General features: G+C 60.4%; 47 protein-coding genes and 1 pseudogene (1 of these 48 running past the window's edge). 15 read left to right on the top strand and 33 right to left on the bottom strand.

Annotated elements, in window-relative coordinates:
- A protein-coding gene (locus ACZ6WW_RS22075; protein ID WP_465276103.1) for a YaiI/YqxD family protein crosses the window boundary here: on the top strand, window positions 1–452 show its 3' portion. The gene continues 19 nt to the left of window position 1, outside the view; the window shows 452 of its 471 coding nt (coding positions 20–471); its start codon lies off the left edge, out of view; its stop codon occupies window positions 450–452.
- A 218-nt stretch (window positions 453–670) separates the two neighbouring features.
- On the opposite strand, the gene ACZ6WW_RS22070 is transcribed toward ACZ6WW_RS22075, so the two are convergent.
- On the bottom strand, window positions 671–1,549 hold the full coding sequence (locus tag ACZ6WW_RS22070; RefSeq protein WP_465276102.1) for an NAD(P)-dependent oxidoreductase: 879 nt from the start codon (window positions 1,547–1,549) through the stop codon (window positions 671–673).
- 91 nt (window positions 1,550–1,640) lie between these two features.
- Window positions 1,641–2,819: a BaiN/RdsA family NAD(P)/FAD-dependent oxidoreductase gene (locus ACZ6WW_RS22065; protein ID WP_465276101.1), complete on the bottom strand. Its 1,179-nt coding sequence runs from the start codon at window positions 2,817–2,819 to the stop codon at window positions 1,641–1,643.
- 98 nt (window positions 2,820–2,917) lie between these two features.
- Here ACZ6WW_RS22065 and ACZ6WW_RS22060 point away from each other — a divergent pair, with 98 nt between their 5' ends.
- The gene (locus ACZ6WW_RS22060) at window positions 2,918–3,400 is read left to right on the top strand and encodes a YajQ family cyclic di-GMP-binding protein (RefSeq protein ID WP_281852729.1); all 483 of its coding nucleotides are present in this window, start codon (window positions 2,918–2,920) and stop codon (window positions 3,398–3,400) included.
- Between the two features lie 125 nt (window positions 3,401–3,525).
- Here the strand turns inward: ACZ6WW_RS22060 and ACZ6WW_RS22055 are convergent, their stop codons facing one another.
- The 4 genes from ACZ6WW_RS22055 to ACZ6WW_RS22040 form a co-directional block, all read right to left on the bottom strand.
- On the bottom strand, window positions 3,526–4,194 hold the full coding sequence (locus ACZ6WW_RS22055) for a DUF1345 domain-containing protein (protein ID WP_465276100.1): 669 nt from the start codon (window positions 4,192–4,194) through the stop codon (window positions 3,526–3,528).
- A gap of 105 nt (window positions 4,195–4,299) precedes the next feature.
- Window positions 4,300–4,575: a GNAT family N-acetyltransferase gene (locus ACZ6WW_RS22050; protein ID WP_465276099.1), complete on the bottom strand. Its 276-nt coding sequence runs from the start codon at window positions 4,573–4,575 to the stop codon at window positions 4,300–4,302.
- Between the two features lie 67 nt (window positions 4,576–4,642).
- Complete coding sequence (locus tag ACZ6WW_RS22045; RefSeq protein ID WP_465276098.1) at window positions 4,643–5,722, bottom strand: 3-deoxy-7-phosphoheptulonate synthase; 1,080 nt, start codon at window positions 5,720–5,722, stop codon at window positions 4,643–4,645.
- Window positions 5,723–5,940: 218 nt separating this feature from the next.
- Window positions 5,941–7,212: an MFS transporter gene (locus tag ACZ6WW_RS22040; RefSeq protein ID WP_465276097.1), complete on the bottom strand. Its 1,272-nt coding sequence runs from the start codon at window positions 7,210–7,212 to the stop codon at window positions 5,941–5,943.
- A gap of 70 nt (window positions 7,213–7,282) precedes the next feature.
- Here ACZ6WW_RS22040 and ACZ6WW_RS22035 point away from each other — a divergent pair, with 70 nt between their 5' ends.
- Window positions 7,283–7,888: a TetR/AcrR family transcriptional regulator gene (locus ACZ6WW_RS22035; RefSeq protein ID WP_465276096.1), complete on the top strand. Its 606-nt coding sequence runs from the start codon at window positions 7,283–7,285 to the stop codon at window positions 7,886–7,888.
- Between the two features lies 1 nt (window position 7,889).
- Here the strand turns inward: ACZ6WW_RS22035 and ACZ6WW_RS22030 are convergent, their stop codons facing one another.
- The 9 genes and pseudogenes from ACZ6WW_RS22030 to ACZ6WW_RS21990 form a co-directional block, all read right to left on the bottom strand.
- Window positions 7,890–8,819, bottom strand: a complete 930-nt coding sequence (locus ACZ6WW_RS22030; protein ID WP_465276095.1) for an MBL fold metallo-hydrolase — start codon at window positions 8,817–8,819, stop codon at window positions 7,890–7,892.
- Window positions 8,820–9,079: 260 nt separating this feature from the next.
- Window positions 9,080–9,400 (bottom strand): RHS repeat-associated core domain-containing protein, encoded by a 321-nt coding sequence (locus ACZ6WW_RS22025; RefSeq protein ID WP_465276119.1) that lies wholly within the window; start codon window positions 9,398–9,400, stop codon window positions 9,080–9,082.
- A gap of 2,231 nt (window positions 9,401–11,631) precedes the next feature.
- A complete protein-coding gene (locus ACZ6WW_RS22020; protein WP_465276094.1) occupies window positions 11,632–11,871 on the bottom strand; it encodes a hypothetical protein in 240 nt (79 codons plus the stop codon).
- 812 nt (window positions 11,872–12,683) lie between these two features.
- Window positions 12,684–13,586 (bottom strand): annotated as a pseudogene (locus ACZ6WW_RS22015) (RHS repeat-associated core domain-containing protein); the annotation flags it as partial.
- An 860-nt stretch (window positions 13,587–14,446) separates the two neighbouring features.
- The gene (locus tag ACZ6WW_RS22010) at window positions 14,447–15,346 is read right to left on the bottom strand and encodes an RHS repeat-associated core domain-containing protein (RefSeq protein ID WP_465276118.1); all 900 of its coding nucleotides are present in this window, start codon (window positions 15,344–15,346) and stop codon (window positions 14,447–14,449) included.
- 322 nt (window positions 15,347–15,668) lie between these two features.
- Window positions 15,669–17,198, bottom strand: coding sequence for an RHS repeat-associated core domain-containing protein (locus ACZ6WW_RS22005; protein ID WP_465276093.1), 1,530 nt, complete (start codon window positions 17,196–17,198; stop codon window positions 15,669–15,671).
- 65 nt (window positions 17,199–17,263) lie between these two features.
- Complete coding sequence (locus ACZ6WW_RS22000) at window positions 17,264–21,145, bottom strand: RHS repeat domain-containing protein (protein ID WP_465276092.1); 3,882 nt, start codon at window positions 21,143–21,145, stop codon at window positions 17,264–17,266.
- On the bottom strand, window positions 21,142–22,113 hold the full coding sequence (locus tag ACZ6WW_RS21995) for a hypothetical protein (protein ID WP_465276091.1): 972 nt from the start codon (window positions 22,111–22,113) through the stop codon (window positions 21,142–21,144). The genes ACZ6WW_RS22000 and ACZ6WW_RS21995 overlap by 4 nt, the downstream gene beginning before the upstream one ends.
- A 192-nt stretch (window positions 22,114–22,305) precedes the next feature.
- The gene (locus ACZ6WW_RS21990) at window positions 22,306–23,505 is read right to left on the bottom strand and encodes a GGDEF domain-containing protein (RefSeq protein ID WP_465276090.1); all 1,200 of its coding nucleotides are present in this window, start codon (window positions 23,503–23,505) and stop codon (window positions 22,306–22,308) included.
- Between the two features lie 204 nt (window positions 23,506–23,709).
- Here ACZ6WW_RS21990 and ACZ6WW_RS21985 point away from each other — a divergent pair, with 204 nt between their 5' ends.
- Both ACZ6WW_RS21985 and ACZ6WW_RS21980 read left to right on the top strand, forming a co-directional pair.
- Window positions 23,710–25,602 (top strand): 3'-5' exonuclease, encoded by a 1,893-nt coding sequence (locus tag ACZ6WW_RS21985; RefSeq protein ID WP_465276089.1) that lies wholly within the window; start codon window positions 23,710–23,712, stop codon window positions 25,600–25,602.
- 90 nt (window positions 25,603–25,692) lie between these two features.
- The gene (locus ACZ6WW_RS21980; RefSeq protein WP_465276088.1) at window positions 25,693–26,460 is read left to right on the top strand and encodes an SH3 domain-containing protein; all 768 of its coding nucleotides are present in this window, start codon (window positions 25,693–25,695) and stop codon (window positions 26,458–26,460) included.
- Window positions 26,461–26,496: 36 nt separating this feature from the next.
- Here the strand turns inward: ACZ6WW_RS21980 and ACZ6WW_RS21975 are convergent, their stop codons facing one another.
- From ACZ6WW_RS21975 to hutU, 4 genes are all read right to left on the bottom strand, one after another.
- Window positions 26,497–26,937, bottom strand: coding sequence for a hypothetical protein (locus ACZ6WW_RS21975; protein WP_465276087.1), 441 nt, complete (start codon window positions 26,935–26,937; stop codon window positions 26,497–26,499).
- Window positions 26,938–28,090: 1,153 nt separating this feature from the next.
- Window positions 28,091–30,838 carry a putative bifunctional diguanylate cyclase/phosphodiesterase gene (locus tag ACZ6WW_RS21970; protein ID WP_465276086.1) on the bottom strand — a complete coding sequence of 916 codons (2,748 nt, stop codon included), beginning with the start codon at window positions 30,836–30,838 and terminating at the stop codon, window positions 28,091–28,093.
- A 66-nt stretch (window positions 30,839–30,904) separates the two neighbouring features.
- Window positions 30,905–31,681 (bottom strand): TenA family transcriptional regulator, encoded by a 777-nt coding sequence (locus ACZ6WW_RS21965; protein ID WP_465276085.1) that lies wholly within the window; start codon window positions 31,679–31,681, stop codon window positions 30,905–30,907.
- A gap of 213 nt (window positions 31,682–31,894) precedes the next feature.
- The gene (gene hutU, locus ACZ6WW_RS21960; RefSeq protein WP_465276084.1) at window positions 31,895–33,565 is read right to left on the bottom strand and encodes a urocanate hydratase; all 1,671 of its coding nucleotides are present in this window, start codon (window positions 33,563–33,565) and stop codon (window positions 31,895–31,897) included.
- Between the two features lie 159 nt (window positions 33,566–33,724).
- Between hutU and ACZ6WW_RS21955 the strand changes: the two genes are divergently transcribed.
- Window positions 33,725–35,236: a DNA-3-methyladenine glycosylase 2 family protein gene (locus tag ACZ6WW_RS21955; protein ID WP_465276083.1), complete on the top strand. Its 1,512-nt coding sequence runs from the start codon at window positions 33,725–33,727 to the stop codon at window positions 35,234–35,236.
- Complete coding sequence (locus tag ACZ6WW_RS21950; RefSeq protein ID WP_465276082.1) at window positions 35,233–35,754, top strand: methylated-DNA--[protein]-cysteine S-methyltransferase; 522 nt, start codon at window positions 35,233–35,235, stop codon at window positions 35,752–35,754. The genes ACZ6WW_RS21955 and ACZ6WW_RS21950 overlap by 4 nt, the downstream gene beginning before the upstream one ends.
- 101 nt (window positions 35,755–35,855) lie before the next feature.
- On the opposite strand, the gene ACZ6WW_RS21945 is transcribed toward ACZ6WW_RS21950, so the two are convergent.
- On the bottom strand, window positions 35,856–36,308 hold the full coding sequence (locus ACZ6WW_RS21945) for a hypothetical protein (RefSeq protein WP_465276081.1): 453 nt from the start codon (window positions 36,306–36,308) through the stop codon (window positions 35,856–35,858).
- Between the two features lie 52 nt (window positions 36,309–36,360).
- Between ACZ6WW_RS21945 and ACZ6WW_RS21940 the strand changes: the two genes are divergently transcribed.
- Window positions 36,361–37,629, top strand: coding sequence for an alkaline phosphatase family protein (locus ACZ6WW_RS21940; RefSeq protein ID WP_465276080.1), 1,269 nt, complete (start codon window positions 36,361–36,363; stop codon window positions 37,627–37,629).
- Window positions 37,630–37,679: 50 nt separating this feature from the next.
- Here ACZ6WW_RS21940 and ACZ6WW_RS21935 read toward each other — a convergent pair whose 3' ends face one another.
- The 3 genes from ACZ6WW_RS21935 to ACZ6WW_RS21925 all read right to left on the bottom strand — a co-directional run bounded on the left by ACZ6WW_RS21935 (window position 37,680) and on the right by ACZ6WW_RS21925 (window position 41,193).
- Complete coding sequence (locus ACZ6WW_RS21935; protein ID WP_465276079.1) at window positions 37,680–38,951, bottom strand: MFS transporter; 1,272 nt, start codon at window positions 38,949–38,951, stop codon at window positions 37,680–37,682.
- A 188-nt stretch (window positions 38,952–39,139) separates the two neighbouring features.
- Window positions 39,140–40,504, bottom strand: a complete 1,365-nt coding sequence (locus ACZ6WW_RS21930) for a HAMP domain-containing sensor histidine kinase (RefSeq protein WP_465276078.1) — start codon at window positions 40,502–40,504, stop codon at window positions 39,140–39,142.
- Window positions 40,501–41,193 carry a response regulator gene (locus ACZ6WW_RS21925; protein WP_465276077.1) on the bottom strand — a complete coding sequence of 231 codons (693 nt, stop codon included), beginning with the start codon at window positions 41,191–41,193 and terminating at the stop codon, window positions 40,501–40,503. Before ACZ6WW_RS21925 ends, ACZ6WW_RS21930 begins: the two co-directional genes overlap by 4 nt.
- Before the next feature lie 188 nt (window positions 41,194–41,381).
- On the opposite strand from ACZ6WW_RS21925, the gene ACZ6WW_RS21920 reads away from it, so the two are divergent.
- Window positions 41,382–41,897: a Spy/CpxP family protein refolding chaperone gene (locus ACZ6WW_RS21920; protein WP_465276076.1), complete on the top strand. Its 516-nt coding sequence runs from the start codon at window positions 41,382–41,384 to the stop codon at window positions 41,895–41,897.
- A 73-nt stretch (window positions 41,898–41,970) separates the two neighbouring features.
- On the opposite strand, the gene ACZ6WW_RS21915 is transcribed toward ACZ6WW_RS21920, so the two are convergent.
- Window positions 41,971–43,086, bottom strand: a complete 1,116-nt coding sequence (locus ACZ6WW_RS21915; RefSeq protein WP_465276075.1) for an aldo/keto reductase — start codon at window positions 43,084–43,086, stop codon at window positions 41,971–41,973.
- Window positions 43,087–43,218: 132 nt separating this feature from the next.
- Between ACZ6WW_RS21915 and ACZ6WW_RS21910 the strand changes: the two genes are divergently transcribed.
- Window positions 43,219–44,139, top strand: a complete 921-nt coding sequence (locus ACZ6WW_RS21910; RefSeq protein WP_465276074.1) for a LysR family transcriptional regulator — start codon at window positions 43,219–43,221, stop codon at window positions 44,137–44,139.
- Here the strand turns inward: ACZ6WW_RS21910 and ACZ6WW_RS21905 are convergent.
- Both ACZ6WW_RS21905 and ACZ6WW_RS21900 read right to left on the bottom strand, forming a co-directional pair.
- Window positions 44,136–44,303: a hypothetical protein gene (locus ACZ6WW_RS21905; RefSeq protein WP_281852702.1), complete on the bottom strand. Its 168-nt coding sequence runs from the start codon at window positions 44,301–44,303 to the stop codon at window positions 44,136–44,138. The two genes, ACZ6WW_RS21910 and ACZ6WW_RS21905, sit on opposite strands and share 4 nt — an antisense overlap.
- Window positions 44,304–44,425: 122 nt before the next feature.
- Window positions 44,426–45,793 carry a formimidoylglutamate deiminase gene (locus ACZ6WW_RS21900; RefSeq protein ID WP_465276073.1) on the bottom strand — a complete coding sequence of 456 codons (1,368 nt, stop codon included), beginning with the start codon at window positions 45,791–45,793 and terminating at the stop codon, window positions 44,426–44,428.
- A gap of 92 nt (window positions 45,794–45,885) precedes the next feature.
- Here ACZ6WW_RS21900 and ACZ6WW_RS21895 point away from each other — a divergent pair, with 92 nt between their 5' ends.
- The 3 genes from ACZ6WW_RS21895 to hutI are packed head-to-tail and all read left to right on the top strand — an operon-like array spanning window position 45,886 to window position 50,101.
- A complete protein-coding gene (locus ACZ6WW_RS21895) occupies window positions 45,886–47,460 on the top strand; it encodes a bifunctional GNAT family N-acetyltransferase/carbon-nitrogen hydrolase family protein (protein WP_281852699.1) in 1,575 nt (524 codons plus the stop codon).
- The gene (locus ACZ6WW_RS21890; protein ID WP_465276072.1) at window positions 47,457–48,887 is read left to right on the top strand and encodes a chloride channel protein; all 1,431 of its coding nucleotides are present in this window, start codon (window positions 47,457–47,459) and stop codon (window positions 48,885–48,887) included. Before ACZ6WW_RS21895 ends, ACZ6WW_RS21890 begins: the two co-directional genes overlap by 4 nt.
- Window positions 48,884–50,101, top strand: coding sequence for an imidazolonepropionase (gene hutI / locus ACZ6WW_RS21885; RefSeq protein WP_465276071.1), 1,218 nt, complete (start codon window positions 48,884–48,886; stop codon window positions 50,099–50,101). Before ACZ6WW_RS21890 ends, hutI begins: the two co-directional genes overlap by 4 nt.
- Window positions 50,102–50,292: 191 nt before the next feature.
- Here the strand turns inward: hutI and ACZ6WW_RS21880 are convergent, their stop codons facing one another.
- The 6 genes from ACZ6WW_RS21880 to gltX form a co-directional block, all read right to left on the bottom strand.
- Window positions 50,293–50,454, bottom strand: a complete 162-nt coding sequence (locus tag ACZ6WW_RS21880; RefSeq protein ID WP_465276070.1) for a 30S ribosomal protein THX — start codon at window positions 50,452–50,454, stop codon at window positions 50,293–50,295.
- Window positions 50,455–50,553: 99 nt separating this feature from the next.
- Complete coding sequence (locus ACZ6WW_RS21875; RefSeq protein WP_465276069.1) at window positions 50,554–51,513, bottom strand: cation diffusion facilitator family transporter; 960 nt, start codon at window positions 51,511–51,513, stop codon at window positions 50,554–50,556.
- 61 nt (window positions 51,514–51,574) lie between these two features.
- A complete protein-coding gene (locus ACZ6WW_RS21870) occupies window positions 51,575–52,000 on the bottom strand; it encodes a MerC domain-containing protein (protein ID WP_465276068.1) in 426 nt (141 codons plus the stop codon).
- 197 nt (window positions 52,001–52,197) lie between these two features.
- Window positions 52,198–52,710 (bottom strand): transcriptional repressor, encoded by a 513-nt coding sequence (locus tag ACZ6WW_RS21865; protein ID WP_465276067.1) that lies wholly within the window; start codon window positions 52,708–52,710, stop codon window positions 52,198–52,200.
- A 25-nt stretch (window positions 52,711–52,735) separates the two neighbouring features.
- Window positions 52,736–53,017 carry a hypothetical protein gene (locus ACZ6WW_RS21860; RefSeq protein ID WP_465276066.1) on the bottom strand — a complete coding sequence of 94 codons (282 nt, stop codon included), beginning with the start codon at window positions 53,015–53,017 and terminating at the stop codon, window positions 52,736–52,738.
- A gap of 51 nt (window positions 53,018–53,068) precedes the next feature.
- Window positions 53,069–54,472, bottom strand: a complete 1,404-nt coding sequence (gltX, locus tag ACZ6WW_RS21855) for a glutamate--tRNA ligase (RefSeq protein WP_465276065.1) — start codon at window positions 54,470–54,472, stop codon at window positions 53,069–53,071.
- Window positions 54,473–54,500: 28 nt separating this feature from the next.
- On the opposite strand from gltX, the gene ACZ6WW_RS21850 reads away from it, so the two are divergent.
- On the top strand, window positions 54,501–55,286 hold the full coding sequence (locus tag ACZ6WW_RS21850; RefSeq protein WP_465276064.1) for a transporter: 786 nt from the start codon (window positions 54,501–54,503) through the stop codon (window positions 55,284–55,286).
- On the opposite strand, the gene ACZ6WW_RS21845 is transcribed toward ACZ6WW_RS21850, so the two are convergent.
- A complete protein-coding gene (locus ACZ6WW_RS21845; protein WP_465276063.1) occupies window positions 55,271–55,927 on the bottom strand; it encodes a TetR/AcrR family transcriptional regulator C-terminal domain-containing protein in 657 nt (218 codons plus the stop codon). The genes ACZ6WW_RS21850 and ACZ6WW_RS21845 overlap by 16 nt on opposite strands.
- Before the next feature lie 76 nt (window positions 55,928–56,003).
- On the opposite strand from ACZ6WW_RS21845, the gene ACZ6WW_RS21840 reads away from it, so the two are divergent.
- Window positions 56,004–57,512 carry an FAD-dependent oxidoreductase gene (locus tag ACZ6WW_RS21840; RefSeq protein WP_465276062.1) on the top strand — a complete coding sequence of 503 codons (1,509 nt, stop codon included), beginning with the start codon at window positions 56,004–56,006 and terminating at the stop codon, window positions 57,510–57,512.
- The last annotated feature ends 159 nt before the right edge of the window (window positions 57,513–57,671 follow it).

Genomic DNA, 57,671 nt, shown 5'->3' with positions numbered 1-57,671 from the left:
TCTGGGTCGATGCCGATGCCTGTCCGGTCGCGATCAAGGAAATCCTGTTTCGCGCCGCCGAGCGAGAACAGGTCAATGTCACGCTGGTGGCCAATCAGTGGTTGCGTACGCCGCCGTCACGCTTCGTGCGTGCCGTGCAGGTACCGTCGGGCCTGGATGTCGCCGACAACGAGATTGTGCAGCGCCTGAGTGCGCAGGACCTGGTGGTCACCCAGGATATTCCGCTGGCCGCGGCGGTGATCGAGAAAGGCGCGATGGCGATGCATCCGCGCGGCGAGCTCTACACGACCGAAACCATCGCGCAACGGCTGTCGATGCGCAATTTCATGGATGAGTTACGCGGCGCGGGTGTCGATACCGGTGGGCCGGCTGCGTTTCATGCGCGGGACAAGCAGGCGTTTGCCAATCAGCTCGATGCTTGGCTTATGCGTCGGCGAAGGATGCTGGGTTAAGCGCACGACACGCCTTGAAAAGCCTCAGTTTCTCCTATCGTCATCCCGGCGCAGGCCGGGACCCAGTGGGCTCAGTTTCCGGTTTTCGCAGCAGAGCAGATTCTCATTTGCTCTCGCGACAACCGATCGCAAAGCCACTGGGTTCCGGCCTGCGCCGGAATGACGAGTAGAAAGGTTTTTCGGGGTTCCACCGTCGCGACCGCAACACCAAAGTCCCGTCAGTCGCCCAGATTCGCCCGCCGCGCAGCCACCAGCGACAACGAGGCCAGATCCAGGTCTTCGTCGCCCTGCGCCAACGCTTCGAGCAAGCTATCGCGCAGCAGGCTGGCAAACGGCAATGGCACGTGTTTGGACGTACCTGCCTCCAAAGCCAGGCCGATATCCTTCGACGCCAGTGGCAGAGCGAAACCGGCCGGCTTGAAGCGCTGCTCGACGATCGACTTGCCGTACCCCTGATACACCGGGGACGCAAACAGCGTGCTGGTCATGATCTCAAGAAAATCGCCCGCGCTGACACCATGCGCGCGCGTCAGCGCGGATGCTTCAGCCATGCTTTCAATCGCCGTCACCAACATGAAATTGCCGGCGATCTTGACGATGTTTGCACGCTCGGGCTCCTCGCCCAGCGGCCAGATTTTCGCCCCCATCGCCTCAAGCAACGGCTGCACTTTTTGTACCGCCGATACCTTGCCTGCCGCGAGAATATTGAGCTTGCCCGCAGCAGCGACGTCCGGCCGACCAAAGACCGGAGCTGAGACATAGCCCAGATTGCGCTTGGCATGTTCCTCGACCAGCACCCTGGCCAGTTCCACCGAGATGGTGGCGTGATTGACGTGCACGGTGCCGGGATCCATCCCATCGAGCAGGCCACTGTCGAGGATTACCTCGCGTACGGCCTTGTCGTTGGCCAACATGCTGTGTAGCACCTCGCCCTGCGCGGCCCGGTCCGCTGTGGCAGCAGCTTTCGCGCCCAGCGATACCAGCGGCGCCGTCGCGGCCTCGGAACGATTCCATACGGTGACCGTGTGGCCAGCCTTGACCAGGTTGCTCGCCATCGCGGCGCCCATCGCCCCCAGGCCGATAAATCCGACTTTCATAGACACACCTTTCGATGGATAGATTGGCAGTGAAGCATGGGGTTCGTTTACACAAAGCAAAGGGCACGTAGCGACACCAGCACGAAAAACGTCAAACCACCTCGCCGGCAGCCTGCCCCGATGCCCACGCCCACTGGAAGTTGTAGCCCCCCAGCCAGCCGGTGACATCGACCACTTCACCAATGAAGAAAAGCCCGGGAACGAGCTTCGATTGCATCGTGCTGGAAGAAATACCGTCCGTATCGACGCCGCCCAGGGTGACCTCGGCGGTGCGATAGCCTTCGGTGCCGCTGGCGGTGATCGGCCAGTCGTGCAACTGCTGGCCCAGGCCGCGCAGCTCATGCTCCTGCCATTGACGCATCGGCCTGTTGCCCAGCCAGCGCTCGCACAAGCGATGCGCAAGGCGCTTGGCCAACAGGTCGGCGAGCACGTTCTTCAATTCAGCCGCGGGCCGCTCGGCACGTTGTGCGATCAGCCAATCGCCGACATCCGTATCCGGCGACAGATCGATACGCAAATCGTCGCCGGGCTGCCAATACGAGGAAATCTGCAGGATCGACGGGCCGCTGATCCCGCGATGGGTAAACAGCATGCCTGCACGAAAACCCCGCTTGCCGACCCGCGCCTCGACCTGCGGCAAGGCGACACCGGCCAGATCCTGGTAGTGCTCCTGATGCTTGCCGCTCAAGGTCAAGGGCACCAGGCCTGCGCGCGAGGGCAGTACCGCATGGCCAAACTGGCGTGCCAGTTCATAGCCAAAACCGGTGGCGCCCATGCTCGGGATCGAAAGGCCGCCGGAGGCAATAACCAGCGAATCGGCATGCACTTCGCCACGCGCGGTTTTCACCGCGAAACCCTCTTCGCCGCGGCGCACCCGCTCCACGCTGCAACTGGTTTCGATGCGCACGCCAGCGGCAGCGCATTCGTCCAGCAACATGCGCACGATCTGCTTGGACGAGTCGTCGCAAAACAGCTGCCCCAGTTCTTTCTCGTGATAGGCGATGCGGTGTTTTTCGACCAGCGCGATAAAGTCGTACGGGGTATAGCGTGCCAGCGCCGACTTGGCGAAATGCGGATTGGCGCACAGGTATTGCGCAGGCGTGACGCCCAGATTGGTGAAATTACAGCGCCCACCGCCGGACATCAGGATCTTCTTGCCGACCTTGTTGGCATGGTCCACCACCAGCACGCTGCGGCCGCGATAACCCGCCACCATGGCGCACATCAGGCCGGCCGCTCCCCCGCCAATGATCAACACATCCACTTTCACTGAAATACCGCCATCGAGATCGCCATGGCCGGCGATTATCCGCTACCTTCGCGCCTATCGCTTACACTGGCACTTTGCATCGTAAAGGACTCGCCACCATGCCCTCATTTGACGTGATCTCCGAAGTCGACAAGCACGAACTGACCAATGCCGTCGACCAGGCCAATCGCGAGCTGTCCACCCGCTTCGACTTCAAGGGCAGCGACGCCAAGTTCGAGCTGGACAAGTTCGTCATCACCCAGACCGCGCCAAGCGAGTTCCAGCTCCAGCAGATGCTGGACATCCTGCGTGCACGCCTGAGCAGCCGCAAGATCGATATCCGCGCGCTGGAAGTCGAAGACCCGGAAACGAACTTGGCCGGCTCCCGCCAGAAAATCACCGTCAAGCAGGGTATCGAGCAGCCGATCGCCAAGAAGCTCGTTGCTGCGCTGAAAGAAGCCAAGCTGAAGGTCGAGGCGCAGATCAACGGCGACAAGCTGCGCGTTACCGGCAAGAAACGCGACGACCTGCAATTGGCGATGGCGCTGTTACGCAAGACGGACGTGGAACTGCCGCTGCAATTTGATAATTTTCGCGATTGAATGGTAAAGCCGGCCACTACGTGGCCTGAAAAGAGTAAAGGGTAAAGGGGAAGAGCAAGCACGTTGCCTCCTCTTTACCCTTTACCCTTTTCAGGCTGCAAAGCAGCCGGCTTCACCGCTCTTCATCAAGCCTGCCCTGCCACCACGTTCACCGTCAACGCAATAATGAACACGTTGAAGAAGAACGCGATCACGCTATGTAGCAAAGCGACCCGGCGCATATAGCGGCTGGTGATCTGTACATCGGAGACCTGGAAGGTCATGCCGATGACGATGGCGAAATACGCAAAATCCCAGTAGTCCGGCTGCGGTGTTTCCGGAAATTGCAGGCCTTCGTGCTGCTTGCCGAAATTGCCGTAATAACCATGTGCATAGTGCATCGCGAACATGGTGTTCATAAACAGCCACGACAGCACCACACTGGCCGACGAGAGCACGATCGAGCTGGCGCCGCCGTCCTTGGACGAGTGCAGCTCCGTACCCAACGCCACCATCACCACCGCGGTCAGGACGATACCGCTCCACAGAAAACCCCAGCGACCACTGTCCTGGGCTTTTGCCTGCGATCGCATCTGATCGGGACCGGCCTTGTTGAACAGCCAGGCGACCATGCCCAGGAAAGTCAACGCACCGACGTCGAAACCGAGCAGCAGTGCAAGCGTCAGACGCACGCCCGAAAGATAAAGCAGTGTGCTTATGACGACGAAAATCAATGCGGACGTCATCATGCGCGGCCGTGCGCGCATGGCATGAAAGGGACGCCAGCGCCATTTGCGTTTTGCGTGCGTGTTCATGCCGGCCTCCGTGTCATACGAAGGCCGTGTTCAATCGATCGTGACTTGTTCAAGCGCACCGCTCTCTACCCGCCTCCATGGCGGGTTACGTGCGCATCATAACGATCACGCACGCAGATCGGCATATTCCGGATGGCGCTGCATCCAGGCTTGTGCGTAAGAACATGCGGGCACCACTTTCCAGCCTTCCTTGCGCGCCGTCTCCATCGCCTCACGAGTCAGGTCGGCGGCAATACCGCGACCACCCACCGCTTCGGGCACCACGGTGTGCGTCACCGTCATGACGTGCTGATCGAGTAAATAGTCGAGCACGCAAGCGACGCCTTCCACGCGCGCTTCGAAACGATGCCGGGCGCGGTCATGCTGGATTTCGGGGGACATGAGGAACTCCCTTTCGCAGATCGGGAGTCAAGCATAGGCCGGGACGATGGGAATCCCATGTGAAAGATTATCCATTGACGACCTTGCGCCGGGTTTGTAAGCGCCGTGCGCGTACCGCCTCGGCAAGACGATCGAGCAACTGCACGGATTGCTCCCAGTCCAGGCAGCCATCGGTGATGCTCTGGCCATAGGTCAGCGGCTTGCCCGGCAGCAACGCTTGCTGGCCGCCCACCAGATGGCTTTCGACCATCACACCGATGATCCGCTGTTCTCCGGCTTCCAGCTGACGCGCAATATCCTCGGCAACGGCTGGCTGGTTCTCCGGCCGCTTGGCGCTGTTGGCATGGCTGGCATCGATCATCAGGCGTGGCGCAAGCCCGGCTTTTTCCATGGCCATGCAGGCCGCCTGCACGCTGTCGGCATCGTAGTTCGGCACATGGCCGCCGCGCAGGATCAGATGACAGTCTTCGTTACCGCTGGTGGCGGCGATGGCGACATTGCCCTGCTTGGTCACGGCGAGAAAATGATGCGGTTGCGAAGCGGCCTGAACCGCATCCACGGCAATCTTGACGTTGCCATCGGTGCCGTTCTTGAAACCGACCGGACAAGAAAGCCCCGACGCCAGTTCGCGATGCACCTGGCTCTCGGTCGTGCGCGCACCGATCGCGCCCCAGGCGACCAGGTCCGCGGTGTACTGCGGCGTAATCATGTCGAGAAATTCGCAGCCCGCCGGCAAACCCAGATCGTTGATGTCGTGCAGCACGCTGCGCGCGAGGCGCAATCCCTTATCGATGCGAAAGCTGCCATCGAGATCGGGATCGTTGATCAGCCCCTTCCAGCCCACCGTGGTGCGCGGCTTTTCGAAATACACCCGCATGACGATCTCCAGCGCATCGCCATGCCGCTCGCGTTGAAGCCGGAGCCGCTGTGCATATTCGAGCGCGGCCTGCGGGTCGTGGATCGAACAGGGGCCGATCACCACCGCGAGACGATCGTCGTCACCGGCAAGGATGCGGTGGAGTGCCTGGCGCGCATCGCTCACCGTGGCGGCGGCGCGTTCGCTCAAGGGATATTCGCCCATCACCTGCTCGGGCGTGCTCAGGGGCTGGATGCTGCGAATGCGTAAATCGTCGGTATGGCTGCTCATGGGAAACGTCCTTGGTGGGGTTCCGGTGGCGGCCAATAAAAAACCGCCAGTGGAGGCTGGCGGTTCGGTCTGGGATTCTTGTTTGATCTCGTTACGACGATCGCGCCCATGCCTCCGCCTGTGGCTTCGGATAGCCGTAAAACCAGAAATACAGGGCGGTGGTGTGGGAGGTCATGGGCGGTAGTGATAGCACAACTGTGGGCTTGTGCAAAGCACCATCATGCCGGCTGCGCGATCAGCGGCGCCCGGCGCCGGATCCCGATCGCCAGCAATGAGGCCACGATGCCGAAAGCGCCTGCGATAACGAACGATTCCAGATAGTTACCCTGCTGCACGCGCATGAAGCCGGCGAAGAATGCCGCACTGGCCGCCCCCACCTGATGCCCCGCGGCGACCCAGCCAAATACCACCGGTGCATCCTGATCGCCGAACGCTTCGGCGGCCAGCTTCAGGGTCGGCGGCACGGTGGCAATCCAGTCCAGGCCATAGAACACGCCAAACAAAGCCAGGCTGTGCAGCGAGAAATCCGAATACGGTAGCCAGATCAGCGACAACCCGCGCAAGCCGTAATAGACAAACAGCAATTTGCGTGGATCGAAGCGATCGGTCAGCCACCCCGATAGCGTGGTGCCGACCAGATCGCAAAAACCCATCATCGCCAGCAGACCAGCGGCGCGGACTTCGGGAATGCCGTGATCGCCGCACATCGCGATGAAATGCGTGCCGATCAAACCATTGGTCGTGAAACCGCAGATAAAAAACGTGCCGAACAGAAACCAGAAGGTCCGATGGCGCGATGCTTTCGCCAACGTACCCAGCGCAATCGCCAGCAAGTTACGCCGCGGCGGCTCCTGTACAACGGTGCCGGGTTCTGCGCCATAAGGCACCAGCCCCGCATCGGCCGGCCGCTCCGGCAGCAGCCACCACACCAGCGGCACCAGCACCGCACAAGCGATCGACACCGTCCATACCACCGGCTGCCAGCCACCATGCGCGGCGATCGCTGCCAGCGCCGGCAGAAATGCCAGCGTGCCCGTGGCCGTGCTCGCGGTGAGCAAGCCCAGCATCAGGCCGCGATGCTTGACGAACCAGCGATTGACGACGGTTGCGCCCAGTACGATTGCGACGCAACCCGAACCGATGCCAGAAAACACGCCCCAGCTAAGCAGCAGATGCCAGGGCTGAGTCATCCAGTTGCTCGCCGCAATCGACAAGGCCATCAATGTCAGCGCAGCCATCAGCGTGCGACGGATACCCACCGCCTGCATCAACGCCGCGGCAAACGGACCGACCAGGCCATAAAGAAAAATGCCCACCGCCGCCGCCAGCGAAATGCTGTCGCGACTCCAGCCGAACGCCTGGCCCAGGGGCAGGATCAACACGCCCGGCGCGGCACGCACGCCAGCGGCTGCCAGCAGCGCCAGGAAGATCACGCCAGCCACCACAAAAGCGTAGCGCTGGCCCCAGGGACGTTTCCGGACTATAGTCATGTTACCGATCGGTACGTGGTTTCGGCGCATCATACGTACCGATCGGTAACATCGTCAACCTGTCGTGCATATGCCTATCAAACAGACACCCAAGACCCCTGCCCCCGAACCGACCAAGCTCCGTGCCGCCGACCGTATCCGGCAGACCGCGCAGGAGCTGTTCTATCGCGAGGGCATCCGTGCTGTCGGTGTCGATGAGATCGTCACCCGCGCCGGCGTCACCAAGCCCAGCCTGTATCGCAGCTACGCGTCCAAGGACGAGCTTGCCGCCGAATATCTGCGCGACTACGAAGTGGCCTTCTGGGAGCGCTTCGATAGCGAAAAAGATCGGCATCCCGACGACGTGCGTGCACAGTTGCTCGGCTACATGCAGGGACTGGCGCAGCGCGCATCCAAACGCGACTACCGCGGTTGCGGGCTCACCAATGCGGCGATCGAGTACCCGCAGACCGATCATCCGGCGCGCAAGGTCGCACAAGAACACAAGCGCAAACTGCGTGCGCGGCTGGTGCAGATGTGCAAGGCGATGCAGGCGCGCCAACCGGAGTTGCTGGCCGATGGCCTGCTGCTATTGCTCGAAGGGACCTATGCGTCCGGGCAGACGTTTGGCGGACACGGACCCGCTGCCTCATTGGTCGAGGTAGCTCAAACCCTGATCCGATCGCAGGTCGACTGACTCAGGTTTTATGCTGATCAAGCCAGACGCCAAGCCCCTGCGCGTTCAATTCCACGTCCATGCCGAGCAGGACAAGCAGTTCGTCACGCGAACCTTGCCAGCCGTGCAGATGTGCGCGTTCGAGATAGAGGCGCGCCAGCGCATCCTTCATGGCCTCATGGCGCTCCGGCGCCTCGTTGAGACTTTGCGCGATCGCCACCATGGCGTCGATCAGTTCGTGCAGATCTTCGGCAAGCTTGGATACCGTTTCGACCCGGCCGTAATGCGTCAGGTACATCGCCTCGGGTTTGAGCGCGAGCAATCGGTCGATCGATGCATGTAGCGCAACCGGGTCGAACTGCACCGGCGTCGTGGTCGGTAGAATAAACGGGCCTGCTGCCGTATCCAGCTCGCGATAGGAAAGCCCGAACGTGTCACCGGTAAAGCAGACACGCGCGCGTTCGTCATAGATGGCTTGATGATGCTTGGCGTGCCCGGGAGTTTCCAGGCAAAGCAGCGGCCTTCCCTGCAAATCCACCACATACCCATCCGCCGATTCGATCACCCGCTCGGCCGGCACGGGCCGCAAGCGACCGTACTCGCGCTGCATGGTTTCCTCGCCATAGACCGCGCTCGCGCCGGCCCACAGCATGGAAGGATCGATCATGTGCCGCGCGCCACGCGGATGCGCCACCAGTTGCGCATTGGGCAACTTCGCCATCAGCTCGCCCGCGCCACCGGCGTGATCCAGATGCACATGGGTCAGGATCAACCAGTCGACATGCTCAGGCTGCAAACCCGCGTTATCCAGCGCGGCGAGCATGCGCGGCACCGAATAATTCGTACCGCAATCGATAAAGGCGCCGTGACCGTTCTCGACGATGAGATACGCAGCATCGAAGTGTGGACGGAAAAAGCCGGTGTCGATGGTATGGATGCCGTGAGGGTGCATCGCTTCCGCTCTTATTAGCTGGGACCGGGAGGATAGCAAGAACGATGTGAGGGTTAGATGGCGGCGTCCCTGTGCAACGTGACAGGTGGGTAACGACTGAAGCACACCGCTAAAAACCTACCGACTTGGCGAATAACTTCCTAGTTTGTAGGAGCGACTTCAGTCGCGATGGGCCTACCTCACCATAAGTTGCTGTCGCGACTGAAGTCGCTCCTACAAGCTAGGGGATGTGGCTTTCCATAACCAGCTGACCGAAGGTTTTAGAGTCTCCCTGAAGTCGAGTACTCGGTAAACATCATCAGCGTGTCAGCGTAGGCATAACGGGCGAAGTTGAAGATATCGCCCGGGGTCGACTGGATCGGATCCACCGACAGAAACCGCCCCAAATCCGCATCGTAATAACGCGCCTGCATATACGTCAGGCCCGTCAGCGGATCCTCGTAGTGGCCCGTATACCCCGCTGTCTCGTCCTTGTGGGTGTTCTGCGCCGCCGCGCCGTACGCTGTGTATTCCGTCTTCGCCACCACTCGCGCATTCGCATCGGTCATGACCACGTTGCTGCCCAGGCGGTCGGCGTGGATAGTAGTTACGTGCTGTCGGCTACCGCGGGCGCGGCAGGTACGGCGTACAGGCCTGAGCCGTTGAGCGGAGCGCCTTGATCCACGCTCACGTGTAGGAGACCTGCCTACTTAGAAGGGGAAAGTCATACCCAGAACAATGCCAACCACGATCTCTCATCATGAAAACATAGGAACTCACTGAGGAAATTACCTCTCACTCCCCAGCGATCTCGCAGCCAGAACAAAAAACACCGACCAAGCCACCATCGATAAAATCATGAAATATGCGTACTTCTGATGCGATTTTTTCATCCTTTTAAAATCTTTTCTTGAAATTAGTCCAAAAACGAAGAATGGATATTGACTCAACATTGATGGAGATCCTAAAGACACGTATATATCGTTATAGTTATCTCTTAGAATCCATATAAGGATGGACTTAGACCCATATAAAGACACAAAAGAAATCAACAATAACATCAAATACATATCTTAATTTCCAATAACGCACAAACACCTGAACCGATCGACAATTCAATAGCAGTTTCCGCAATACTCCAAGATGCACCCAAATTAATCATTACCTAAGATCAGTTTCACAAACAGGGCATTTTTTTGCAGGAAATATAGTACTAACTACACCCCACGATGAATTTGGAATTCGACCCAATGGATTTCCGCAACTAGGGCACTTTATTTTTGAGCTATACCATATGGACCACAACAGAATAGCGAAGAAAGTCATAGCCGGATAGATGTATCGACTTAGCGCAAAAGGCAGCGCGATCTCACCAATTACAAATGCCGCGATAACTAGGAAAAATTTCTTTCTCGGACTAATTTTATTTTCCACAGTTCCCACATCCAGATATTTTTAATAGACAAATGACTTATAAATCACCCCCACAAACCTTACACTTCCTACTAGGCCAGGCCAGCCAAAGCAACCCCCACCTTCTATTCTTGCTCACAATTATTGATTCACCGAATTTATCACATTTAATGCTAGTTATGATCATAGAAAAAATCATGAAAATAATGAAGATTGTTACATGAACAGGGACGACATCTTCAAGCACAACAGGAACCGCCACGATCGACACCAAGGCCAACGTCAAAGATAAGATAAATCTTTTTTTTGCACTCATATAACCCACCACACCGATTATAACCAAAATATCTCAGCGCCTGATTAATTCTTAGGGACGCGACATGCGATGCGCCAACCGAGTATGGCAACGCAGAAATACCTTGACCCACCGAAAATTCAATAACCATTTTACGCAACGCCCCAAGGCGCACCCAAATTAGTCATTACCCGAGATCAGTTTCACAAACGGGGCATTTTTTTGCGGGAAATATAGTATTGACAGCTCCCCAAGATGAGTTTGGAATCCGTCCAACCAGATTACCGCATACCGGGCATTTAATTCTGGAGCTGTACCAGCCCGACCACAGCAATATGATCAGCGCGGTAATCGCCGGATGAACATATCTTGATAATCCCAAAGACAAAATAAGCTCAGATATTAAAAATGCAGCCGCCACCAGGAAAAACTTTCTTCTTGGAGTAATTCTAGTTGTCACACCGGCCTCACCTTATTTTTGTAGTATACCGTTGATCGTAAGCGTTCCTGCATGAGATACAATCGTCAAACCCATCTTTGCGGCTGTTCTGCATTACCGAACTGTAAGCCGTGCATTATTTCAATGTTTGAATATTTTTCTTAACCATGGAGTAATATCATTTTCTATGTAACCCATTGAATTTAAAAACATAGTCAGAAAAACGGAGATGGCGCCGACGGAAACAAATCCAATTCCAATCGCTCTCAATATTGGAGTGTCTGAAAAAAATAAACTAAAAGGAAGTCGATTGACGCCCCGGCGAGGCAGAGCGCCTTAAATGCAAATATCCTCGATGCTTTCATCGTCAGAAGCAACTATAGGCTGTTTTATTCAAAAATGTACCAGCGCTAAATGATGCGCCGGTTGCGCTTGCAGTTATTCCGCCAAGTCCGCGAGCGAAGCTACTTCCACCTCCCGAAGAATGTGAGATTTCTCCCTCCCCGGTTAAACCGTTTCCGCCTTGCCAATAGGCACCGTAAGACGTTTGCGTGCCACTTGCTAGAGGGCCGGTACCGATCCCTCCAGCAACGCCTATGGTTCCCCATGCGTCTCCCATTCCACCTCCTACTGATCCGCTGCGATACAAGCAAAACGTCGCATTTGTATCAATTGCCAAACCGGCATCACTGATCAATGCTACCTCCTATCAAAATCATTGCTTCTCTTCGGCGAAAAAAATAGCCTAAAGTAACTGCCAAACACACGCCTCTTATGGTCTCCGCATCAAGTCCTGATGGAGAAAAACCCATTACCACCACATAGGCGATAAATGTTATTCCAAAAGAGACAAAGCCGAGGCAAAGCGCATCAAGTCCCCTTTTCAAAATCGCTCTTTTAGCCACCACAATATCTATTCTATCCATATACAACCGATGCATCCGTAGCCACACCAGCACTCCGACCGCCGCCACAGCCCCCGAACCTCGATTGATCTCGGATCTCTGAGATATGTAATTGTTCCGTATTTATTTCATACATACAGAAAAAATCTAAATTCGCTCAACCTATCCCTTCCAGCTACGAGGCAAGATATGACATATATGCAATAGTTAAATCCAAAAATAAATGTCACTGTATACATGTAAAATCCAGCGCTTATCCACAAAAGATATGCTGCAATCAGATATGATAATTTTGCATATGCAGCAATGGTGACATTAATATTTCTTGTAACCTTTCCATTCACCAACGAAGGTGATTCGTCATATGAACCCCACACCGCAAACCTTAGTATGAAAACTATCCACATTATAAAAAATACGTAAAAAGCAAAGAACGTAAAACTCACAACTCCGTGATAGCCAGAGATGATCAAGCCATACATGAAATAAAGCAATGGAACAATTGAACATCCCAGTCACACGAATCGCCCTTTGTTTCGATATTTGAGATTTTTAATCATACGCCGTAAGAATCGAATTCTATGCCACATTTTCTACATTTTTTTTCAAGAAATGGACTCCATATAACCATCCTTCCCACCCTCCCAACTTTAAGCACAGATTCATCACAATTTGGACAACGAATTGAAGCACCAAAGATCGCCAAGAGCATCGCACTAACGGGTAAAATTAATAAAAAATACCCACTAACCCTCAAAAGCAATATCGTCGATAAAAATGAAATGACACAAAGAATATATATGGAAATAACTTTTCTACTTGTAGCATTCATCTCACTTGCACCTCGAATATCCAAGCGCCCTGAGCGCATCATTTAACGTTAGAGTTACACTTTTTGTTGGACCTGCGGTTAAAGAGAATGGGGTACCTCCACTCACTCCCATCGATAGAGATTGTGGGATTTTAGTAAGCGATGCCCCCGGACCCGGGCGTGGAAGCGCCCAACCCGCTGCCACGCTCATGAATTTAAATGAACCGGCGACGTCCAGACTTAGGCCGCTTATATTGGTCGACTGCCCTGCAACCGTTCCCAAATTGCCACCGGCGCTCGCACCAAATCCGACGCGGAGACCTCCTGCACCAAACAAGCCAATATCAAAGCAACTGTCCCCCATGCCAGGATTCAATAGAATCCCGCCAGAAATGGTAGCCCCGACTCCTGCGACTGCTTCCAGACTTCCCCCAATAGTTACCGTCGGGCTCCCCTTCGCATACAGCAACGTGACAGCTTCAGGATCGGGGGGACGATTCGCCGTCACGTTCATAGCGCTATAGTTTGTTGTGACACTGTCTCCAAGCTCACGGCGCTGCCCGGTAGAGCTACCCCATCCCTGAAACCAACCCGCAACACCACCCCAACCTCCTGAACCGCCAACACAACCACTCCCCGTCACACTCCACGACCCATCCGAGTTCATCACCGCATCGCTCCTGCACGACGCCGCAACCATCCCGGTAGGATCGGTGAACATCATGGGGTTGTTGTTGGCGTAGGCGTAACGGGCGAAGTTGAAGATATCGCCCGGGGTCGACTGGATCGGATCCGCCGACAGAAACCGCCCCAGATCCGCATCGTAATAACGCGCCTGCATATACGTCAGGCCCGTCAGCGGATCCTCGTAGTGACCCGTATACCCCGCCGTCTCATCCTTGCTGGTGTTCTGCACCGCCGCTCCACATGCTGTGTACTAAGTCCGCGTCACGATCTGGGCTTTCCTATTGTCATGACTACGTTCTGACGGCGCATCGATATCGTGAGCGGAATGACTTAACAATGATTCAAACCGGATATTCGCGGGCCTGCAAGACAACGCGCCCTCTGGATTGGTCTGCCGAGTACAGGCCAGGCTTGGCGCTAGCGCTCTCTATTATTGCAAATGCACAAGATTGTAAAAATCGACACATTCACACATGCGATCGCCACTACCCTTCCAAGGACCGCACAAAAAGCACCAGCATCACCACCCAAGAAAACATAAATACAAGCAATAAATATGCATTTATTTTACAACCCTTCCTGATTTTAGAGAATTCTGGATTTCTTATTAGACCAAATATGTATGTTGGATACTGGCTAAACATGGAAGGCGACCCCAGCAATTCATATATTTTCTTATAATCGTTTCGTAAATTAAATATCATCACCCAATTAGTTATATACAGCACAAGTAAATTAAAGAAAAGCAAACTGAAATAAAATATCACTTTCATCACCTACATTTAAATTTGGTCGATGCACTCACTTTTGACCTGCCAGCATATAAATCGCCAACCAAGCCAAGTCTCGCCAGAGACCCACCACCCGGACAAGCTATCGCTTGACTGACTTGACAGCCTGATCTTCCGTAAGTCATTTATCCTTTTTCCTTGAAGGAAATATATACATAAGCGTAATCGCTAGCGCGCCCCCACGCATTATCTCCAAGTCAAAGCCAGGCGGAAAAAACCAAAAACGATTCTGTATAGAAAAAATCCAATACAAAATGCAAGCAAACCAAAACCAGTACCTTTTACACATCTCAGGTAAAATTGCTTTTTAGTTTCCACAAAAATTATTCCATCCAGACTCGATAGCAAAATCGGTCATTGCACCTGCGGTACCGAATACAGGACCTGCAACTATTGCGCCCGCACCTAAGCCTCTATTCGTCACTGTTGCCACACCTGCATACATAACCGCCCTACGTGAAATTTCAGCGCCTCGACCAGGATTACTACCTGTTACTTTTGATATAAAGTAAAATGTCAGACCATTGATTGCCACAGAGTTAGGCCTGGGATCACTAAGATAAGTGTTCATGATGCTCGCGACCGTGCCCGATGCATCGCTACCCATGTATGGTCCTGACACATTTGCAATTGTCTGAGCGGCGCCAGCTAGAAAAGCTCCCGATATCGCTGTAGCGCCTACGGCATATGGATTTCCCTTGCCATTTGCAGCGCCCGTAAGCGCACCTGTCACTAAACCACCTGCCATCGCACCCGCAACACTCGCCATTCCCTTGCTGCACGCAATGTCGCCAACACTCGACATCTCCATCTTCGGGAAAATAGTCGTGATGTTAGCTGCCGCCACTATCACCGGAGCGAGGTTAGTTATCGAGCTACCACCACCTCCAGCAACGCCAGGCTCCCTCGGTGCGCCCAACGCACCGCCTCCCCACATAGGAAACCAACCCGCAACACCACCCCAACCTCCTGAACCGCCAACGCAACCACTCCCCATCACACTCCAGGACCCATCTGAGTTCATCACCGCATCGCTCCTGCATGCCGCCGCAACCATGCCGGTAGGATCAGTGAACATCATTGGGTTGTTGTTGGCGTAGGCATAACGGGCAAAGTTGAAGATATCGCCCGGTGTCGACTGGACCGGATCCACCGACAGAAACCGCCCCAGATCCGCATCGTAATAACGCGCCTGCATATACGTCAGGCCCGTCAGCGGCCGGTATATAACAAACCCAACGAATGTAACAATGCGAAAACTCCAGGTCGCATTGGCATTTCATAAGAAGAACGCGATTTGAGGCGAGCGTCATTATTGACAATCATTTCGATTTTCCTGAAGACCACCGATGAGACTCCTTCTTCAAGAAATACCTAACACCCATCCCTAAGGCTAGGCCCTGGATAATGACTGCATCCAGGCCAGGCGGGAAAAACCCCATGAATATCCTATATATCAAATACACTACCGCCTGAAATCCTAAAACGATAAGCAACGTTCTTATCAAAATAGCAACGAACTTCATAATTCAATTTCCACAGTAATTGTTCCATCCAGCCTCTATTGCTATATCGGTAGCTGCACCAGCCGCTCCAGCCATGGGACCGGCCACTAAGGCTCCGGCACCCAAGCCCCTATTCATGATAGTTCCGGCGACGCTATACATCCCTATCTTTCCAGTAAATGCCGCGCCAGACCCTGGGTTTTTGCCGACAAGCTTTGACACAAAATATGCCGTCAAGCCGTTTGCCGCGATAGCATTTGGAGACATATCAGTTATCGCTGTACTTAGCACGCCAGATATCGTCATTGCAGATGAATCTCCTCCATAAGGGCGCGTCACATTCATAAATGTCTGTGCGGCGCCCGCACTGAGTCCGCTTACTATTGCCGTACCAGCGATTGCGTAGGGATGCCCCCTTCCGTTCACAGCGCCAGTAATTCCGCCAAGAACAAATCCACCAGCAGTAGATCCTGCAACACTCGCCATGCCCTTGCTGCACGCAATGTCGCCAACACTCGACATCTCCATCTTTGGGAAGATAGTCGTGATGTTAGCTGCCGCCACTATCACCGGAGCGAGATTGGTTATCGGACGACCTCCTCCTCCAACAACGCCAGGCTCCCTCGGTGCACCCAACGCACCACCTCCCCACACAGGAAACCAACCAGCGATGCCACCCCAACCTCCTGAGCCGCCAACACAACCACTCCCAGTCACACTCCAGGACCCATCCGAGTTCATCACCGCATCGCTCCTGCACGACGCCGCAACCATGCCGGTAGGATCGGTGAACATCATGGGATTGTTGTTGGCGTAGGCATAACGGGCGAAGTTGAAGATATCGCCCGGTGTCGACTGGACCGGATCCACCGACAGAAACCGCCCCAGATCCGCATCGTAGTAACGCGCCTGCATATACGTCAGGCCCGTCAGCGGATCCTCGTAGTGGCCCGTGTATCCCGCTGTCTCGTCCTTGTGGGTGTTCTGCGCCGCCGCGCCGTACGCTGTGTATTCCGTCTTCGCCACCACTCGCGCGTTCGCATCGGTCATGACCACATTGCTGCCCAGGCGGTCGGCATGGATGTAATACGTGCTGTCGGCTACCGCGGGCGCGGCAGGTACAGCGTACAGGCCCGAGCCGTTGAGCAGCACGTTCTGACCCGAGCCCGGCAAGGCGAAACCATAGACGTACAGCAGCTTGCCGGCGAACTGTTGACGCATCGATATCGTCAACGTGATGACGAAGCGGTGATATAGGCCGGTGGTTCCGCAGACCTGCGACACCGCCGGCTCGCTGTACTGATTCGCCTGATACACGCCAAGCTTGGTACCACCGCTACCGGCAGGCGCGCCCGCGTAGACATCTACCTGGGACGAAGTCCACGACCACCCCGTATTGCAGGCCCATCCCCTCAGGGTGACTTCGCCTGAGCTGGCTGTGTAGATGCCATCGACGTGCCCTTGTACTGGGTGATTGTTGGCCGCCATGGCCGGCCGGGATAACAACGACAAGGCCGCCAGGGCCAGGCCAGCCCCTAATTTTTCCGCTTTCATGAACATTCCCTTGTTGTGCCGCCCTGCGGCGGCACTGCTTGCCTTGAACTCAGGTCATCGCTCTCTTAGGGGCTTTCGTTTGAAAGCCCGGCGGCGGACGCGCTGGAGGCGGCTGACGATGTCTCGGACGATGTCTCGGATGCCGCGGTTTGCGATCGGGTCGGAATGCCACCGATGGGTACCAGGGTCAGGATGACCTGGCTCTCCGGTGAACACCCATCGGCATTGCACGCGCTCACCTGGATGACAAAGTCGCCTTGGCGAATGACGGAGTACGTGCACTCGGTGGCTGCCGTTTCGCAACTGAAGGGCCAGTTGGTGGTGACCTTGTAGTGCGTAGCTCGCGCGACCGGATCCCAGGCGACACGCAGGAGAAAAGGAAACCTGACATTGAGCATGCCGCCCGTGGGCGATGTCACTCTGGGCTGCGAGGGAGGGCCCGTTTCGCCGGGATCGACAATGACCTTTTGCGTTGTGTCGCTGAATTTCCAGCCTCGGGTCCCGTAAGCGTTGTTGGCGGCGACGCGATACTGGTAAGTGCCGACACGGTTACCCGGGCGTTGCAGCGCGTTCTGGGCCAAGCCCGTTGCCACGCGCGTCCAGACCAGCTTGCCCGAGCGGTCTGTCTCCCCTTCTTCGACGTCATAAGTCGAAGCGCTATAGGCCGAATCCCAGCGGATGACGTAATCGGTTTTTTGCACGCCCTGTGGGAAGTGGAACCGCGCGATTTTTCGCGGCGACACGCCCATGGGCCCGGAAACCACCCACTGCCCGCACGTCGATGCGCATGCACGTAGACGATAAGTGTACGTTCCGCCGGAGCGCTGATTATCCGGCTGCGAGTAAGTGAAGCTGGTGTTCGTACCGCGGTAGATCGCCCGCCAGGCCCCACCGTCGAGGCGCTCCTCCAGTTCGTAAGTTGCCGATGCACCCGCCTTGCCCCAGGCGATGATGTAGTTGCCATCGGTCGGGCTGCCCGGCGTAAAGGCAATGGCGCCCGGCTGGTCCAGTTTGCGCGTGGTGGTCTGCGCCACGAGCATGCCGCCGAGATAGATGTAGTCCGTTTCACCCGAAGCGACATCGTTGTCGCGCTGATAAAGCAGCTGACCCGACCGGCTATAGACGTAGGTCGTCTTGCTGCCGCCCACGCCCAACCGCGTCTTGAGCACGCGATGGCCAAACGCATCGTATTCGTACGATTCGCGCCCGGCGACCTCGGTCAGGCGGTTGGAGACATCGAAGCTGAAAGGTGTGCTGTCGCGCTGTATCACGTTGCCGCGCGCGTCGTAAGCGAATTGATGCTCCTGGCCGTTCGCGCCACGTGCACGGGTGAGGCGGTTCAGCGGATCGTACTGGTAGTCGCGCTGCAAGCCGGCGTCATTGACGACACGGCGAATATTGTTGAGCGGATCGTAGCTGTAGGTTTCCGAGTTGACCGCGCCCGGCAATACGGCGCGCGTCAGACGGTCCAGCGCATCGTAGGCAAATTCGCGCTTGCTCGATGCCGTATCCGACAGGTCGACAGCCTGCGTCAGATTGCCCTTGGCGTCGTACTGGAAATCCTGACTGAACAGCAAGCCGCCGCCGGGCAGCACATAGCTCATGTTGCGAGGCAGACGTCGGGCGTTCTGCTCGGCGACATACTCGATGCCGTTGCCGTACTTGAAATACTCGAGTTCGCCATTGGGCAGATAGCGCGCGGAGTTTGCAAAGCCGGCCGCCTTGGTGGGCCTGCCCCAACCGTCGGGGGCATGGTCGATTACTCGCCCGTCGGGATAAGTCGTAGTGGCCAAGCCTCCGTTGGCGTCGTAGGTGTAACCGACGGCATAGGGAATCCCGTCGACGGTCAATGTCTCGCCCGTAGGCAAGCCGCGCCGGTTGGTGTTGTAGGTCCAGCGGGTCACACCCGTATCCGCACTGGCAAGCTGGCCGAGCGCGTCATAGGTGAAGCGCGCAGATCGCGTTCCCGCCGGATAAACCACGGAGAGCAACCGGTTCATCGCGTCATATCTACGCTGTGTTCTGCCTGCTGTGCCGACTTGATCGTGCCCGCAACCGGCGCCGTTGACCTGCACGCCCTGTGCGGACCAGATCATGCGACCACCCGCGTCGTAGTCAACGACCGTGCTGCCTGTTTCCGGCTCGATGGTGCGACATAAGCGCCTGAAATAGTCGTAGACAAACTCGCGCGTCAGCGACACCGGCGCGTTTTCATAAAGCCCCGACTGCGTCAGGCTCAATGGCCATCCAAAGACGTCGCGAACGATCGTTTGCGTTACTCCGCCAGGAGCGCTCAGCTTGATCAGTTCCGCATCAGCAGGATCGTCGAGCACCTGCCAGTGTCGCGTGGTCACGGCGCCCTTGGGGTCCGTGGTTTGCGTCTGCGCGCCGGCAAGATAGGCCATGGAGGTACTCAACCGCCCCAGCTCGGAATCCTGTTCCGAACGCGTCGGCCGGCCCAGCGAGTCGTAGACCGTGTGGATGCCTTGACTGAGTTGATCGAGGCTGGCCAAACCCGCCTGCGGATAGGATTCGAAGAAGGCCCGCCCCTGCTCGTCGTAGGCCCTGCGGACGCTCACGTCCTGACTGCTATCTCGCAGGAACGAGAGTATAGGGCGCTGGAGCGCGTCGTAGTAAGTCAGCGTGACCGTATTGCCTCGCTGCTCATGCGTGCGCCAATGCCCGCCTTGCAGCCCCCAGCGCGACTGAGGATCGAACTCATAGGTGATGCGGGTGTCATTCCACGCGGTGCTATCGCCTTGCGGTGCACCCAGGCGCGTGATCCGGCCTACCGCATCATAGTCGTAGGTCGTTGTCGTGCCCGCTCGGTCAGTACGACTGACCACGTTGCCGAAGCCGTCCAACGCCTGGCCTTCGTTCGTACCGTCGGCATAGATGATTTTACGCGGCACACCGAGCTGATAGTCCTGGTACTGAGTGGCCAACCCATTCGCATCGATAACCTCGGCAAGCTGACCCTGCGCATTGTAGGTATAGCGCGTCAGCGTGCCAAAACGGCGTTGCTGCGACAACGTCACTTGCGCCGGATCGTAGACGTTGCTCAACACGCCTTGTTGGGTACCCATCTCGACAATCGACTCGGTAAGACCGAGCAGCCAATGCCGCGTGTCATTGAGATATCTCACACCAAGCACCATGGCCGGCTGACCACCGATGCTGTTGCCGCGGCGGATTCTCATCGGCTGGGCGAATACGTTGAACGTCTCGAAGTCGGTCGTATAGGTGTCGCCATCCTGAAGCAGCTGCCGCCGCGTCAGCGGTTGCATGATCGCCTCCGGCGCAACGTTGCCACGCGTGCGCGGAGCAGCACCCAGCCGCACCGGATAGGGGCCGGCACCAACAGCTGCGTACTCGAACAATGTGCGCCGTGCGGTAGATCCATCGGCTCGGCGGTCGACGTCGATGCTGCGTATCTGTCCTTCAGTGTGATCGGCGATGTTGCTGAATGTGGTTCGGTCGATGCGACCGTTGGGATTCACCACTTCAGCCCATGCTGGCGACTCGGCTTCCGACGAATAGCGATACGACCACGCTGGCGTTCCCACACTGGCACCGCTATAGCTGCGCTGCACCAGCGACAATGTGTCATAGCGGGACGGTACCCAGGGGAACGCAAGCGATTTATCGCACGTGTCGGCGACGCCGGAGCGAGCGTGCCGAACCCCTTTGAAAGTCACCTGCTGAGTGAGCCCGGCCGGACTGGTCATCGAACCGATATAGGTTCGTGCCGCGTCAAAAGGAGCAACGCTGTTGCAAGTGGATTTTCCGCTGTAATCGAGTGCGGCATCACTCAAGGCGCGCAGTTGATAGCGCCATGCGGTGCCGTCCGGGCGGGTGACGCCGACGAGTGTTTCCCGCCCGCTCCCGAGCCCCTCGTAACTGTAGGACCAGGTGCGGGAATGGCCCGGCGTTGGGCTGAGTATCACGCGATCGACCAGCCGGGGGACGTCTGATCGGTAGGAGAGCTGAATGCTCGCCTGATCCGTACTTCGGTAGCGGTCAGCCGGTCGCCTTCGTAACTGAAGTCGAGCGCATTGCCGAAGCGGTCTTCGATGTGCGTTACCAGCATCGATGCGCGAAAGCGCTGTACCGTGCCCAGACCGTCCAGGGCTATGGCCGGCGCGGGTTGGTACACAAGATGGTTGAAAACATAGTGGACGCCCGCGGGCGACACGGCGGCGAAACCTTCGCCAGGTTCGCCGTTGTTCAATTGACCGACGCAGTGAATCTGCCAATGCTGTGCGGTCAGCAACGGGAACGCCAAGGCGTTACCACGGCCGTCATTCATGCGTGGTGCCAGCGTATTGGCTTGATCGCGCTGCAAGATTTCCTGCGGCGCAAATCCGGGGACACGCAATTGATAGCCTTGCCACCACAGATCGGCAGAGAGATCGCTTATGGGAGGCTGGCCGTGAATGGGTGAAATGCCCATGTCAGGCCCCCGCGCCCGGGAACCTTTCGGGCTCCATGACGGCGGCGCGCCGAATGCGCTGCATCGTGCATACGGATGTTCGCCCGCGACACGCCAGCCATGCCCGTCGTCGTAGCGCACGGTCAGCGTGGTTATGCGTGGCAGCTCCCATTGCCAATCGCCCAGCGCTCCCGCGCCCGAGACATCGAAAGCCGTGGAGCCGGGGATGAAACTACGCGTCAGGGAAAGCGGCAATCCGTTCGTTTCCTGAGAAACGTCGGTTTGTTCCAGCGTCATTTCGCCGGTCAAGGGATTGAATTGCTCGCCGAACTGGCCCGCATCCGGGAGAGGAATGCGCTGACGAAGACCAACCTGCTCTCGCAATTCAGCCGCTGGAGAAATGGCCTGCGCCTGCAGAGGCGCTGAAATAACGCACGCCAGGAAAAAATTGATCAGCGCTGCGGAGCGCACGCAAATACTCATGCGGTTTCATCCTGAAAAAACTCATCCCTAACGGCACGCAATACATTGCTTACCGGAAAACGAGGGTCATGATGTCACAACTTTCCGCAACAATCCGCAATATTCGTCACATCAATGTAGAAGCCGAATATCAGCGTGTATTCTTGATGAATTGATCGGGATAAATCCGACAACTCGAGAGGTGCTTCTACTTCATGAGATAATCGAATCTTTAATGTGCTCTTGATGAATGTCTGCGGACATGACACGGTTACGCCCTGCACGTTTTGCCGCATAAAGCGCAAGATCCGCACGCCGCAGAATCGCCTCGGTTTCGTTGTCTTCCGGTTGCGATACAGTCACGCCGATCGAAACCGTCAAGGATTGAACCTCGCCTTCGATCCATAGCTGCGCGTTTTCGACCGCAAGCCGAATCCGTTCGCCCAGTACCAGCGCCTCACCCAGACTGGCATCAGGAGAGAGCACCACAAACTCTTCGCCACCGACGCGACCAATGACATCGCGTCGCCCCAGACTCGCGCGAATACTATCGACCAGCGTGAGCAGCACCTTGTCGCCACCGTCATGGCCGAATCGGTCGTTGATACGCTTGAAGTGATCCGCATCCAGCATCAGTGCAGCAAACGGCCGACCGGTCTGTCGTGACCGATCGAGCAGACTGCTGGCTTTCTCGGCCAATGCGAGGCGATTGTTGACGCCGGTCAACGGATCGATGCGCGCGACGCGTTTCAGGTCCGCCTGCATCGCTTCGTTGTACATCAACAGAAAACCGATGCTGGTAAACGTCGGCTGCATCGCGGTGAGCATCATGTAGATCGTGTTGACCAGCGTGCGATCCAACAGGCCACCCGGCGGCGCCCGGCCAAACAGCAGATCGACGATACGCCAGGCAAGCAACCCGGCAGATATCGCCAGCACGCCAAGCATGACGCGCTCTGCGTTGGAGCCTCGTTTACGCAGGCAATGACGCAACGGCTTGATCAGAAAGGTCACGTCGACCGCGATGGGCAACGACGCCCACAGCACGCGCACACGATAGTTGGGCTCCACCATCGCGTACCAGACGATGACCAGCCAGCATGCGGCGCTGACAAGCAATACGATGCTCTGTCGCGACGGCGCGCCGAGCAGCATGCGCAATGCACGCACCGTGAGCGCATACGACAGCAAGACCAGGCCGTTGGCCAGCACGATCGACCACCAGTCGCCAAGGACGCCACGCAGGCCCAACAACCACCAGCCAGCGGCCTCGAACAGCAGCGCCCAGCCGCGTATGCGCAGGCTCGCCTTGGCGACCCCGGCATAACTGCGCGTGGCGACCAGCAGCACGATCGCCAGCAAACCGGCTTGTAGCGCGCCCAGTACTGCAATGGACGCCAGGTCGATGGCCATAGGCTCCGTAGGTTCACCTAGCGAGCCCCATAACCTAGCGGACCCTTACTATGCTATCGGCCGCAAGCGCAGTAACTTGAGGGCTCTTTGGTCGTAAACAGCGGCCAGCTTGCTGATTTGTGATGGGCTTTGGACTACTCCAGCACCCGCCACAGGCTCTAAGATCGGCCAACAGTCAGCTACGAGGCAGCGCGGGACACACGGATGGCAAAACTGATTCCAAGCCGTAATAGCTGCCTTTCGCGCATGACCGCCGGCGAGAAGCGCCTCTCCGAGCGCCTGGAGCAAAAGCTCGAGGACGACTATCTGCTCTGGTACGACGTACCGATCGGGCTCAAGCAGCGCCGACCGGACTTCGTCGTGTTTCACCCGCGCCGTGGCCTGCTGGTGCTGGAAATCAAGGACTGGAAGCCCGACACCATCCGCCACGCCGACACCACCCAGTTCACCCTGGTGACCGACCGCGGCATGGTCAAGGAGACCAACCCGCTGCTGCAGGCGCGCGCGTACGCACTGGAAATCGGCGTGGTCCTGGAGCGCGACCCGGCCCTGCGCCATCCGCCCGGCCACCGGCATGCGGGCAAGCTGATCATGCCCTGGGCCTACGGCGTAGTGCTGGCCAATGTCAGTCGCAAGCAGTTCGACGAGGCCCAGCTGGGCGAGGTTCTACCTTCCCATCTGGTGCTCTGCCGCGACGAAATCTACGAGACGGCGGATATCGAGACGTTTCAGGAACAGCTGTGGGCGATGTTCCCGCAGGTCTTTCCTTGTGCTCTGACCTTGCCGCAGATCGATCGCATCCGCTGGCACCTTTTCCCCGAGCTGCGCGTGGAGCTGGGCGAAGGCCAGTTCGGCCTCTTCGCCAACGGCACCTCCAACAGCAGCAAGCCGGTCGAGATTCCCGACCTGATCAAGGTGATGGACGCACAGCAGGAACAACTGGCGCGTTCGATCGGCGACGAGCATCGCATCATTCACGGCGTTGCCGGCTCGGGCAAGACCATGATCCTGGGCTATCGCGCGATCCATCTGGCGCGATCCCTGTCCAAACCGATCCTCGTGCTTTGCTACAACAAGACGCTCGCCGCGCGGCTCGATCAGCTGATGGGCGAGCGCGGCCTGAGCGACAAGGTGCAGGTCTACAACTTCCACAAATGGTGCCGAAAGATGCTGGTGGCCTACCACGTGGAACTGCCGCCCAAGCACGACGATTTCGAAGGCATGGTCGAGCGCGTGATGGCCGGTGTCGAGCGCGGGCAGATCCCGCGCTTTCAGTACGGTGCCGTGCTGATCGACGAAGGGCACGACTTCGAACCGGACTGGTATCGCCTGATCGTGCAGATGGTCGACCCGGATACCAACTCGTTGTTGGTGCTCTACGACGACGCGCAGAACATCTACGGCAAGACGGATCGCCCGAAGTTCACCTGGAAAAGCGTCGGCGTGCAGGCACAAGGCCGCACGACGATCCTGCGCATCAATTATCGCAACACGATGGAGATCCTGTCGGTAGCACGCCGCTTCGCCAACGAGTTGCTCGACGAGCATGACGATGACGACGATGGCGTACCGCTGATCGAACCGCAAAGCGCCGGACGGCGCGGTGCGATACCCGAATTGATCCGTGTCGAACACGCCGCCGATCAGCTCGGCGCAATCATCGACTGCCTGCGCGATGAGCACGCACAAGGCCGCCGCTACTCGGACATGGCGGTGATCTTCCGCAATCTGTGGGAAGGCGAGAAGTTGCACGAAGCCCTGGACCGCGTGGGTATTCCCAGCCGGCTCGCCGACCGTAACGGCAAGAGCGCGCTGTTCGTCGTCGACGATACGGTCAAGCTGGTCACCATGCATTCCAGCAAAGGCCTGGAGTTTCCCATGGTCATCATTCCCGGCCTGGGGTCGCTGCCCAAGCCTGGCAAGGATGAAGCCGAGGAAGCGCGTTTGCTGTATGTCGCCATGACGCGTGCTACCGAGCGACTGGTGTTGATACACCATGAAGATTCGATATTCAGCGCACGCATCCGTTCGTCGATCAACGATGTGCAAGGGCAATTGGCGCAACACGCGCTCGGACATGAAAAGGTGTTGTCCTAACGACGGCTCGCTTGCATGCCAGCGGTGACAGGATCAAAGTGAGCGACGCAGTAAGGTCCCGTTTCACTTTTCATTCACGGGAGTCATTCGATGAAACGCCTTGCTTGGTTAGTATCGGCCTTAATTGCTTTCGCGCTTCCCGCGTGGGCGCAAGCCGCCGAAGGTATCGTCGTCGCGAACGTCAACCTGCGTGCCGGCCCGGATATCGGTTATCCGTCCATCAACATCGTTCCGGCCGGCGTTCGCGTCGATATCCAGGGATGCATACAGGGTTACGAATGGTGCGATGTCATCGTGGGCCCGGACCGCGGCTGGATCGCAGCGGGCTACCTGCAATACCTGTATCAGAATCAGACCGTCTACGTACAAGACTATGGCCCACGCATCGGCTTGCCGATCGTGAGCTTCGTGATCGGTACGTATTGGGGCAACTACTACGCCAACCGCCCCTTCTATCGTCAGCGCGATTACTGGTATCGCCGCCCGTACGTGCATCGCCCGCCACCGCGGCCGCCGATACATCGCCCGCCGCCGCGTCCGCATCCCGGCTGGGGTGGCGGACATCGTCCGCCGGGGAATGGTCATCGACCGCCAGGCAATGGTCACCGGCCACCACCGGGCAACGGTCATCGGCCCCCGCCAGGCAATGGCGGCAATCGACCGCCACCCGGTAATGGTCAGCGACCGCCGCCTGGCGGGGGCAACCGACCTCCCGGTGGTGGCGGAAACAGGCCATCGCCAGGGGGTGGCAATCGTCCGCCGCAAAATGGTGGCAGGCCGCCAGGCGGCGGTAATGGAAATCGTCCCCCACAGGGCGGCAACCGTCCGCGGCCCGAAGCCAAACCCGCCGGTCAATAAGTCTCATGACAAACGCCGCGAATATCGCGGCGTTTGTCATTTACCCCACGGCCACCAGCCTTGTCCTGTCTGCGCGTAGCGATCGGCGGCGCGTTCGAATCGGTTGCGTACGCTTACGCCACCGCATAGCAAGTAAATCGGTAGAAACAGTGGACCGAGCGCGAGATATTGATATACGTGAGCGCGTTCGTGATCGGCCAGCGAGATCTCTGGCTCGAATCCCATTCCCGCGCGATGGGCGTAGGTGTGACAGGGGCTGTCCAGTTCGTCGCCTGTGTAGAGAATCACGTTGCCCAGTGTGAGTGCGCCTCCCGGGCCCCAGGGTAAATGCCTGAAGACCAGGGCGAGTTCTTGGCGGCGCCATCGAACGTCCGCGCCGAACAGGAAGCCAACGCAGCCGATGAGGATGCCGAGCATCGTGTTGGGTGATGTCCACATCATGCCCAGGGTGATGGCTGTTTTGCGTGTGGGGCTCATGTGGGGATTTTATCTGCGCGGACGAAGGGAGACTGTTATTTCTCCTACTTCGTCATTCCGGCGTAGGCCGGAGCCCAGTGGCGTCAGTGTTTGGTTCTTGCCTGGGTGTTCGGGCGATCTGGCCGCTTGCGCAGCGGGCGTTTCACTCGCCTGCCGGCGAGCGAGTCACTTTCTCTTTGCTGGCCCACGCTTGCGCGTAGCGCATGCGAACGGCGAAGCCGGCCCGGAGGGCGGAGGACCTTTAAGTCCGGAGTAAAGAGAAAGTAACCAAAGAGAGAATGGCCCTTTGGAGCCAGAGCTCTGAGTAGCATTGAGGGATAAAACCGTTCGGACCGCCTACTCGAATCGACAGGGGACACTTCTGGCGCTTCTGAGGTACGCCGAATTGGTGCGCGAAGCGTCGCGGCGCTAAGGACTTAAAGCGTTTGCCCTCTCACCCTCGCCTACCCCTCTCGTCATTCCGGCGCAGGCCGGAGGCGCTTTTCAACAGCGAAGCTGGTCATCCATACCTCAGGGTTTCCGCTTGCGACATGTTGTCTGACGAGCGAAAGACTGAGGAATAGATTTCGGCCTTCGCCGGAATGACGACTAGGGGAGATGGAGCGCGGTTGGGGGTTGCGCTTCGCTCTTGGCAAGCGATGCGCAGCGAGCGGTCAGCTCTTCGGGCTCCCTCGGGAGCCGAGTGAGGTTTGGACGATCAGGCCCCGAAAGGGGACTCGGCAGGAACGCCGAGTCCTTTTCGACAGGACAGGGACGTTCCCGGATCAAGTCCGGGACAGGCTCTGTCGAAAAGCCCGGCCAAACCTCACGGTCGCGCAGCGACGGCGGACTAGGGGTGTCCTTTCTTTGGTTATCTTTCTTTACTCCGGGCCGGCTAGCGCCGTTCGCACTGCGTGCGTGGACAAGCAAAGAAAGTAACTCGGCGGCCGGCAGGTCGGCGAAACACGCCGGAGGCGACTTTCTAGCCTAAGCGCAGAACCAGAGCGACAGACGCTCTCGCGACAACCTACCACCGAAGCCACTGGATGACCAGCTTCGCTGTTGTAAAGCGCCTCCCGCCTTCGCGGGGATGACGAGGTTTGGAGGAATGGGGGAAACCATGCTGGCCTATGCAGGAATGACGAGAACGAGAAGTCAGCTAACCACCAAACCATCACTTCTTCGGCGGCACCAGATGCAACCGCGGCGACGTCCGCGCTTGCGGCGACAGCATCCGCTCGATCTCGGCAGGCACCACCGGCCGCGAATACAGATAACCCTGCGCCTCCAGACACCCTGCACGCAACAGGAAATCGTGCTGCTCCTGCGTCTCGATGCCCTCGGCGATCGTCCCCATCCCCAGGCTCTTGGCGATCGCAAGAATCGCCTCGACGATCGCCACGTCATTGCCCTCGCCCGGCAGCCCGGTAACGAAAGAGCGATCGATTTTCAGGTATTCGATCGATGCCAGCTTCAGATAGGCCAACGACGAATACCCCGTACCGAAATCGTCGATCGCAATACCGATACCCAGCGAACGCAAGGTGCGCATGGTGTGCTCGGTTTCTTCGCTCTGTCGCAGAATGGTGCTTTCGGTAATCTCGATCAGCAGGCGCGCCGCCGTGATGCCACTGGCATGCAATGCCTGTCGGGCCGCTTCGGCAAACGAAGCATGGCCAAAAGAACCGGCCGATACGTTGAAGGCAATGCGGATCGGCGGCAGACGTTGCTGCTCCCACGCACGGATCTGGTTGCACACCGCCTGCATCACCCAGGCATCGATGCGGCGGATCAGTCCCAGGCTTTCGGCCAATGGAATGAATTCGTCCGGCATCAGCTCGCCGCGATCCGGATGCCGCCAGCGCAACAAGGCTTCGGCGCCGATGATGCGGCCGGTGCGCAGGTCGATGCTCGGCTGATAGACCAGATAGAACTCGCCACGCGCCAGCGCCAAACGTAGATCGGCACCCAGCAACAGGCGCTTGCGCGCATCGGCGAGCATCAACGGCGTATAGAAGCGATACGCGTTGCGCTCTTCCGTCTTTGCCGCGTACATCGCAGCGTCGGCATGGGTGATCAAGGTGATCGGGTTGCTGCCATCGAGCGGATAGCCTGCGATACCGATACTGGCGCTCAGTACGATTTCGTAATCGACCACCTGCAACGGCTCCGCCAGGCGTGCCAACAACCGATTGGCAAAGGGCGCAGCCTCTTCGCGCGTGCGCAGGCCGGTCAACAGCACAGTGAATTCGTCGCCACCGATACGGCCGGCGACATCGCCCTCGCCCAGCTCACCGCGGATGCGTTCGGCGACCTTTACCAGCAGGTGATCGCCGATGGCATGGCTATAACTGTCGTTGACGACCTTGAACGCGTCGAGGTCGACGAACAGCACCACCGCCGCACCGTGCTGGCGCGTAGCGATATCGATCGCCCGCGCACAGTGACGCTGGAATTCGTCGCGATTGGCCAAGCCGGTCAGCGGATCGTGCGTCGCCAGGTATTCCAGGCGCTGCCGATCGGCCTTGGTCGCGGTGATATCGGTAAATACCGCCACGTAGTGCTGCACTTCACCATCGGTGTCGCGGATGGCACTGATGCTGAGCCATTCGGGATAGCTGCTGCCGTCGCGGCGACGGCTTTGTACTTCGCCGACCCAACTGCCACCGCCTTCGATGTCCTTCCAGATGCTTTCCGGCAACGGCTGGCCATTGGGCAGGCAGCGCGTGGCATCGAAGGGCCGGTTGTGCATGGCCTGGGCGGAATACCCGGTAATGCGCGAATGCGCGGCATTGACGGTGATCACCAGGCGCTTGGCATCGGCGATGATGATGCCTTCGACCACGCTCGCCAGCGCTTCGGCTGCGACACGGCGCTCCTGCTCCATCGCCATGCGCTCGGAGATATCGCGAATGATCGCCTGACGTACCGAGCGTTCGCCCCATGTGGCCAGGCTGCTTTGCGTCTCCACCGGACGATCCTGGCCGTCAGGCCCATGCAAGGCGCTGATCACCGATGCACCGACCAGACGTGCGCTGCCCGGCACGAACAGATCGGCGAAGCTGCTGCCGATCAGGCTGCTCATGCTCCGTCCGGTCCATTGGGCGGCGGTGCGATTGACGTCGAGGATGCGCCCGCTGTGCTCGTCGACCATCACGATCGCGTCGGCGGCGCTGTCGAACAACAGTCGGTAACGTTCTTCGGTACCGCGAATATTGACCAGCACACGTCGCGCCATGCGCAGCCACAACATCGACGCCAGGCATGCGGCGATCAGCACACCGATAAACAGCACCCGTCCGAGCCAGGCCGCGCCGTGCGCGATCTCCAGCGAAAAGCGGTTTGCACGTGGCTCGATAAACGTACTCAGCTCGTTGATGCGACCACGCTGACGGGTCACTTCCGCTTCGGAAACGCCACCGCTCTGGTAGCCGTGCTGTAACTCGTCGGCGATGCTGCTCAATTCTTCGATCGGTTTGTCGACCGAGCGCCAGGCGCTCAGCGCCTCGTTCATATAGGGCGCGCTGGACACATACTGGAGCATGAAGATCATGCCCGGGATGGCTTCGGGAATGACGCTGCCGCGCAGAAAATCGTTGGTGACCTGCTGGTGGTCGAATTTGCCGCTGTCGATCGCATCGCGCGCCGCGCGATCGGATCTGAGCACATCATAGTTTCGCCGGAAACTTTCCAGCGATTCGGTATGTCCATCGACCGCGTAGTTGTCCAGGTCGATCACGGCCTGCTTCTGCGCCTTCGACCAAATACTCTCGCCGTTGAGGAAACCGGCGAGAGTGACCTGAACTTGCAGCGCCCCCCAGGTCAAGGCAAGCACTAACGCCATGATGCCGGCCAGCGCATAGACCAGCGGCATCAAGCGTCGAGACAACGGTTTTTGTACTGCGTCTTGGACGTTACGCATCGCGTCCTGTTTCCATTGTCGTTACACCGCAAACCGGCCGATGCGTATCGCCCCTTCACACACTCGTCACGCAGCAGCCTCGCTAACCGCCCACGGATCGCGATGCACATCCATACACCTATCCAGCGTGATGCGCATACTTACATAACTGCGACGCACGCACTCCCCAAGATAGGCAGCTTCAGCCGAAGATGGCGATGCCCCGGCCAGCGTACAGACAATCTCCAACGCTTCCCAGGGATGAGTGTCGTCATAGGCGGCATGTAACTGCAACCAACGAAGGCTTTTGGTCCTGGTCGGTGCCGGCATGCTTTCCGCGTAAGCGGCGCTTGCATACACCAGTTGGGACCATTCGCCCGTGGCACCCTCCACGGCATAGTTGGTGGCTACCATACCGGCAGCCAGGGGTCCGTGACTGCTGATTTCTTCACACCAGCGTGCAAGCGTTTCCGATCCGTGCGGCGCCTGGCCGGTCAACACCTCTTCCCTGGACACGCCGGCCCCCTCAGCCCAGCTGAGCCAATGTTCGGCATGATTTTGCTCCACACGGATGTTTCGGACCAGCCAGCGGCGGGCCATATTGTCGCCCGGGCTGCGGCCAAAGCGGGTCTTGAGCAGGTTCATGGCCATATAGCCCGGGAACCGCTCGATCACCGGCCACACGCCGACCATGAAATGGCGGGTGCCGGTGGCGCCGAGCCTGCCCTCGCACATGGCCGGCCAGATTTCGTGGTCGACCACCCCCTGCTTGGCCTCCTCACACTCCATCACCATGTCCTGCGCCCATTGCGGGTAGCTCGACAGTTCCATCAACGGGCCAGTGCGTTCGAAGCGAACGTTCATATTGCTATCTCCTTCAGAGTCGGTAGCAAGAGGCCCTGTGACCTCCTGCCGGGTTTCCGGTCATAGGAGGTCCTATGACCGATCGTACCCCGGCGCCGCGGACGACACCGGAATTCACGTGACCCTTACCCGACAACGAAGGCAGATCAATGTACTTTGTCTGCGTATACATGCGGGAACCGCCGATGGCGGCGCTCCGCACGCGAGCGCCGATCAAAGCATCGGCAGTTTGAGTCCCTGTTCTTTGGCGCATTGGACGGCCGTGTCATAGCCGGCATCGGCGTGACGCATCACGCCGGTCGCGGGATCGTTCCAAAGGACGCGGGCGATACGCCGGTCGGCCGCTTCGCTGCCGTCACAGACGATCACCACGCCGGAATGCTGCGAGTAACCCATGCCCACGCCACCGCCGTGATGCAGGCTGACCCAGGTCGCGCCTCCAGCGGTATTGAGCATGGCGTTGAGCAGCGGCCAGTCGCTGACAGCATCGCTGCCGTCGCGCATCGCCTCGGTTTCGCGATTGGGGCTGGCGACCGAGCCGGAATCGAGGTGATCGCGGCCAATAACCACCGGCGCCTTGAGCTCACCCTTGCGAACCATCTCGTTGAACGCCAGACCCAGCTTGTGCCGCTGCCCCAGACCTACCCAGCAGATGCGCGCCGGCAAACCCTGGAAACTGATGCGCTCGCGCGCCATGTCCAGCCAGTTGTGCAGATGCGGATCGTCCGGAATCAACTCCTTTACTTTCTGGTCCGTCTTGTAGATGTCCTCCGGATCGCCGGAGAGCGCCACCCAACGGAACGGCCCTACGCCGCGGCAGAACAGCGGCCGCACGAAGGCGGGCACGAAACCCGGGAAAGCAAATGCATCGGCACAGCCTTCGTCCTTGGCCATTTGACGGATATTGTTACCATAATCGAAGGTCGGAATGCCTTGCTTGTGGAAAGCGAGCATCGCCTCGACATGCTTGCGCATAGCTTGCTTGGCCGCCTTGGCGGTACCCACCGGATCGCTCTTGCGTCGCTCGAACCACGCCTCCACCGTCCAGTCTGTGGGCAGATAGCCGTTGACCGGATCGTGCGCACTGGTCTGGTCGGTCACCGCGTCCGGACGAACGCCCCGACGCACCAGCTCCGGCAGAACATCGGCGGCATTGCCGAGCAACGCCACCGATACGGCACGCCCTTCGGCGGTATACCTGGCTATGCGCGCCAGCGCGTCGTCGAGATCGGCCGCCTGTTCATCGACATAGCGCGTCTTCAGACGGAAATCGATGCGGCTCTGCTGGCATTCGATCGTCAACGACGATGCACCGGCCAGACTGGCCGCCAGCGGTTGCGCGCCGCCCATGCCGCCCAGGCCGGCAGTGAGAATCCACTTGCCCTTGAGGCTGCCGCCGTAGTGCTGGCGCCCCATCTCGACAAAGGTTTCGTAGGTGCCCTGCACGATGCCCTGCGAGCCGATATAGATCCACGAACCGGCCGTCATCTGGCCGTACATCATCAGGCCCTTGCGGTCGAGCTCGTTGAAGTGTTCCCAGTTGGCCCACGCCGGCACCAGGTTGGAATTGGCAATCAATACGCGCGGCGCATCCACATGCGAGGGAAACACGCCCACGGGCTTACCCGATTGCACCAACAGCGTTTCGTCGTCGTTGAGATCGCGCAAGGCGCGCAGGATCGCGTCGAAGCACTCCCAGTTGCGTGCCGCGCGACCGATACCGCCATAGACGACCAGTTCGGCGGGGTTTTCCGCCACCTCCGGGTCCAGGTTGTTCTGCAGCATGCGAAACGGTGCTTCGCTGAGCCAACTCTTGCAGGACAGCTCGGTACCGCGTGGGGCGCGGATGCTGCGGGTGGTGTCGATACGCGTGGGAGCATTCATGCGAACTGGCCTTGGGAACGGCGGAACAGACCTCCGATTATGAACATCGCCGGCATAAGCTGCCATCTGCACCGCGCCAAAAGGGTGCTCCGGCCCTGCCCAACATTGATGTCCGAAAACGGCCAGTACCGGTGAGCCGCCAGTGCTAGCCTTGCTTTCATGGACACTCGACCGACCACCCCCAGCAGTCCGATACCGCTCGATCGGCAGATCTGCGACCAGGCCAGGATGAGCCGGGACATGCGCTTTGACGGCCTGTTTTTTACGGCCGTGACCAGCACCGGCATCTATTGCCGACCGGTATGCCCGGCACCGTCGCCCAAGCCGCAGAACATTCGCTACTACGCCACGGCCGCTGCCGCCGAGGCAGCCGGGTTTCGCCCCTGCCTGCGTTGTCGACCCGAGCTTTCGCCAGGCAACGACAGCTGGCGGCATGGCGACCACGTGGTCGCGCGTGCCTTGAAGCTGATCGAACACGGCGAGCTGGAGAGCTTGTCGCTGGAAGACCTTGCACAACGCGTCGGCGTCGGTTCGCGCCAGCTACGCCGCCTGTTCGTCGACAAGCTCGGTGCGCCACCGATTCATGTGCACACGACGCGGCGCCTGCTGTTCGCCAAGCAGTTGCTGACCGAGACCGCAATGCCGATCACCGAAGTGGCCATGGCATCGGGCTTCGGCAGTTTGCGCAGGTTCAATACCGCGTTCCTGCAAGCCAACCGGATGTCCCCGCGCGAACTGCGGCGACACCCACGCGCGGCGCCCGGCGAAGCGCTGGTGCTGCGCATGGGTTATCGGCCACCGTATGACTTTGCCGCGATCCTGGCGTTCCTGCGCGGGCGTGCACTGCCTGGCGTGGAAGCGGTCGACGAGCACAGTTATTCGCGTGTGTTCGGTGACGCCGACGCACCGGGTTGGTTGCGCCTGAGTGCATGGCCTGGCGGCGAGCCGGCCTTGCAGTTGGAACTGCATTGCCCGCAGCCGCAACAGATGCTGCATGTGATCGGCCGGTTGCGCCGCATGTTCGATCTGGATGCCGATCCGCAGGCGATCAGCGACAGCCTGCGCGGCGATCGCCTGTTGAAACCGATGCTGCGCAAATATCCGGGCCTGCGGCTGCCCGGCGGCTGGGATGGCTTCGAAATTGCCGTGCGCGCGATCCTTGGCCAGCAGGTGTCGGTAGCCGCCGCAAGAACGCTGGCCTCCCGCATCGTGCATCACTACGGCGTGGCGTTGGATGTCCCCGGCCAACTTGGTCTGGAACGATTGTTCCCCGGCCCGGAACGACTGGTCGATGCCGATCTGGCCGTGATCGGGCTGACTCGCGCACGCGCCGACACCGTCCGTGGCATGGCGCGCGCGATGCTGGATAACCGCGTGGATTTTCGCAGCGAACAATCGCTGGACGAGTTCGTCGAACGCTGGGTTGCGTTGCCTGGCATCGGCGAGTGGACGGCTCACTACATGGCGATGCGCGCGTTGAGCCACCCCGATGCGTTCCCTGCCGCCGACCTGATCCTGCGCCGCGTGGCAGCCGATGGCGGCGATGCGTTGAGCACGAAGGCACTGACCGAACGCGCGCAAGCCTGGCGCCCCTGGCGCGCCTATACCGTGATGCATCTGTGGCGTGCTGCAACCGATGCCGCCATGCAAACCAAGAAGGCGACTGCATGACCTCGACAACGATCTACTACGACGATATGCCCAGCCCCGTAGGCCGGCTGCGCCTGGTGGCCGATGGGGAATGCCTGCGCCAGGTCTGGTTCGAACGGGAACGGCATCCGAAAGCCATGGGCAGCGACTGGGTCCGCAACAGCGATGCGGTGGCCTTTGCGCGGGAACAACTGGAGGAATATTTCGCCGGCATGCGCCAGGCGTTCGACCTGCCGTTGCGCCCCCTGGGTACGCCGTTTCAATGCGAGGTATGGAGTGCCCTGGCGAACATCCCCTATGCCAGCACCGTCAGCTACGGCCAGCTCGCCCAGCGCATCGGCCAACCGCTGGCGGTACGTGCGGTAGGTGCCGCCAACGGGCGCAATCCGCTGCCCATCATTCTGCCTTGCCACCGGGTCATCGGCGCCAACGGCAGCCTCACCGGTTTCGGTGGCGGCCTGCCGACCAAGCGCTGGTTGCTCGCGATGGAGGATCAGGTGGCGCGTGGGGATTTGTTTGGCGCGCGTGCTGCTCAATAGGAGAGGCTGCCGCGAGCACCCGGCCTCCGCACCCCAACCCTCTCCCCCGCTTAGCCAGGGGAGAGGGTTGGGGTGCGGGGATTTTAAGTCCTCAGCGAAATCTATCGCGAACTACTCCGAGCCGGCGCAGTGACCGGGGGCGGCGTCGCCGCATTCTGATAACGATTCAACAGATCCTGCTGCTGCGCGCGATAGCGATCCTGATTCGCCTTGTCCGCATTGTCGGTCTGATTCAACAACGCCGAATTGTTCGCACTCGGCAGGCGCGCGGTGTTCTGAATATTTTGCTGCAGTTGCTGACGTTGTTGCTGCTTCTGCAACTGGTCATTGAGCTGCTGCTGTCGCTGTGCCTGCTGATATTGATACTGCGAAGCCGAAGGCACGATCACCCGCGGAGCGGGAGCAGGCCGGGGAGGCGGCGTGGTTTTCGGAGGTTGTGTCTGAGCGAAGACCTGGCCCGCACTCAACAGCAGACAAGCTGCAAGTGCACGCAAGAAATAGCGCCGAAAAACGATCGGCATCGGACCTGCGGTAACCAGACGTGTAATAGTCATATGAGTACGCGATCATGGAGGGATTGTTTGCGCCAATCTTACGGACCCGCCTATGAAATTCCTGTTTCGCGCGGTGTTGCTTGCCACTGTGGCATTCAGCACCGGTTGTGCCGTTTCGCCCGCCCTGCCGCCCGCGAACACGTCCACTACGGCCCCCGCCGCACCCGCCCCGCTGCTGCTGATCTCCATCGACGGTTATCGCGCCAACTACTTCGACCGCGGCATCAGCCCGACGCTCACCATGCTGGCGCAGAGCGGTGTCCATGCCGACGCGATGGAACCTTCCTTCCCGTCGCTGACCTTCCCCAACCACTACACCATTGTTACCGGCCTGCGCCCGGATCATCACGGCATCGTCAACAACACGATGACCGACCCGGTGCTGGGCAAGTTTTCGCTGGGCAATCGCGAAGCGGTCGCCGATCGTCGCTGGTGGGACGAGGGCACGCCGCTATGGGAAACCGTGCGCGAGCACGGCATGAAGAGCGCCACGATGTTCTGGCCGGGCTCGGAGTCGGACATCCAGGGGCACCATCCGGATTACTGGAAGCCTTACGACGGCAAGGTCACGCCGCCGCAACGGGTCGAGCAGGTCCTGGCGTGGCTCGATCTACCCGCCGACCAGCGCCCGACCTTCCTCACGCTGTACTTCGACGCTGTCGATCACGCCGGGCATGAATACGGCCCCGACACGCCGCAAGTCGATCAGGCCATTCGCGAAACCGATGCCGCCCTGGCGCAGCTCGTGGACGGGCTGAAGCAGCGCAAGCTGCTCGATCGCATCAATATCATCGTCGTGGCCGATCACGGCATGGCCGCCGTACCGCAGGAAAACAGCATTCTGCTGGACAAGCTGTTTGCCGTTGACGATGTCGATACGGTAAGCCTGGGCGTGCTGGCGGGTTTCAATCCCAAGCCGCACGGACAAAAGGAATTTGCCCGGATCGAAACACAGCTCGAACAGCCGCAGCAGCACATGCAATGCTGGGACAAGACGCGCGTGCCCAAGCGCCTTGCCTATGGCGGCAATGCACGCGTTCCGCAACTGCTTTGCCTTGCCGATGTCGGCTGGCGTATTGCCACCTCCGATGCGCTGGCCAAGCGCAAGGGCAAGGTGAGCCTGGGCGAGCACGGATACGACAACGCCGATCCGCTGATGCGTGCGCTCTTCATCGCGCATGGCCCTTCATTCAAGCAAGGTATCCGCGTCAAGGAATTCCCGAACGTGGACGTCTATCCGCTGATGACCCATCTGCTGCAGGTTCCGGCGGCTCCCAATGACGGCGACTACGATGCCGTCAAGGACATGCTCAAACCCTGAGCCATCGCAATGATGCGACCTCGATCGGATTTCGATCGAGGTCGCGATCTTCAGGGCATAGCGCCTTTGCTCATGGGCGTCGCTGGTGTCACGACACCTGCAAGCGGCGCAAGGCGATAGAGTCGCCAGGCAATCAACAAGCCGACCAACACCAGCCCGCCGACAAAGGCGGCGACGCCGTTCCAGCCATGCGCCGCATAAAACAGGCCGCCGCTGGCACCGGCAATGCTCGATCCCATGTAATAGGAAAACAGGTACATCGAAGACGCCTGCGCTTTCGATGCGCCCGCTCGCCGTCCTACCCAACTGCTGACAATGGAATGGCCGCCGAAGAAACCGAACGTCACCGCCACAATGCCGAGGATGACCAGCCATAACGCATCGGCCAAGGTCAGTGCGGTGCCGACCAGCATCATTGCGAAGGCTGTCCACAGCACCTTGCGGCGCCCCAGCTTGCCGGCGAGATGCCCCATCCAGGCAGAGCTGAAAGTGCCGACCAGATAGACGCTGAAAATCAGCCCAACGACCGCCTGGCTCAGGCGATATGGCGGCGCGAGAAGACGGTAGCCAAGATAGTTGTAGACCGTGACAAAGGCCCCCAGCAGCAGGAAACCTTCGGCGAACAGCCACGGTAACCCGGAATCGCGAAACATCGCCGCAAAGCGTCCGAACAACGCCTTCGCTGCCCAGGGCCTGGCTTCGAAATGCCGCGATGCCGGCAACGCACGCCCGAAGACCAACCCCGCGGCCAGACCGATCACACCGACCGCCGCAATACCGACCCGCCAGCCGAACCATTCGGCCAGCACGCCCGATACCAGCCGCCCACCCATGCCGCCGACCGCACTGCCGCTGATATAGAGGCCCATGCCAAGGCCGATCGAGTCCGCATGCATCTCTTCGCTGAGATACGTCATCGCTACCGCAGGCAGACCGCTCAGGCTCAGACCAAGCAACGTGCGCAACAGCAACAGCTGATGCCAGCCGGTCGTACACGCCGATAGGAGCACCAGCACGGCCGACGCCAGCAGCGACACCACCATCACCGGTTTGCGTCCCCAGCTATCGGACAGACCGCCGACAAACAGCATCGCCATGGCCAGCACGCCGGTGGTCACCGATAGCGACAGCGCGCTGGTTGCCGCGTCGATACCGTAGTGACGGCTGAATTCCGGCATCAGCGGCTGCACGCAATAAAGCAGCCCGAACGTCGACAGGCCCGCGGCAAACAGGGCCAGATTAGTGGCTCGAAAAGCAGGCGTACCGTGACGGATCCAGTCGTCTGTCTCGACCGTCGTGGCTTTTGAAATCGGCTGGTCCATGAGTGCACAGGATAAGCTGATGTACTGCATCAATCGATAACGATCACACGATGGACTTATAGCGATCGGCTATCGATCGATGACGGCGTCGAGAAGATCGACGACTGAAGACAATCTCGAAAACCCAACACCCGTCGTCATCCCGGCGTAGGCCGGGATGACGAGTAGGTAGGTTTGTCCAAACGCCCTCAAGCCAACGGTAGCCGCATGATGATTTCCAGGCCGCCACCTTCGGCATTCTTCGCCTCGATCTCGCCGCCATGGGCCTGTACCACGCGCTGCACAATCGCCAGGCCAAGCCCATGACCCTCTGCCCGCGACGCATTGCTGCCGCGATAGAAGGGACGGAACATCAGGCCGAGTTCTTCCTCGGGTACGCCGGGGCCGTGATCGCGAATGCGCAGTACGGCCGTGCCCTGCTCCAGCTCGGCATCCACCAGGATCTCACCACCTTCCGGGCTGAACTTGATCGCGTTCGAAATCAGGTTATCGAGCGCACGCTCAAGCAGGAGCGGGCTGCCTTGAATGGCGATGTCCGCATGTCCGGATGGACGCAACGTTACCTGTCGCGCCTGCGCATCCAGCGCTGCTGCATCTACGCGCTCGGCAATCATCGGCACAAGCGCTACTTGCTCGCGCTCCATGCCGGGCAAACCGGCTTCGAGCCGCGACAGCGCCAGCATTTCGCCGGTCATCCGATCCAGCCGCATGATCTCCCGCTCGGCATGCGCAAAATGCGGCGCGGCTTCGTCGGCACTGGCGCTATGCTGGGCCAGATCCATGATCAGATGCAGCCGGGCCAGCGGCGAACGCAATTCGTGCGACAGGTCCTGCAACACGCCGCGTTCGTGCGCGATCAAGGTCTCGATGCGTTCGGCCATGCCGTTGAAATCGCGCGACAGTTGACCGAGCTCATCATGCTTGCCTTTCCACGGCGTGCCCACGCGCGCGGAAAATTCGCCGGCGGCCATGCGCCGCGTCGCATCGCGCAGCGCCTCTACCGGCCGCGCCACGCTACGTGCCACCCACCAGCCGGCAATGGCGATAAACAGCAGCGACAAACCCAACTGCACGCCAAGGAAAATCTGTTGTCGCATACGCGGCGACACGCGTGCACGCGAACTGCTCGTCGCAACCATCTCGCGCACCGTGCCATCGCTGCCCGTGACCTGCTGCACGGCAACGTAGTAGCCGGGCCAGGGCTCGAGCTGGATATCGCGTTCGGCGTCCAGCCATTCGGGCACCTGGGCTCGTATCGAGGACGGCAGGCGCATCTCGCGCAAGGGTTGCCCGTTTTCGTAAAGCGTGACATCCACGCCATCGCGGCGCTCCTGCCGTGCCCAGGTCTCGAATCCCTCTTTGCCGCCCGCCTCCAGCGCCTGCGTCGCCGATTGCGCGATCGACGGCCAGTCGATGTCCTGTGCCGAGGAGTATTCGATAAAACGCCGCGTCAGCACGCCGCCGAGAAACAGCGCGAGCAAGGTGACGGCGCAGAACGAAAGCAACAGCCGCCAGAACAGCGGACTGCGCAAGGGACTCTTGAAACCTGTCATGCACGCGCTCCGCCGGCTACCAGTACGTAACCGGCACCGCGCACGGATTCGATACGCAGCGACGTTTCATCCGCCTCGCTCAACTTGTGGCGCAAGCGGCTGACATGCACATCGACGCTACGATCGAAGCGTTCGATCTCGCGTCCCAGCGCGGCACGCGTCAGCGTTGCCTTGTCGATTACCTCTCCGGTGCGCTGCGCCAACGTAAGCAGCAACAGGAACTCCGCACCGGTGAGGCTGAGTTCCTGCTCGTTGACATAGGCGCGGCGCTCGCCGGGCAGCAGCCGCAATTGACCGATCGTCAATGCCGCGGCGCCTTCCACCGTGTGTCGGCGCAACTGCGCACGCACGCGGGCAAGCAGCTCGCGCGGCAGGCAGGGTTTGGAAAGATAGTCGTCCGCACCGAGCTCCAGGCCGACCACCCGATCGACCGGCTCGCCACGCGCGGACAACATGATTACCGGCAGGCGGTACTGCAGGCGCAGCTCGCGCAGGGTATCGAGGCCGTTCTGCCCTGGCATCATCACATCGAGAATCATCAGGTCCGGGCGCGTGGTCGGGTCCCGCAGCTGGGCCAGCGCGGCCTCGCCGTCATGCACCACATCGACCTGCAACCCCTCGCGGCGCAGATATTCGGCCAGCAAGGCACAGAGTTCGCGGTCGTCGTCGACGATAAGGATTCGGGACATGGGGGGATGTTAATGGGGAACAGGGAGCGCGTTTGATGGTGGAATCTTGCGATCGTCGCAAGCCTACGGTTTATTCCCTGTTTCCTGCCCCGTCTTTACCCATCTTTACGTACCCGCAAAGGTCTTAAACGCCCCGTTGTCGTCCAATATGTTCGCAAGTGAGTCGTCCCCCCAACGGAGCAAACACCATGCGTAAGATTCTTCCCCTGTCGTTCCTCCTCACCGCTGCCCTTGGCTGCTCGGCGCTCGTCTTCGCCGCCCCGCAGGACGGTGGCCCGGCCGGTGGCGGCCCGGGTGGCTGGCACGGCGGTCATCGTGGCCATCACGGCGCGTTCATGGCGCTGAAGAAGCTCAACCTGACCGACGATCAGAAGGCCCAGGTGAAGCAGATCTTCCAGCAGGGCTTTGCCCAGCTGAAGCCGCAGATGCAGGCCGTGCGTCAGCAGCGCGCCGCCTTCGAAGCGATGACCCCGGATGCGGTCGGCTACCAGCAGGCTGCTGCCAGCCTCGCCCAGGCCGAAGCCAGCCTGACCCAGGCTCGCGTGACCCAGGGCGCCACCACCCGCGCCCAGGTCTACAACATCCTGACCAGCTCGCAGAAGGCTCAGCTCGCCACGCAAAAAGCCGAGCGCCAGCAGCGCATCCAGCAGTGGAAGCAACAGCACGCGCAGCAAGCTGCAGGTACCACCCAGTCCGCGCAGTAATCACTGCACGTGACAAGCCGCCGGCTCGCGCCGGCGGCTTTTTTTTGCCCTGTTTTTTTAGCGCGAGGACATCTCAGCGCGAAGACAACGCCGGTGCTTGCTGCGCGGGTACCCATACTGGCGTCGCGTATCCGGCCGGCTTGTCACCCACGGCGACGCCACCATGGATGCGCGTCTGCTGCGTGTCGCCGAACATGTAATACGGGAACGGCGTTTCCGGGGCGCTGGCGACGGCCAGTCGCTGACGCAGTTCCTGCGGCAGTTCGAAATCGAGTGCGGCAAGGTTGTCGTCCAGTTGCGCCAGCTTGGTCGCGCCGACGATCACCGAACCGACGCCCGGCTGCGTCGCCACCCAGTTCAAGGCGACCTGCGCCATCGGCTTGTCGATAGCCTTGGCCACCTGTTCCAGCTCGGCAACGATGCGCCAGTTGCGCTCGGTGAAGCGATCGAAACCAGGCGCGCCGGAAACCTTGGCCAGCCGGCCGTCCCCGGTACCGCCGCCCTCGCCCGGACGATACTTGCCCGACAACAGACCCATACCGAGCGGGCTCCAGGCGGTAATACCCATGCCGAGCTGCGTGGCGAGCGCGGTGTATTCGTGTTCGATATGACGCTCGATCAACGAGTATTCCAACTGCAGATTCACCAGCGGCGTCAGCGCGTGCGCCTGTGCCCAGGTCTGCGCACGTGCCGCATACCATGCCGGCACATCCGACAGGCCTGCGTAGCGAATCTTGCCAGCGCGCACCAGGTCGTCCAGCGTGCGCATCACCTCTTCGGCCGGCGTGATGCGGTCCCAGGTATGCAGCAGGTACAGGTCGATGTAGTCGGTCTGCAACCGGCGCAATGAACCCTCCACGGCACGCATGATGTTCTTGCGGCCGTTACCACCGGCGTTCGGATTGCCCGGTTGCGCGTTGTAGGTGAACTTGGTCGCCAGCACCACGCGATCGCGCGTGCCGCTAGCGGCAATGAACTGGCCAAGCAAGGTTTCGCTGTGGCCCTCGGTGTACATGTCAGCGGTATCGATGAAATTGCCGCCACGCTCCAGGTAGCGATCGAACATGGCACGAGCGGTTTCTTCCGGCGCGCCCCAGCCCCATTGATCACCGAACGTCATGGCGCCCAACGAGAGGCGGCTGACGCGCAAACCGGACTGGCCCAGGGTGTAGTAATGATCGAGCGACATGGCGAACTCCTCGAGGGCTAAAGGGATGGGGATGAAGGGCGGCTTGGCCGCCGGCTCGAGGCAAAGTCTGCGCCTTGCTATTCCCTTGAAAAATAGGCATCTTCTTGATGCTTTATTTAGATGAGCTAATTAATGCGTGACGAGCATGCTGCAGCTTTACGCGCTTTCCGGCTGATCGCCCGGTATGGCAGCTTTACCCGTGCCGCGGCCGAGCTGGAGGTCACGCCATCCGCGCTGAGCCAGACGCTCAAGCAACTGGAAGCCAGCGTCGGCGTGCGACTGCTGCATCGGACCACACGTCAGGTGGGCCTGACCGAAGCCGGCACCGATTTCCTGGCGCGCATCACGCCGGCGTTGAATGAAATCGACGCTGCCATGGAAGCGCTGCGCCAACATGGCGAACGTCCCGCCGGCACCCTGCGCGTGACGATGCCGCAGAACTTGCTCGACTGGTTGATCGGGCCGGTACTGGTGGAATTCTTGCGCACCTATCCGGATGTGAAACTCGAGGTGTTGTGCGATAGCCGCCTGGTCGACCTGGTGGCCGAAGGGTTCGATGTTGGCATTCGACTGGGCGAGCGCCTGGCGCGCGACGTGGTCGCCGTGCCTCTGGGCGACAAGGTGCGTGCGGTGGTTATCGGTTCACCGGCGTACTTCGCAAAATACGGTCGACCGCAGCATCCGCGCGACCTGGAACAGCATGCATGCGTGCGCTACCGCTACGTCGGCAGCGGAGCGATCTATCGTTGGGAATTTGCCCATCACAGCGGCGCATCGCGCGGGCAATGGTTCGATATGGATGTCGATGGCCCCATCACCACCAACGAACCGGCGATTGGCATCCATGCCGCCCTGGAAGGGCTCGCCTTGATGCATGCGGTGGAGCCGATGGTGCGCAAGGCCATCGCCGCAGGCCACCTGGAAACGGTGCTCAATCCGTGGCTACCGCCGTTCGACGGTTTCTATCTCTACTACCCCAGCCGTTTCCAGGTGCCGCCGAAACTGCGCGTGTTTATCGATTTTCTACGTGAACGATTGGCCAACACGCTTTAGCGATAACGGCCTTCGACCCACACGTGGCCCGGTGCCCAGTAGCCCGGCACCCAGACACGCTCGTAATGCGGATGACGCGGCTCGACCACCACGCATCCCGTCAATGCAGCGGCGCTGGCGAGCAAGGCGGCGGTGCTCAGGCAGATCATCATCAAACGACGCATAGGTGCGCTCCTCTCGTGGACTCACGACGGGAAACGCGATCGTTCGAATTCACGATGACACGCATGACTTGGCGTCGATAACTTCCGTTCATGCCAAGTACCTGCGGTCGCCTTACGCGCATTCAGGTGGCGGCAAGCTGCTCCACCACGCTGCGATACCGCGCGGCAATGCCCGCTTCATCACGATGATGGAAATCGCGCACCACCCACTGCCCACCGACCAGCACGTCGCGCACCAGCGGCGCGTTGCCGGCAAACAAGAAGCTGTCCATGACGGCATTGGCCGAGCGCGCAGCAAGTTGCGGAGCCTCATCGTCCAATACGATCAGGTCGGCGCGCGCGCCTTCGCGCAATTCGCCGATCGGCAAGCCCGCAGCGCGTGCACCGCCTTGCAGTGCGGCCCGCCATAGCGTCTCGCCCACGCTGTCGCGTTCCTTGCGTGCGGCGATGTTGCGATGCCGCGTCGCCAGGCGTTGGCCATATTCGAGCCAGCGTAGTTCTTCGACCGGTGATACCGAAATATGCGAGTCCGAGCCGATACCGAGCACGCCGTGCGCATCCAGGTAATCGGACAAGGGAAACAAGCCATCGCCAAGATTCGCCTCGGTGGTCGGACACAAACCAACGACCGCTCCGCTGCGTGCGATCTGCCGCACTTCGCGGTCTTCGACATGCGTGGCGTGTACCAGGCACCAGCGAGCATCGACGTCGGCATGATCGAACAGCCACTCCACCGGCCGCGCGCCGCGCGTGGCCAGACAGTCCTGCACTTCGCCGATCTGTTCGGCGATGTGAATGTGAATCGGCATGTCGCGCGTCAGCTCGGCAGCGAGCACCTCGCGCATTGCGACTTCCGGTACGGCACGCAAGGAGTGCAAGGCGACACCGACGCGCAGATCGCCGCGCTCGTGGCGGCGCAAGGTCTCCAGCAGGCGCAGATAGGCATTCACGTCGTGACCGAAGCGCCGCTGGCGTGCGGTCAACGCGCGGCCATCGAAGCCGCCGCTCATATAGAGCACGGGCAACAAGGTAAGCGCGATGCCCGCTTCGCGCGCCGCTTCGATCAGGGCCAGCGACATCGCCTCGGCCTGCGCGTACGGCGTGCCGTCGGGGCGATGGTGCAGATACTGGAACTCGCAGACCTGGGTGTAACCCGCCTTGAGCATTTCCACGTAAAGCTGCGCGGCAATCGCCTTGAGCTGTTCCGGCCCGATGGCGGCGGCGAAGGCATACATGGTTTCGCGCCAGGTCCAGAAACTGTCGTCGCTGCGTCCCTTGCGCTCGGCCAGACCGGCCATGGCGCGCTGGAACGCATGCGAATGCAGGTTCGGCATACCCGGCAGCACCCAGGCGCCAAGGCGCTCCGCGGGGCCGTCGGTAGGGCCCAGATGTCCGCTCGCATCGACCGCCACCACGCCGTCGCTGCTCCATCCATCGGCCAGCCAGAGTTGATCGGCGCGGTAATTACGGGGACGGTCGGTATCGGTCATAACGAGGACTCGGCGGGGATCGCAGGCAGTTTAGATGAACTGCATAACTTCGCGGCTCTCGCGTTCACGCCATTTCATCCATAATTAAGCACATGGCCAAGAAAACCCCCGAGCACACTCCCAAGCTGCTGGTGCGTCAGGCCGTTCCCGCCGACGTACCCGCCCTGGTCGATCTGACCGCCCGCGTCTACACGCCCGAATGGGGCCATTCGGAGGAAATGCTCCGCTCACAGCAGACGCATTTTCCGGAAGGCCAGTTCGTCGTCGAATACGAAGGGCGTCTGGTCGGCTATTGCGCCACCTTCCGCATCGACGAAGCGACCGCGCTGGCGCCGCATACCTGGATGCAGATCACCGGTGGCGGCATGGCGTCGCGACACAAGGCCGATGGCAACTGGCTGTATGGCATGGAAGTGGTGGTGCATCCGGATTTTCGCGGCATGCGCATCGGCCAGCGTCTGTATCAGGCACGCAAGCGGCTGTGCACGGACCTGAAGCTGCGCGGCATCGTGTTCGGCGGCCGCATTCCCGGACTGGCGCGCAACATCCAGCGCTATGGCAGTGCCGAGGGCTATGTTCAGGCCGTGCTCGAAGGCAAGCGCCGCGACCTGACCTTGAGCTTTCAGCTCAACAACGAATTCCAGGTCATTGGCCTGCTGCGCGGCTATGTACCGTCCGACTACGACTCGCTCGGTTACGCCGCGCATCTGGTGTGGCGCAACCCGCGTCTGCTCAATCACCCGGATACGCCGTCGATTCCCACACCGCAACGCCTGCCCGACTCGGTGCGCGTCGCTTCGGTGCAGTACCAGCAGCGGCGGATCAAGTCGTTTGAAGAATTCGCCACGCAGGTCGAATACTTCACCGATATCGCCGCCGACTACAACGCCGACTTCGTCACCTTTCCCGAACTGATCACGCTGCAATTGCTGTCGATCGAGAACGAAGAGCTGTCGGCGGTCGCAGCGATTCGCAAGCTGAGCCATTACACGCCACAGGTGAAGGAGCTTTTCACGCGCCTGGCGGTGCACTACAACATCAACATCATCGCCGGCTCGCATCCGACCGAGCAGACCAATGGCGATATCCATAACGTCTGCTACGTCTGCCTGCGCGACGGTTCGCTGCACGAGCGCGAAAAGCTGCATCCGACGCCCAGCGAACGCACCGTGTGGAATATCACCGGCGGCGACACCGCGGCGACGATCCAGACCGACTGCGGACCGATCGGCGTGATGATCTGCTATGACTCCGAATTCCCCGAGGTCGCGCGGCACCTGACCGACCAGGGCGCCTTGATCCTGTTCGTACCGTTCTGCACCGACGTGCGTGAAGGCTATCTGCGCGTGCGCTATTGCTCGCAAGCGCGCGCCATCGAGAACCAGTGCTACGTCGTGCTGTCGGGCAATGTCGGCAACCTGCCCGGCGTCAATAACTTCGATATTCAGTACGGCCAGAGCTGCATTCTCACGCCGAGCGATTTCCCGTTTGCGCGCGACGGCATTGCAGCCGACTCCACACCGAATATCGAGACGGTGCTCTTTGCCGACCTCAGCCTGGAAAATCTCGCACGTGCACGCAACTCGGGCGCGGTGCAGAATCTCAAGGATCGCCGTTTCGATCTGTACGAAACCCGTTGGACGCGCAAGCCGGAAAGCAGCAAATGAATGAGCAGGATCCGCACGACGAACCACCCGTGCGCGCACCTCAAGGACGACTGCAACGGCTTGCCGCCAGCAACGATCTCTTCTCGCCGGTGCAATGGCGCCGCCGCATCCTGTTCTGGAGCGGCGCAGTGCTGGTCGGCCTGGCGGCGGTGGGTTTCGCGCAGGCAGCGGACTATGTCTTCGGCCTGTTTCAAAAAGTCGTCACGCACAATCGCCTCTGGGCGTTTCTGATCACGCCCGCCACCTTCGCCGTGCTGGCCTGGCTGACGGCAGGAGCACTCAAGCCGACACGTGGCTCGGGTATTCCGCAGGCCATTGCGGCCCTGAAGGTCGAGGACGAAGGTTTTCGCAGCAACCTGCTCAGCTTGCGGGTGGCGATCGGCAAGATGGCGTTGACTCTGGCTGCACTGCTCGGTGGCGCATCGGTTGGCCGCGAAGGCCCGACGGTGCACGTCGGCGCAGGCTTGCTGTACTCGCTCGGGCGCCGTTTCGGGTTTGCCGAGCCGGCCGCCGTAGGACGCTTCATCCTGGCCGGTTCCGCCGCAGGCCTGGCGGCGGCATTCAATACACCGCTTGCCGGCGTGGTGTTCGCGATCGAAGAAATGAGCGGCGCGTTCGAACATCGCATCAGCGGCATCCTGCTTACGGCAGTCATCATTTCCGGCGTCGTATCGTTGGGCATCCTGGGCAATTACGCCTATTTCGGCCAATTCAACATCGCCCTGCCGCTGGGTGAAGCGTGGTGGGCCGTATTGGCCACCGGCATTGTCTGCGGCCTGGCCGGCGGCCTGTTCGCGCGCCTGATCCTGCCCAGCGACACCGGTTTCCGCGGCGCGGTGGGGCGCTTGCGCGCGCGCCAGCCCGTCGTATTTGCGGCGGCCTGCGGCCTCGCCCTGGTCCTGCTCAGCCAACTGACGCACAACGGCTTGTATGGCACCGGCTACGCGCAGGCCAAGGCCCTGCTCGAAGGGCATGCGGATACGGTTACCGGTTTTGGCGCACTGAAGTTCCTCGGCAACATTGCTTCGTATTGGGCCGGCATTCCCGGCGGCATCTTCTCTCCGGCGCTGGCCGTCGGCGCGGGCCTGGGCAGCAACATCGCGGCGCTGATGCCTGGCATCGATCCGGCGTCGATCATTCTGCTGGCGATGGCCGCCTACCTTTCCGGCGTCACGCAAGCACCGCTGACGGCAACGGTCATCTCGATGGAGCTGACCGCCAATCAACAGATGGCCCTGCCGATCATGGCCACGTGCCTGCTCGCTCGCGCTACGTCGACCCTGGTTTGCCGCAAGCCGGTGTACAAGGCATTGGCGGACAAACTGATCCACGATTTCGAACAGCGCAAGGCGGTTGAAGCGGCGGCAACACCCGCCGATGCTGCCGTAGACGACACTCAAGCCGAGCCGACGAAGCCGACACCATGACCTGGGATACCTTGCTGATCAACGCCGAGCTGGCGACGTTCGCCACCGATGCGCCCTATGGCCTGATCTCCGACGGCGCCATCGCCCTGCGCGACGGCAAGATCGCCTGGGTCGGCAAGCATGCCGACCTGCCCGCGAACGCCGAGGTGAAGAACACCATCGACCTGGATGGCGCGCTGGTCACCCCCGGACTTATCGATTGCCATACGCATCTGGTCTTCGGCGGCGATCGTGCGCATGAATTCGATCTGCGCCTCAATGGCGCCACCTACGAAGAGATCGCGCGCGCCGGCGGCGGCATCGCGTCGACGGTCAACGCCACACGCGCAGCCGACGAAGCGCAATTGCTCGCACAGTCCTTGCCACGTGCTCACGCCCTGCTCGCCGATGGCGTCACCACGCTGGAAATCAAATCCGGCTATGGGCTGGAACTGGAGACCGAGCGTCGCATGATGCAGGTCGCGCGACGCATCGGTAGCGAGCTGGGCATCGATGTGCGCACCACGTTTCTTGGCCTGCACGCCTTGCCCGCATCCCATAAGGATCAACGCGAGGCGTACGTCACCGCCGTTTGCGACCAGATGCTGCCGGCGCTTGCCGACGAAGGCCTGGTCGATGCCGTCGACGCGTTCTGCGAGAACATCGGTTTTACCCGCGAAGAGACGCGTCGCGTATTCGAACGCGCCAAGGCGCTGGGCCTGCCGGTAAAACTGCATGCGGAGCAACTTTCCGATCAGGACGGTGCCGCGCTCGTTGCCGAATACCGCGGCCTGTCTGCCGATCATCTGGAATACCTGAGCGATAGCGGTATCGCCGCCATGGCAGCGGCCGGTACGGTGGCTGTGCTGTTGCCGGGCGCTTTCTATGCATTGCGCGAAACCAAACTGCCGCCGATAGCGGCGCTTCGCGATCGACACGTAGCGATGGCCATCGCTACCGACTGCAACCCGGGCACCTCGCCGCTGCTGTCGCTACGCCTTGCCGCCGGCATGGCGTGCACGCTGTTTCGTCTTACGCCCGAAGAAGCCTTGCGTGGCGTCACGGTGCATGCGGCACGTGCGCTGGGTTTACGAGATCGCGGCACCCTGGAGGTGAATCAACGCGCCGACCTGGTGGTCTGGAACGTTCGACGGCCTGCCGAGCTGTGTTATTGGATTGGGGGATCGCTGGCGCGCAGCGTGTACGTCGCAGGACGGTCCATCGCATTCGACTGAAGATAACCGCCTATTTTTTGTAGGAGCAACTTCAGTCGCGACGAGGCTCGCGAAAGCCGACAACCGAAGCCACTGGGTCCCGGCCTACGCCGGGATGACGATAAGAAAAGCCGAGGCTATTCGAGGCCCCCTGAGCGTGCAGGCAAAAAAAAGCCCCCGCTAACGGGGGCTCTTGGGCCGAGTCGGATGACTCAGGCCGACTTCTTCTTCGGCGCGGCCTTCTTGGCGGCAGCCGGCTTGGTCACGGTGTCCTTCGTGCCGACCACGGCCGGCTGGGCGCTGTGCAAGCGGCTGTTGCCGTAGCTGCCACGATAGGTCTTGCCGCGACGGGTTCTACGATCGCCCTTACCCATGGGGAAACTCCTGATATATATGAAAGTGACGGCCAAACATCGTATCAGTGCCGGCCCAAAGCGCAAGGGTCAGCCTGAACGGGGGCCTTGCTCAGGCGTTCAATGATGACCGTGACCGGCGCAGCCCAGGGGCTCGTCCGGGCACGGGCCCGGATCGATCTGCACGGTCGCATGCTGAATACCGAAACGATCGTTCAGCACGTCCTTGATGACTTTCAGCGCCTGCGCGCTTTGGCCGTCTTCGTGCACTTCGGCATGCAAGGTCGCCATGCGCGAACCGGAGGCCAGCTGCCAGACATGAACGTGGTGAACATCGCGGATCGATGCATCGGCATGGCGCAGGGTTTCGGTGATTTCGGCGGTATCCATGCCCTCGGGCACGCCCTCCAGCAGGATATGCGCCGAGCGCCGCAGCAGGCCCCAGGCGCTGCCCAGGATAAGCAGCGAAACCAGCATCGAAAGCACTGGATCGGCCCAGTTCCAGCCCATCCAACGCACCGCCAGCGCTGCCAGTACGGCGGCCACCGAACCGAGCAAGTCACCCAGCACATGCAAGGTGGCGCCCGCCAGATTGACGTCGTCGTGGGCATGGCCGTGGAGCGTGCGCAAGACCACCACGTTGACGGCCAGGCCAATCAACGCAACTACCAGCATCACGCCGGAAAGAATCTCGCCCGGATGGAACAGGCGCATGATCGCCTCGTAGGCGATAAAAGCGACCAGCACGAACTGCGTCAGCGCGTTGACGAAACCGGCAAGTACCTCCAACCGCCCATAGCCATAGGTGCGCCGCGCATCGGCCGGACGCTTGGCCAGCCATGCGCCGACAACGGCAAGCAGCAACGCCAGCGAGTCGACCAGCATGTGCCCGGCATCCGCCAGCAGCGCCAGCGAGCCGGACCAAAAGCCGCCAAAGGCCTCGGCGACCATCATCAGTACAGTCAGGACAAAGGCAAACAGCAGCTTGCGTTCACGACCTGCGCCGGCTACGGCGCCGTGATCATGGTCGTGGTGCGCATGATCGTCATGGTCGTGCGAATGCGCGTGTGTGGAGTTCATAGGTGCGAATGCTAGGAAGCGAGTGCGTCGTTACACAATCACGACGCACTCGACGCTCGCATCAATGGGCATGACCGTGATGCGCATGGCCCAGCCGGCGATCGGCGCGCAAATTGACGAAATGCGCTGCTGCCACCAGGAAACCACCGCAAGTCACCATCACGCTGTGCAGCATGATCGAGTAGTTCTCGGCAAAGGTGACGCCAATGACCAGCAGGATCAGCCCCGGCAAGGCGAGCAGCAACGGCAGCGGCCGGCGATGACGGCGATAACCGTTGCCAAGCGCAAACATGGCCAGGGCACTGGCGAACAGGACAAAGCCCCGCTCGAATTCATGACTGCCCAGGAAGCTGAGGCCGATCAACGGCAGGAAGGCCAGCACAAACGGCAAGGCCGCACAGTGGATCGCGCAAAGGAACGATGCCGTCGCACCAAGGCGATCGGCAATTGACCAGAGCCGGGTTTTGCTTTCTTGCTCGGAGTCCATCGGGGATTGGGCAGCAGAAGCAGTAGGGGATAACCGATATGTTATATTGTAACAAGCGAGAAAGCCATACCCCTGACGGTACCGCGCCATCGCACTCCCGTCGAGCAGCCCGCGCGTTCAACGAGCCACGACCGATCACATAAAAAAGGCGCGATGTCTTACATCGCGCCCTTTACCTTTTTAACGTTGGACCCGCTTCAACCCTTGCGGCAGTCCTTGCACACGCCGTGAACTTCCAGCGTCTGCCCCTGCGCGCGGAAACCGAAGGCCCTGGCCTGTGCATCGATCAGTTCGGCGACACGCTCGTCGCAGACTTCCTGCGCGCTCGAGCAGACGTCGCAAATCAGGAACGGCACCTGGTGCGCCTCGGCCGGATGATGGCAGGACACGAAGGCATTGATCGACTCGAGCTTGTGGATGAACTGATGCTCGAGCAGGAAATCCAGTGCGCGGTACACCGTCGGCGGCGCGGCATTGCCGTGACGCTCGCGCAGTTGATCGAGCAGGTCATACGCCTTGATCGGCTTGCCTGCCGCCGCGATCAGTTCGAGGACTTCCTTGCGCAGCGGCGTCAGGCGCAGCCCGCGCTCTTCGCTGGCCTCTTCGACCGCGCGCACGAAGCCGGCCGGGTCATCGTGATGATGATGCCCATGGCTGTGGTCTTTACTGGTTGCGCTTTGAGTCAATGCATTCACCTCGACGCGGATCATAGCACCGGCCGTTATAAGGACTCGTTCAGCTGCCTTTTCGGCGCAGCGGGGGCGGTTCGACCCGCTTCTTGACCGGGCGCAGCACGACAACCCAGCCGATCGGGCCCAGCAAGGCCGCCAGCCAGACGCCTTGCCACAGCCGGCCGCGCCACCAGCCCAGGATCGCCCCGACGACGACAAAGGCCACGCTCCACCAGAACAGCGAAGCCCATGGCACCAGGTATATCAGGTTGAAAAAGACTTTCCAGAACGCGCCAGGGTCGTCCGGATCGACGCCCTGCATGGCCCGACTCAGCAGCTCATCCATGCGGTGCCTCGCCCGATCCATGTCGTACGAGGCGCCATGAACGCATCGCGATCAGCCCCGGGCCTTGGCAATCGCCACATCGATACGCGCAAGCGCTTCCTCGCGGCCAGCCAGATAAACCGTGTGATCGATCGACGGCGAGACCTGCGTACCGGTCATCGCCACGCGCAACGGCTGGGCGATCTTGCCCATGCCCAGCGCCAGCGACGCGGCGACCTGCTCGACCACGCCATGGATCGCGGCAGGCGTCCATTCGGTCAACGCGACCAGGCCGGCACGCGCCGCCTCCAGCACACCGATGGCGCTGTCGTTCTGCAGATGCTTGACCACGGCCTTGTCGTCCCACTCGACGATCGGGCCGTACCAGATCTTCGCGCGCTCGGTCATTTCCTTCAGCGTCTGCACGCGATCGCGCAAGGCGACGATCACATCGGCGGGCGCCGGGCCCTTGCTGAAATCGATACCTGCGCGCTCGAGATGCCAGGTGAATTCCGGCACGATCGACTCGGGCGTATCGGTCTTGAGGTAATGCTGGTTGAGCCACGCGAGCTTTTCGACGTCGAAGCGCGAAGCGGCCTTGTTGACGTCGCCGATATCGAACAGCTTGACCATCTCCTCGCGCGAGAAGATTTCCTGGTCGCCATGCGACCAGCCCAGCCGCACCAGGTAATTGAGCAGCGCATGCGGCAGGAAGCCGGCGTCGCGATACTCCATCACGCTGACCGAATTGGTGCGCTTGGACAGCTTCTTGCCTTCCTGGTCGAGGATCATCGGCAGGTGCGCGAACTCCGGCACGGCGGCACCGAGTGCGTGATAGATATTGATCTGGCGCGGCGTGTTGTTGACATGATCGTCGCCGCGGATCACCTCGGTGATGCCCATGTCGATATCGTCGACGACCACGGCGAAGTTATAGGTAGGCCAGCCGTCCGAGCGAAAGATCACCAGATCGTCTAGCTCAGCATTGGCCCACTCCACGCGGCCCTTGACCTTGTCATCGAACACCACCGTGCCTTCGAGCGGGTTCTTGAAACGGATGACCCGGTTGGGATCGTCGCGCAGAGGCTCGTTGCGCTCGCGGTAATAGCCGTTGTAGCGCGGCTTCTCGCCACGCGCCATCGCCGCCTCGCGCATTGCCTCGATCTCGTCTTTGCTTTCGTAGGCGTAATAAGCTTTACCGGCAGCGAGCAGTTCGTCGGCGACCTGCTTGTAGCGGGCCAGGCGATGCGTCTGATAGATCGGCGCCTCGTCCGCATCCAGCTCCAGCCAGTGCATCGCGTCGAGAATCGCCTTGACGGCTTCGTCCGTCGACCGCTCGCGGTCGGTATCCTCGATACGCAGCACGAACTGGCCGCCGCGGCGGCGCGCTTCCAGCCAGCAATACAAGGCGGTGCGTGCACCACCGATGTGCAGGAAGCCGGTGGGACTGGGGGCAAAGCGGGTGCGTACGGTCATCAGGATGTCTATGGGGAGCGCAAGGTGAATGGTGGATTTTAACGGATATGGCCGCGTTCTCCGTAGCCAGCTGATAATCATTGCGGCGCTATGTCTGGCCACGCCGGCCTGGGCCGATGACGAGCCCAGCTACGACCGGCCCGGCTATGGCTTTGCGCCAAGCGCCCTGGGACACGGCGGTTTTGCCTATGAGCAGGGCCTGCCGACCTGGACACTGGGCCACGATGACGGCGTACGCAGCAGCCAGTACACCACCGACAGCCTGCTGCGCATCGGCCTGGGCGCCAACCTGGAGCTGCAGCTGGGAAGCTCGCCGTTCAACCGGCTGAGTCAAAGCGGCCAGGGGAGCTCACAGGTGAGCTACGGCCATGGCGACAGCTCGGTGGGGTTGAAGCTCGGCCTGCCCTCTTCCGATCCGAACTGGAGTTGGGCTCTGTTGGGCACGGTCGAATTCACCGATGGTGCCCGCGACATCCGCAATGACCGCCGTCAGTACACGCTGGGGCTGGCCGTGCAGCAACAGGTAGACGACAAGCAACAGTGGAGTTATTTCGCTCAGGCGCAGCAGATGGGCGGGCAAAGCAACTTCATTGCCGCCGCCGACTACAACTATGCGATCACCAAGGCCTGGGGTGTGTATGGCGAGATCGCGGGGCTGCATGGCGACGGGCAGAACGGCATGCAGATCGGCAACGGCTTTACCTGGTTGCCCAATCCGCGCCTGCAGTTCGACGTTTCGTGGCGCCGGCGCATCGCCGGACATGCCAACGATTGGGAAGGCGGATTGGGCGTGGCGATCTACTTCGGCCGCTGATCCGGGCGCGCAAGCGACGCGGCAAACCCATCCACGATCATCTGCACGCCACGCTCGAACCGCACGTCGTAGCCATCGAACAGATCTGCGCCGATGCTGCGGGTGAGCGGAAATCGCTCTGCATCTACTCGCTGCTCGCGCGCATCCAGTGCGTAACGCGGATCGCGCTCGCCAGTGGGCGACAGCACCGCCTGCTGCTCCAGCGTAAAGCCGATCACATAGCTGTAGACGGTGCCCAGGCAGGCGGTCGCGTCCGAAGGCGCAATGCCTTCTGCCTGGAAAGCTTCGAGAATTCGCTCCATCGGCTGATACAGGCTGCCGTCGCGCATATGCGAGCCGCCGACCATGCGGGCGCCATCGCGATAGCGCAGCAAGGCAGCACGCAAGGCCAGACTGAAATTCAGGCAACCGGCGCGCCAGCCCTTCGGCGGCCCGTCACTCACCAGCGCGGGAACCAGCCCTGCGAGCACTTCAGTCGCCATCTCGTCGATCAGATCCTGCTTGCTCTTGAAGCGCCAATAGAGGCTGGGCGCCTTGACGCCCAATTCGGCGGCAATGCCACGCAGGGTCAATCCTTCCAGGCCTACCTCGTTCAGGAGCTTCAATCCGGCCTGAACTACCGGTTCGCGTGCGACTTTCATAGCGCCTCTAACGTTGTTAGTTAACCTCTAACCGTGTTAGATTGTATAGACTAACAACGTTAGATTGGAGCCGACAATGCATCCCTTCACGCCGGAAGTCCTGATTATTGGTGCAGGCCCCACCGGCCTCACCCTGGCCTGCGACCTGGCCCGCCGCCACATTTCGTTCCGCCTGATCGATGCCGCCGCAGAGCCGTTCCGCGGCTCGCGCGGCAAGGGCACCCAGCCACGCAGCCTTGAGGTATTGGAGGACCTTGGCGTTGCCGAAGAACTGTTGCGCGACGGCCGCTTCCACCTGCCGATTCGCTTCTATCGCACCGACGGCGGCCACGAGGACACGGATCTGCATGCCGGCCGCCATCCGCGGCCCGATGTCCCCTATGCATCGTCGATGCTGATTCCCCAGTGGCGCGTGGAGAAGGCGATCCGCGAACGCATGCTGGCACTCGGTGGGCAGGTGGAATACGGCGTATCCCTCGCGGCGGTCGAGCAGGACCTCGATGGTGTGACAGCTACGCTCACGCATGCCGATGGCCGCACCGAGCAGGTGCGCAGCGCTTATGTGGTCGGTTGCGATGGTGGGCGCAGTACAACGCGCAAGCTGGCCGGCATTGCCTTCGATGGCGAGACCATCGAGACACATCGCATGCTGGTTGGCGACGTCAGCGCCACCGGCCTGGACCGCGATCACTGGCATACGTGGCGTGGCAAGGACGGGTTTGTCGCACTGTGTCCCCTGCCCGGCACGCAGCAGTTTCAATGTCAGGCGAGCATCGGACCGGCTTTTGACGAGGAACCGTCGCTCCAGGCATTCCAGCGCATCGTTCAGGAGCGCAGCGGTCGTACGGATATCGTGCTGTCCGATCCCACCTGGATGTCGCTATGGCGCGCCAACGTGCGCATGGTCGACCGCTACCGTGTCGGTCGACTGTTCCTTGCCGGTGATGCGGCGCATGTACATTCCCCGGCGGGCGGCCAGGGGATGAATACCGGTATCCAGGATGCGTACAACCTGGGCTGGAAACTGGCTGCCGTGCTTCGTGGCGCCGATCCGGCACTGCTCGATAGCTACGAAGAAGAGCGACTGCCGGTGGCCCAATGGCTGCTGGGGCTGTCGAGCAAGCTGCATCTGCAGACCTTCAACGATCAGCGCATTGCCGGCAGGCGCGATGAAGAAACCTTGCAGCTAGGGATCCATTACCGCCATGGGGCGCTAAGCCGCGAGCTGCGCGTGGAACCGGGCTCGCTGCGCGCCGGCGACCGCGCGCCGGATGCGCCGGGTTTGCGCGATGCGCAGGGAGAGCATCGTCTGTTTGATTTTTTCCGTGGCCCTCACATTACCGTGCTGGCTTTTGGCGAGGGATGGGATGCGATGCTCGAAGCATTGCGCGTACGCCATGGCGATGCGTTGAACATCGTGGCCATCGGCGACGGGCTTGCGGACACCGAAGGCCATGCGAGCGCCGCTTATGGTGTGGATGGAAGCGCGCTGTTTGTCGTGCGCCCTGATGGCTATATCGGGCTGGCTACTCAGGATCGATCGGCTTTGCCGGTAGAGCAGTACTTGTCGCTGCTGCTGGCGTGATGCTTGGAGCGTGGGAGGTCGAGGGCCTAAAAGCCCCCCTCACCCCAACCCTCTCCCCCGGCGAAGTGTATGGACCGGGGACATAGGTGACAGGTGTTCGGGGACATGGGTAACAGGTTAATCCATCGGGTCGTTGGCGGTCAGATCGATCCTCCGGAC

Source organism: Dyella sp. NPDC103356, assembly GCF_055584465.1.
Note: the sequence above shows the minus strand (reverse complement) of the source record. Positions and strands in the feature narration are given on the sequence as shown.

Bases quoted from the DNA above. Each gene is read 5' to 3' on its own strand.
- ACZ6WW_RS21955 (WP_465276083.1), top strand. From the start codon at position 33,725: ATGGACACTCGACCGACCACCCCCAGCAGTCCGATACCGCTCGATCGG.
- ACZ6WW_RS21860 (WP_465276066.1), bottom strand. From the start codon at position 53,017: ATGGATGAGCTGCTGAGTCGGGCCATGCAGGGCGTCGATCCGGACGAC.
- ACZ6WW_RS21905 (WP_281852702.1), bottom strand. From the start codon at position 44,303: ATGCGTCGTTTGATGATGATCTGCCTGAGCACCGCCGCCTTGCTCGCC.
- ACZ6WW_RS22035 (WP_465276096.1), top strand. From the start codon at position 7,283: ATGCCTATCAAACAGACACCCAAGACCCCTGCCCCCGAACCGACCAAG.
- ACZ6WW_RS21945 (WP_465276081.1), bottom strand. From the start codon at position 36,308: ATGACTATTACACGTCTGGTTACCGCAGGTCCGATGCCGATCGTTTTT.
- ACZ6WW_RS21910 (WP_465276074.1), top strand. From the start codon at position 43,219: ATGCGTGACGAGCATGCTGCAGCTTTACGCGCTTTCCGGCTGATCGCC.
- ACZ6WW_RS21950 (WP_465276082.1), top strand. From the start codon at position 35,233: ATGACCTCGACAACGATCTACTACGACGATATGCCCAGCCCCGTAGGC.
- ACZ6WW_RS21940 (WP_465276080.1), top strand. From the start codon at position 36,361: ATGAAATTCCTGTTTCGCGCGGTGTTGCTTGCCACTGTGGCATTCAGC.
- ACZ6WW_RS21970 (WP_465276086.1), bottom strand. From the start codon at position 30,838: ATGCGTAACGTCCAAGACGCAGTACAAAAACCGTTGTCTCGACGCTTG.
- ACZ6WW_RS21965 (WP_465276085.1), bottom strand. From the start codon at position 31,681: ATGAACGTTCGCTTCGAACGCACTGGCCCGTTGATGGAACTGTCGAGC.
- ACZ6WW_RS21915 (WP_465276075.1), bottom strand. From the start codon at position 43,086: ATGTCGCTCGATCATTACTACACCCTGGGCCAGTCCGGTTTGCGCGTC.
- ACZ6WW_RS22060 (WP_281852729.1), top strand. From the start codon at position 2,918: ATGCCCTCATTTGACGTGATCTCCGAAGTCGACAAGCACGAACTGACC.
- hutU (WP_465276084.1), bottom strand. From the start codon at position 33,565: ATGAATGCTCCCACGCGTATCGACACCACCCGCAGCATCCGCGCCCCA.
- ACZ6WW_RS21840 (WP_465276062.1), top strand. From the start codon at position 56,004: ATGCATCCCTTCACGCCGGAAGTCCTGATTATTGGTGCAGGCCCCACC.
- ACZ6WW_RS22045 (WP_465276098.1), bottom strand. From the start codon at position 5,722: ATGAGCAGCCATACCGACGATTTACGCATTCGCAGCATCCAGCCCCTG.
- ACZ6WW_RS21845 (WP_465276063.1), bottom strand. From the start codon at position 55,927: ATGAAAGTCGCACGCGAACCGGTAGTTCAGGCCGGATTGAAGCTCCTG.
- ACZ6WW_RS22005 (WP_465276093.1), bottom strand. From the start codon at position 17,198: ATGAAAGCGGAAAAATTAGGGGCTGGCCTGGCCCTGGCGGCCTTGTCG.
- ACZ6WW_RS22030 (WP_465276095.1), bottom strand. From the start codon at position 8,819: ATGCACCCTCACGGCATCCATACCATCGACACCGGCTTTTTCCGTCCA.
- ACZ6WW_RS21875 (WP_465276069.1), bottom strand. From the start codon at position 51,513: ATGAACTCCACACACGCGCATTCGCACGACCATGACGATCATGCGCAC.
- ACZ6WW_RS21975 (WP_465276087.1), bottom strand. From the start codon at position 26,937: ATGAGCCCCACACGCAAAACAGCCATCACCCTGGGCATGATGTGGACA.
- ACZ6WW_RS22055 (WP_465276100.1), bottom strand. From the start codon at position 4,194: ATGAACACGCACGCAAAACGCAAATGGCGCTGGCGTCCCTTTCATGCC.
- ACZ6WW_RS21930 (WP_465276078.1), bottom strand. From the start codon at position 40,504: ATGACAGGTTTCAAGAGTCCCTTGCGCAGTCCGCTGTTCTGGCGGCTG.
- ACZ6WW_RS21880 (WP_465276070.1), bottom strand. From the start codon at position 50,454: ATGGGTAAGGGCGATCGTAGAACCCGTCGCGGCAAGACCTATCGTGGC.
- ACZ6WW_RS22070 (WP_465276102.1), bottom strand. From the start codon at position 1,549: ATGAAAGTCGGATTTATCGGCCTGGGGGCGATGGGCGCCGCGATGGCG.
- ACZ6WW_RS21985 (WP_465276089.1), top strand. From the start codon at position 23,710: ATGGCAAAACTGATTCCAAGCCGTAATAGCTGCCTTTCGCGCATGACC.
- ACZ6WW_RS22050 (WP_465276099.1), bottom strand. From the start codon at position 4,575: ATGTCCCCCGAAATCCAGCATGACCGCGCCCGGCATCGTTTCGAAGCG.
- ACZ6WW_RS21980 (WP_465276088.1), top strand. From the start codon at position 25,693: ATGAAACGCCTTGCTTGGTTAGTATCGGCCTTAATTGCTTTCGCGCTT.
- ACZ6WW_RS21895 (WP_281852699.1), top strand. From the start codon at position 45,886: ATGGCCAAGAAAACCCCCGAGCACACTCCCAAGCTGCTGGTGCGTCAG.
- ACZ6WW_RS21890 (WP_465276072.1), top strand. From the start codon at position 47,457: ATGAATGAGCAGGATCCGCACGACGAACCACCCGTGCGCGCACCTCAA.
- ACZ6WW_RS22040 (WP_465276097.1), bottom strand. From the start codon at position 7,212: ATGACTATAGTCCGGAAACGTCCCTGGGGCCAGCGCTACGCTTTTGTG.
- ACZ6WW_RS21935 (WP_465276079.1), bottom strand. From the start codon at position 38,951: ATGGACCAGCCGATTTCAAAAGCCACGACGGTCGAGACAGACGACTGG.
- ACZ6WW_RS21900 (WP_465276073.1), bottom strand. From the start codon at position 45,793: ATGACCGATACCGACCGTCCCCGTAATTACCGCGCCGATCAACTCTGG.
- ACZ6WW_RS21850 (WP_465276064.1), top strand. From the start codon at position 54,501: ATGGTGGATTTTAACGGATATGGCCGCGTTCTCCGTAGCCAGCTGATA.
- gltX (WP_465276065.1), bottom strand. From the start codon at position 54,472: ATGACCGTACGCACCCGCTTTGCCCCCAGTCCCACCGGCTTCCTGCAC.
- ACZ6WW_RS21990 (WP_465276090.1), bottom strand. From the start codon at position 23,505: ATGGCCATCGACCTGGCGTCCATTGCAGTACTGGGCGCGCTACAAGCC.
- ACZ6WW_RS21995 (WP_465276091.1), bottom strand. From the start codon at position 22,113: ATGAGTATTTGCGTGCGCTCCGCAGCGCTGATCAATTTTTTCCTGGCG.
- ACZ6WW_RS22020 (WP_465276094.1), bottom strand. From the start codon at position 11,871: ATGGATAGAATAGATATTGTGGTGGCTAAAAGAGCGATTTTGAAAAGG.
- ACZ6WW_RS21920 (WP_465276076.1), top strand. From the start codon at position 41,382: ATGCGTAAGATTCTTCCCCTGTCGTTCCTCCTCACCGCTGCCCTTGGC.
- ACZ6WW_RS21865 (WP_465276067.1), bottom strand. From the start codon at position 52,710: ATGATCCGCGTCGAGGTGAATGCATTGACTCAAAGCGCAACCAGTAAA.
- hutI (WP_465276071.1), top strand. From the start codon at position 48,884: ATGACCTGGGATACCTTGCTGATCAACGCCGAGCTGGCGACGTTCGCC.
- ACZ6WW_RS21870 (WP_465276068.1), bottom strand. From the start codon at position 52,000: ATGGACTCCGAGCAAGAAAGCAAAACCCGGCTCTGGTCAATTGCCGAT.
- ACZ6WW_RS21925 (WP_465276077.1), bottom strand. From the start codon at position 41,193: ATGTCCCGAATCCTTATCGTCGACGACGACCGCGAACTCTGTGCCTTG.